51 protein-coding genes, 1 tRNA gene and 1 pseudogene (1 of these 53 only partly in view) are annotated in these 57,671 nt (G+C 59.9%); 41 read left to right on the top strand and 12 right to left on the bottom strand.

Annotated features, from left to right (window positions below):
• The 13 genes from HMPREF3158_RS11275 to nusB form a co-directional block, all read left to right on the top strand.
• Nucleotides 1-654, top strand: the 3' portion of a protein-coding gene (locus tag HMPREF3158_RS11275; protein WP_070498569.1) for a replication-associated recombination protein A. It extends 711 nt beyond the left edge of the window; only the last 654 of its 1,365 coding nucleotides appear in the window; its start codon lies beyond the left edge, outside the window; the stop codon is at nucleotides 652-654.
• Between the two features lie 91 nt (nucleotides 655-745).
• On the top strand, nucleotides 746-3,433 hold the full coding sequence (alaS, locus tag HMPREF3158_RS11270) for an alanine--tRNA ligase (protein ID WP_070498567.1): 2,688 nt from the start codon (nucleotides 746-748) through the stop codon (nucleotides 3,431-3,433).
• A 216-nt stretch (nucleotides 3,434-3,649) separates the two neighbouring features.
• On the top strand, nucleotides 3,650-4,192 hold the full coding sequence (ruvX, locus tag HMPREF3158_RS11265; RefSeq protein ID WP_062038860.1) for a Holliday junction resolvase RuvX: 543 nt from the start codon (nucleotides 3,650-3,652) through the stop codon (nucleotides 4,190-4,192).
• Nucleotides 4,193-4,229: 37 nt separating this feature from the next.
• The gene (mltG, locus tag HMPREF3158_RS11260) at nucleotides 4,230-5,417 is read left to right on the top strand and encodes an endolytic transglycosylase MltG (protein WP_062038863.1); all 1,188 of its coding nucleotides are present in this window, start codon (nucleotides 4,230-4,232) and stop codon (nucleotides 5,415-5,417) included.
• The gene (locus HMPREF3158_RS11255; RefSeq protein ID WP_070498565.1) at nucleotides 5,417-6,223 is read left to right on the top strand and encodes a shikimate dehydrogenase; all 807 of its coding nucleotides are present in this window, start codon (nucleotides 5,417-5,419) and stop codon (nucleotides 6,221-6,223) included. Before mltG ends, HMPREF3158_RS11255 begins: the two co-directional genes overlap by 1 nt.
• 11 nt (nucleotides 6,224-6,234) lie before the next feature.
• On the top strand, nucleotides 6,235-6,624 hold the full coding sequence (locus HMPREF3158_RS11250) for a prepilin peptidase (RefSeq protein WP_070498564.1): 390 nt from the start codon (nucleotides 6,235-6,237) through the stop codon (nucleotides 6,622-6,624).
• Between the two features lie 51 nt (nucleotides 6,625-6,675).
• Complete coding sequence (aroC, locus tag HMPREF3158_RS11245; RefSeq protein WP_070456626.1) at nucleotides 6,676-7,887, top strand: chorismate synthase; 1,212 nt, start codon at nucleotides 6,676-6,678, stop codon at nucleotides 7,885-7,887.
• 3 nt (nucleotides 7,888-7,890) lie between these two features.
• Nucleotides 7,891-8,427: a shikimate kinase gene (locus HMPREF3158_RS11240; protein WP_070498562.1), complete on the top strand. Its 537-nt coding sequence runs from the start codon at nucleotides 7,891-7,893 to the stop codon at nucleotides 8,425-8,427.
• Between the two features lie 13 nt (nucleotides 8,428-8,440).
• On the top strand, nucleotides 8,441-9,511 hold the full coding sequence (gene aroB, locus HMPREF3158_RS11235; RefSeq protein ID WP_070498561.1) for a 3-dehydroquinate synthase: 1,071 nt from the start codon (nucleotides 8,441-8,443) through the stop codon (nucleotides 9,509-9,511).
• A 12-nt stretch (nucleotides 9,512-9,523) separates the two neighbouring features.
• Nucleotides 9,524-9,949: a type II 3-dehydroquinate dehydratase gene (gene aroQ, locus HMPREF3158_RS11230; RefSeq protein ID WP_070498559.1), complete on the top strand. Its 426-nt coding sequence runs from the start codon at nucleotides 9,524-9,526 to the stop codon at nucleotides 9,947-9,949.
• Between the two features lie 63 nt (nucleotides 9,950-10,012).
• The gene (locus HMPREF3158_RS11225; RefSeq protein ID WP_070498557.1) at nucleotides 10,013-11,104 is read left to right on the top strand and encodes a M24 family metallopeptidase; all 1,092 of its coding nucleotides are present in this window, start codon (nucleotides 10,013-10,015) and stop codon (nucleotides 11,102-11,104) included.
• 82 nt (nucleotides 11,105-11,186) lie between these two features.
• Nucleotides 11,187-11,750 carry an elongation factor P gene (gene efp / locus HMPREF3158_RS11220; RefSeq protein ID WP_061922726.1) on the top strand — a complete coding sequence of 188 codons (564 nt, stop codon included), beginning with the start codon at nucleotides 11,187-11,189 and terminating at the stop codon, nucleotides 11,748-11,750.
• Nucleotides 11,751-11,758: 8 nt separating this feature from the next.
• On the top strand, nucleotides 11,759-12,238 hold the full coding sequence (gene nusB, locus HMPREF3158_RS11215) for a transcription antitermination factor NusB (RefSeq protein ID WP_061922723.1): 480 nt from the start codon (nucleotides 11,759-11,761) through the stop codon (nucleotides 12,236-12,238).
• Nucleotides 12,239-12,291: 53 nt separating this feature from the next.
• On the opposite strand, the gene HMPREF3158_RS11210 is transcribed toward nusB, so the two are convergent.
• From HMPREF3158_RS11210 to HMPREF3158_RS11185, 6 genes are all read right to left on the bottom strand, one after another.
• Entirely contained in the window at nucleotides 12,292-13,278 is a 987-nt protein-coding gene (locus HMPREF3158_RS11210) for an HNH endonuclease signature motif containing protein (RefSeq protein ID WP_070498555.1), read from the bottom strand.
• A gap of 88 nt (nucleotides 13,279-13,366) precedes the next feature.
• On the bottom strand, nucleotides 13,367-14,131 hold the full coding sequence (locus HMPREF3158_RS11205) for an amino acid ABC transporter ATP-binding protein (RefSeq protein WP_062038895.1): 765 nt from the start codon (nucleotides 14,129-14,131) through the stop codon (nucleotides 13,367-13,369).
• Complete coding sequence (locus HMPREF3158_RS11200; protein ID WP_062038898.1) at nucleotides 14,131-15,060, bottom strand: amino acid ABC transporter permease; 930 nt, start codon at nucleotides 15,058-15,060, stop codon at nucleotides 14,131-14,133. Before HMPREF3158_RS11200 ends, HMPREF3158_RS11205 begins: the two co-directional genes overlap by 1 nt.
• Nucleotides 15,053-15,931, bottom strand: coding sequence for an ABC transporter substrate-binding protein (locus tag HMPREF3158_RS11195; RefSeq protein WP_062038901.1), 879 nt, complete (start codon nucleotides 15,929-15,931; stop codon nucleotides 15,053-15,055). Before HMPREF3158_RS11195 ends, HMPREF3158_RS11200 begins: the two co-directional genes overlap by 8 nt.
• A 9-nt stretch (nucleotides 15,932-15,940) precedes the next feature.
• Nucleotides 15,941-16,777 carry a DUF368 domain-containing protein gene (locus HMPREF3158_RS11190; RefSeq protein ID WP_062038903.1) on the bottom strand — a complete coding sequence of 279 codons (837 nt, stop codon included), beginning with the start codon at nucleotides 16,775-16,777 and terminating at the stop codon, nucleotides 15,941-15,943.
• 226 nt (nucleotides 16,778-17,003) lie between these two features.
• Nucleotides 17,004-17,077, bottom strand: a tRNA-Leu gene (locus HMPREF3158_RS11185).
• 151 nt (nucleotides 17,078-17,228) lie between these two features.
• Between HMPREF3158_RS11185 and polA the strand changes: the two genes are divergently transcribed.
• Nucleotides 17,229-19,820 (top strand): DNA polymerase I, encoded by a 2,592-nt coding sequence (gene polA, locus HMPREF3158_RS11180; protein ID WP_235591358.1) that lies wholly within the window; start codon nucleotides 17,229-17,231, stop codon nucleotides 19,818-19,820.
• A 67-nt stretch (nucleotides 19,821-19,887) separates the two neighbouring features.
• On the opposite strand, the gene HMPREF3158_RS11175 is transcribed toward polA, so the two are convergent.
• Both HMPREF3158_RS11175 and HMPREF3158_RS11170 read right to left on the bottom strand, forming a co-directional pair.
• On the bottom strand, nucleotides 19,888-20,343 hold the full coding sequence (locus HMPREF3158_RS11175) for an RDD family protein (protein ID WP_062038908.1): 456 nt from the start codon (nucleotides 20,341-20,343) through the stop codon (nucleotides 19,888-19,890).
• 30 nt (nucleotides 20,344-20,373) lie between these two features.
• A complete protein-coding gene (locus HMPREF3158_RS11170; protein WP_070456662.1) occupies nucleotides 20,374-21,111 on the bottom strand; it encodes a class I SAM-dependent methyltransferase in 738 nt (245 codons plus the stop codon).
• A gap of 240 nt (nucleotides 21,112-21,351) precedes the next feature.
• Here HMPREF3158_RS11170 and rpsA point away from each other — a divergent pair, with 240 nt between their 5' ends.
• From rpsA to HMPREF3158_RS11145, 5 genes are all read left to right on the top strand, one after another.
• Nucleotides 21,352-22,812, top strand: coding sequence for a 30S ribosomal protein S1 (rpsA, locus tag HMPREF3158_RS11165; RefSeq protein WP_062038914.1), 1,461 nt, complete (start codon nucleotides 21,352-21,354; stop codon nucleotides 22,810-22,812).
• Nucleotides 22,813-22,892: 80 nt separating this feature from the next.
• Complete coding sequence (coaE, locus tag HMPREF3158_RS11160; RefSeq protein WP_062038917.1) at nucleotides 22,893-23,492, top strand: dephospho-CoA kinase; 600 nt, start codon at nucleotides 22,893-22,895, stop codon at nucleotides 23,490-23,492.
• Nucleotides 23,493-23,561: 69 nt separating this feature from the next.
• The gene (locus HMPREF3158_RS11155; RefSeq protein WP_083306128.1) at nucleotides 23,562-23,924 is read left to right on the top strand and encodes a DUF4259 domain-containing protein; all 363 of its coding nucleotides are present in this window, start codon (nucleotides 23,562-23,564) and stop codon (nucleotides 23,922-23,924) included.
• Nucleotides 23,925-23,942: 18 nt separating this feature from the next.
• The gene (uvrB, locus tag HMPREF3158_RS11150) at nucleotides 23,943-26,036 is read left to right on the top strand and encodes an excinuclease ABC subunit UvrB (RefSeq protein ID WP_062038921.1); all 2,094 of its coding nucleotides are present in this window, start codon (nucleotides 23,943-23,945) and stop codon (nucleotides 26,034-26,036) included.
• 191 nt (nucleotides 26,037-26,227) lie between these two features.
• A complete protein-coding gene (locus HMPREF3158_RS11145; protein WP_061922687.1) occupies nucleotides 26,228-26,668 on the top strand; it encodes a universal stress protein in 441 nt (146 codons plus the stop codon).
• A gap of 66 nt (nucleotides 26,669-26,734) precedes the next feature.
• Here HMPREF3158_RS11145 and HMPREF3158_RS11140 read toward each other — a convergent pair whose 3' ends face one another.
• The 4 genes from HMPREF3158_RS11140 to HMPREF3158_RS11125 all read right to left on the bottom strand — a co-directional run bounded on the left by HMPREF3158_RS11140 (nucleotide 26,735) and on the right by HMPREF3158_RS11125 (nucleotide 31,776).
• Complete coding sequence (locus HMPREF3158_RS11140; protein ID WP_082787732.1) at nucleotides 26,735-27,799, bottom strand: App1 family protein; 1,065 nt, start codon at nucleotides 27,797-27,799, stop codon at nucleotides 26,735-26,737.
• Nucleotides 27,800-27,809: 10 nt separating this feature from the next.
• The gene (locus tag HMPREF3158_RS11135; protein WP_070498554.1) at nucleotides 27,810-30,041 is read right to left on the bottom strand and encodes a HelD family protein; all 2,232 of its coding nucleotides are present in this window, start codon (nucleotides 30,039-30,041) and stop codon (nucleotides 27,810-27,812) included.
• A gap of 87 nt (nucleotides 30,042-30,128) precedes the next feature.
• Nucleotides 30,129-31,046: a DoxX family protein gene (locus tag HMPREF3158_RS11130; RefSeq protein ID WP_062038930.1), complete on the bottom strand. Its 918-nt coding sequence runs from the start codon at nucleotides 31,044-31,046 to the stop codon at nucleotides 30,129-30,131.
• Nucleotides 31,047-31,173: 127 nt separating this feature from the next.
• The gene (locus HMPREF3158_RS11125; protein WP_070498552.1) at nucleotides 31,174-31,776 is read right to left on the bottom strand and encodes an MBL fold metallo-hydrolase; all 603 of its coding nucleotides are present in this window, start codon (nucleotides 31,774-31,776) and stop codon (nucleotides 31,174-31,176) included.
• A gap of 112 nt (nucleotides 31,777-31,888) precedes the next feature.
• Here HMPREF3158_RS11125 and uvrA point away from each other — a divergent pair, with 112 nt between their 5' ends.
• From uvrA to tyrS, 22 genes and pseudogenes are all read left to right on the top strand, one after another.
• A complete protein-coding gene (gene uvrA / locus HMPREF3158_RS11120) occupies nucleotides 31,889-34,726 on the top strand; it encodes an excinuclease ABC subunit UvrA (RefSeq protein ID WP_070498551.1) in 2,838 nt (945 codons plus the stop codon).
• Between the two features lie 304 nt (nucleotides 34,727-35,030).
• A complete protein-coding gene (gene infC, locus HMPREF3158_RS11115; protein WP_082778602.1) occupies nucleotides 35,031-35,552 on the top strand; it encodes a translation initiation factor IF-3 in 522 nt (173 codons plus the stop codon).
• Between the two features lie 36 nt (nucleotides 35,553-35,588).
• Nucleotides 35,589-35,783: a 50S ribosomal protein L35 gene (rpmI, locus tag HMPREF3158_RS11110; RefSeq protein WP_046646844.1), complete on the top strand. Its 195-nt coding sequence runs from the start codon at nucleotides 35,589-35,591 to the stop codon at nucleotides 35,781-35,783.
• A gap of 54 nt (nucleotides 35,784-35,837) precedes the next feature.
• Nucleotides 35,838-36,221, top strand: a complete 384-nt coding sequence (gene rplT / locus HMPREF3158_RS11105; protein WP_061922666.1) for a 50S ribosomal protein L20 — start codon at nucleotides 35,838-35,840, stop codon at nucleotides 36,219-36,221.
• A 255-nt stretch (nucleotides 36,222-36,476) separates the two neighbouring features.
• Nucleotides 36,477-36,908 carry a TM2 domain-containing protein gene (locus HMPREF3158_RS11100; protein WP_070433182.1) on the top strand — a complete coding sequence of 144 codons (432 nt, stop codon included), beginning with the start codon at nucleotides 36,477-36,479 and terminating at the stop codon, nucleotides 36,906-36,908.
• A 150-nt stretch (nucleotides 36,909-37,058) separates the two neighbouring features.
• Nucleotides 37,059-37,859, top strand: coding sequence for a TrmH family RNA methyltransferase (locus HMPREF3158_RS11095; protein WP_061922657.1), 801 nt, complete (start codon nucleotides 37,059-37,061; stop codon nucleotides 37,857-37,859).
• Nucleotides 37,860-37,945: 86 nt separating this feature from the next.
• Nucleotides 37,946-38,992, top strand: coding sequence for a phenylalanine--tRNA ligase subunit alpha (gene pheS / locus HMPREF3158_RS11090; RefSeq protein ID WP_070433183.1), 1,047 nt, complete (start codon nucleotides 37,946-37,948; stop codon nucleotides 38,990-38,992).
• A gap of 36 nt (nucleotides 38,993-39,028) precedes the next feature.
• Nucleotides 39,029-41,557, top strand: coding sequence for a phenylalanine--tRNA ligase subunit beta (pheT, locus tag HMPREF3158_RS11085; protein ID WP_070498549.1), 2,529 nt, complete (start codon nucleotides 39,029-39,031; stop codon nucleotides 41,555-41,557).
• Nucleotides 41,558-41,733: 176 nt separating this feature from the next.
• Nucleotides 41,734-42,714: a helix-turn-helix transcriptional regulator gene (locus HMPREF3158_RS11080; RefSeq protein WP_070498547.1), complete on the top strand. Its 981-nt coding sequence runs from the start codon at nucleotides 41,734-41,736 to the stop codon at nucleotides 42,712-42,714.
• 349 nt (nucleotides 42,715-43,063) lie between these two features.
• Complete coding sequence (gene argF, locus HMPREF3158_RS11075) at nucleotides 43,064-44,059, top strand: ornithine carbamoyltransferase (protein ID WP_070498545.1); 996 nt, start codon at nucleotides 43,064-43,066, stop codon at nucleotides 44,057-44,059.
• Nucleotides 44,060-44,092: 33 nt separating this feature from the next.
• Nucleotides 44,093-45,028: a carbamate kinase gene (gene arcC / locus HMPREF3158_RS11070; protein ID WP_061922642.1), complete on the top strand. Its 936-nt coding sequence runs from the start codon at nucleotides 44,093-44,095 to the stop codon at nucleotides 45,026-45,028.
• A gap of 73 nt (nucleotides 45,029-45,101) precedes the next feature.
• Nucleotides 45,102-46,670, top strand: coding sequence for a YfcC family protein (locus tag HMPREF3158_RS11065; protein ID WP_049147599.1), 1,569 nt, complete (start codon nucleotides 45,102-45,104; stop codon nucleotides 46,668-46,670).
• Between the two features lie 174 nt (nucleotides 46,671-46,844).
• A complete protein-coding gene (gene argC / locus HMPREF3158_RS11060; RefSeq protein WP_070498543.1) occupies nucleotides 46,845-47,918 on the top strand; it encodes an N-acetyl-gamma-glutamyl-phosphate reductase in 1,074 nt (357 codons plus the stop codon).
• A gap of 72 nt (nucleotides 47,919-47,990) precedes the next feature.
• The gene (gene argJ / locus HMPREF3158_RS11055; RefSeq protein WP_235591044.1) at nucleotides 47,991-49,157 is read left to right on the top strand and encodes a bifunctional glutamate N-acetyltransferase/amino-acid acetyltransferase ArgJ; all 1,167 of its coding nucleotides are present in this window, start codon (nucleotides 47,991-47,993) and stop codon (nucleotides 49,155-49,157) included.
• 30 nt (nucleotides 49,158-49,187) lie between these two features.
• Nucleotides 49,188-50,117 carry an acetylglutamate kinase gene (argB, locus tag HMPREF3158_RS11050; RefSeq protein WP_061922633.1) on the top strand — a complete coding sequence of 310 codons (930 nt, stop codon included), beginning with the start codon at nucleotides 49,188-49,190 and terminating at the stop codon, nucleotides 50,115-50,117.
• A pseudogene (locus tag HMPREF3158_RS11045) lies at nucleotides 50,114-51,289 on the top strand (acetylornithine transaminase). The gene argB and the pseudogene HMPREF3158_RS11045 overlap by 4 nt, the downstream one beginning before the upstream one ends.
• Before the next feature lie 38 nt (nucleotides 51,290-51,327).
• Nucleotides 51,328-52,299 carry a lactate/malate family dehydrogenase gene (locus HMPREF3158_RS11040; protein WP_141741046.1) on the top strand — a complete coding sequence of 324 codons (972 nt, stop codon included), beginning with the start codon at nucleotides 51,328-51,330 and terminating at the stop codon, nucleotides 52,297-52,299.
• Nucleotides 52,300-52,406: 107 nt separating this feature from the next.
• Nucleotides 52,407-52,919: an arginine repressor gene (locus tag HMPREF3158_RS11035; protein WP_256374596.1), complete on the top strand. Its 513-nt coding sequence runs from the start codon at nucleotides 52,407-52,409 to the stop codon at nucleotides 52,917-52,919.
• Between the two features lie 62 nt (nucleotides 52,920-52,981).
• Complete coding sequence (locus HMPREF3158_RS11030; protein WP_070498538.1) at nucleotides 52,982-54,199, top strand: argininosuccinate synthase; 1,218 nt, start codon at nucleotides 52,982-52,984, stop codon at nucleotides 54,197-54,199.
• Complete coding sequence (gene argH / locus HMPREF3158_RS11025) at nucleotides 54,199-55,632, top strand: argininosuccinate lyase (RefSeq protein WP_070498536.1); 1,434 nt, start codon at nucleotides 54,199-54,201, stop codon at nucleotides 55,630-55,632. The genes HMPREF3158_RS11030 and argH overlap by 1 nt, the downstream gene beginning before the upstream one ends.
• A 112-nt stretch (nucleotides 55,633-55,744) precedes the next feature.
• A complete protein-coding gene (locus HMPREF3158_RS11020) occupies nucleotides 55,745-55,930 on the top strand; it encodes a Trm112 family protein (RefSeq protein WP_061922621.1) in 186 nt (61 codons plus the stop codon).
• A gap of 47 nt (nucleotides 55,931-55,977) precedes the next feature.
• Nucleotides 55,978-57,237, top strand: coding sequence for a tyrosine--tRNA ligase (gene tyrS, locus HMPREF3158_RS11015; protein WP_070456699.1), 1,260 nt, complete (start codon nucleotides 55,978-55,980; stop codon nucleotides 57,235-57,237).
• The last annotated feature ends 434 nt before the right edge of the window (nucleotides 57,238-57,671 follow it).

The raw sequence follows: 57,671 nt of genomic DNA, 5'->3' as shown, positions 1-57,671 counted from the left end.
GTGGCCGACGGTGGAGAATTGACCGCCCAAGTCATCCGTGACAACGTCAACCGCGCCGTCGTGCGCTATGACCGCGACGGCGACCAGCACTACGACGTCGTCTCTGCGTTCATTAAGTCGATCCGCGGCTCGGATGTTGATGCCGCGCTGCACTACCTGGCGCGCATGATTGAGGCTGGCGAGGACCCGCGCTTTATCGCACGCCGTCTTATCGTGCATGCCTCCGAAGACATCGGCATGGCCGACCCTTCCGCGCTGCAAACCGCCGTGGCAGCAGCCGAAGCCGCGCAATTGATCGGCATGCCGGAAGCACGAATTCCGCTGGCCCAAGCCACCATCCACCTGGCCACCGCACCGAAGTCGAACGCGGTGATCCAAGCAATCAGCGCCGCGCAAGCCGACGTGCAAGCTGGGCGCATCGGTCACGTTCCGGCCCACCTGCGCGACGGCCACTACGAAGGAGCGAAAAAGCTCGGCAATGCCGTGGGGTATGTTTACCCGCATGATGACCCGCGCGGCGTCGTTAAGCAGCAGTACCTACCAGATGAATTGGAAGGCGCGCTGTACTACGAACCCACCGAACATGGTGCCGAAAAGCGCATCCATGACTACCTGGGGCGGCTGCGCAACATCATCCGCGGCAAGCGGCGCTAAAGTTTTCTCCCCCGATACCCGTGCTAGGAAGCGATACGGGTAAAGTTGAGCGCTGTTACGTACCGCTTAAACAGTGAAGGACTTTTAGCTCGTGAAGACTCATGAGATCCGGGAACGCTTTACCCAGCACTTCGTGAAAACCGGACACGAGGCGGTTCCCAGCGCGTCGCTCATTTTGGACGACCCGAACCTGCTCTTCGTCAACGCCGGCATGGTTCCGTTCAAGCCGTACTTCCTCGGCCAGCAGAACCCGCCGTTTCCCAACGGCCTGGCAACCTCGATCCAGAAATGCGTGCGCACCCTGGACATCGAAGAGGTAGGCATTACCACCCGCCACAACACCTTCTTCCAGATGGCCGGCAACTTCTCCTTCGGCCAGTACTTCAAGGAAGGCGCAATCAAAAACGCTTGGGGCCTTCTCACCGGCTCCGTCGAAGACGGCGGCTTCGGCCTCGACCCGGAGAGTCTGTGGGTTACCGTTTACTTGGACGACGATGAGGCTGCCGATATCTGGCACAACGAGATTGGCGTGCCGAAGGAGCGCATCCAGCGCCTGGGCATGGAGGATAACTACTGGTCCATGGGCATTCCTGGCCCGTGCGGTCCATGCTCCGAGATTTACTACGATCGCGGCCCGGAATACGGCGCCGAGGGCGGCCCAGTGGCCGACGACAACCGTTACATGGAGATCTGGAACCTGGTCTTCATGCAGAACGAGCGCGGTGAGGGCATCGGCAAGGGCAACTTCGAAATCCTGGGACCGCTGCCGAAGAAGAACATCGATACCGGCATGGGCATCGAGCGCGTGGCCTGCATCCTGCAGGGCGTAGACAACGTCTACGAAACCGACCTTTTGCGCCCGGTTATCGACGCCGCGGAGGAGCTTTCTGGTTCCAAATACGGCGAGGGCGCAAGCGATCAGGACAACATCCGTTTCCGCGTCATCGCGGATCACTCCCGTACCGGCATGATGCTCATCTTGGACGGCGTTACCCCGGGCAACGAAGGCCGCGGCTACATCCTGCGCCGCCTGCTGCGTCGCATCATCCGTTCCGCACGCCTGCTGGGGACTACCGCGCCGAGCATGGAGCGCTTCATGAACACCATCATGGACACCATGACTCCGTCCTACCCGGAAATTGCGGAGCACCGCGAGCGCATCCTGCGCGTTGCCATCGCGGAGGAGAAGGCCTTCCTCAAGACCTTGGAGTCGGGCACTAAGCTTTTCGACGAAGCCGTTGCAGAGCTCAAGTCCACCTCGCGTGCTGCAACCGCCAAGGTGCTCTCCGGCGAGAAGGCTTTCGAGCTGCACGATACCTATGGCTTCCCAATTGACCTCACCCTAGAGATGGCCCAGGAGGCCGGCCTCGAGGTCGACATGGATGGCTTCAACGACGCGATGGGAGAGCAGCGCCGCCGCGCCAAGGCCGATAACCAGGCCAAGAAGCACGGCCACGCTGACCTTTCTCTCTACCGTGAATGGGTCGATAACAACCCGACCGTCTTCACCGGTTACGAGACGCTTACTTCCGACGCCAAGATCATTGGTCTGGTTCGCGATGGCGAGAAGGTCAACGAGGTCCACGAGGGCGAGCAGGTGGAGGTCATCCTCGACCAGTCGCCGCTGTACGCCGAGGCCGGTGGACAGACCGCAGACCGCGGCCGCCTGTACGCGGGCGAGAGCCTGCTTGAGGTGGGCGACGTCCAGAAGATCGGCAAGAAGCTGTGGGTCCACAAGGCCGCCGTTACTGCCGGCGGCATCGACCTGGGTGCTTCCGTGACCGCTGAGGTTGACCAGAAGTGGCGTCACGGCGCAGTCCAGGCGCACTCGGCCACCCACCTCATCCACGCGGCGCTGCGTAAAGTGCTGGGCCCAACCGCAGTTCAGGCAGGTTCCTTGAACCGCCCGGGCTACCTGCGTTTCGACTTCAACTACACCGAACAGCTGACCCCGGCCCAGCTGGAAGAGATCGCTCTCATCACCAACCAGGCTGTCGACGCCCACTTTGCCGTCAACACCATCGAGACCTCCCTGGAGAAGGCGAAGCAGATGGGCGCCATGGCGCTGTTCGGTGAGAACTACGGCTCTGAGGTTCGCGTCGTCGAGATGGGCGGCCCCTTCTCGATCGAGCTGTGCGGCGGCACCCACGTCACCAACACGGCGGAGATCGGCCCGGTTTCCGTGCTGGGCGAGTCCTCCGTGGGCTCTGGTGCGCGCCGCATCGAGGCCTACTCTGGCCTGGACGCGTTCCGCTACTACTCAAAGGAAACCGCACTCGTGGAGGGCGTTTCCCGCGAGCTGAAGATCCAGTCCGAGGACCTTCCAGAGCGCATCGCACAGCTGACCGAGCGCCTCAAGGCTGCTGAGAAGCAGATCGAGGACCTGCACAAGGCCCAGCTGATGTCCCAGACCGCTGAGATGGTCAACTCCGCCGTCGAGGTCAACGGCTTTAGCGTCGTGGCAACCCGCCTGCCGAACAACGTCAGCGGCGGCGACCTGCGCACCGTGGCCATCGACCTGAAGAACCGCCTCGGCGACAAGCCGGGCGTGGTTGTCCTCGCCTCCGAGAATGAGGGCGGCAAGCTGCCGTTTATCGCCGGCGTCACCAAGGCTGCCATCGAGCGCGGCATCAAGGCTGGCGACTTGGTCAAGCTGCTCGCTGGCTACATCGACGGCAAGGGCGGCGGCAAGCCAGACATGGCGCAAGGCTCCGGCTCTAACGCCGAAGGCCTTTCGGCCGCGTTCAACGCCCTGCGCGACGAACTCGAAAAGGCCTAATTCTTTCGCCGCGAATTCTCCCCGTATCTTTAAGCCAAAAGGTGCGGGGATTTTTGCGCGATAGGGGTAAACATTAGGCCTTTAAACAGCCAATAAGCTAAAACTTATGCCCCTGCGAACCATAGCCGCAAATAGTATGACTAGAATCTAAATGTCATCGTTACCGTTTTGCGACTTTTTGCGTCGCATCCAACCGCGAAGGGACATTCATAGAGCATGGCCGTACAACCCGATACTCCCGGGGTGGACGACCCGGGAAATGGGCGTCGACTAGCGCTAGATGTAGGCACCGTACGCATCGGTGTCGCGGTCTCTGACAACAACGCCAAGTTGGCGCTTCCTGTCGAGACCGTCGCTCGCGAAACCGGTTTCAAAGACCGCGATAAAGGCGATATCGACCGCATTTTGGAGCTCATTCACGAGTATCAAGCGGTAGAGGTAGTAGTAGGCCTGCCCCGCGATCTGCAGGGCAACGGCTCGAAAAGTGTCAAACACGCCAAGGAAATCGCGTTTCGCATCCGCCGCAGGCTGGGAAAAGATGTAACGATAGGGCGACCACCTGTCCGCATGGCTGACGAGCGGCTGACCACAGTCGCCGCCACGACAGCGCTGCGGGCGTCGGGGGTATCCGAGAAAAAGGGCCGCAAAGTCATCGACCAAGCAGCCGCAGTAGAAATCTTGCAATCCTGGTTGGACGCACGTAACAACGCGCTTCAAGCAGATGCAACCACCCACGAGCCTTCAACAGCAGGAGACTAGTTACGTGAGCCGAAACCAAGAACGAATCGGGCGCTCCATGGAGCCGAAGCACGTCAAGCGCCGCCAGCGCGGCCTTGCCGTGGTGGTGGCCTCCGTGGTGCTTATCATCGGCGCCCTGGGATACATCGGCTTCCGCTTGCTTGGAGGAGGCAGCAGCATGGACTATGAGGGAACCGGCAACGGCACCGTGCAGCTGGTCGAGGTCCCAGAAGGCTCGTCGATGAGCCAGCTCGGCCCGGAGCTCGTGGAAAAGAACGTGGTCAAGACCGCGGATGCTTTCTCCTCGGCGGCCAACTCCAACCCTCGCGCTGGCAGCATTCAGCCGGGCTTCTACCGCCTGCAGGAGGAGATGAATGCAAAGGCGGCGGTTTCTGCGCTGCTCGATGACAAAAACAAGGTCGATCCTTTGGACGTGCAGGGCGGAGCCACGCTTTCCGACGTTAAGGTTGTCGGCGGCGATGTTCGCTACGGCGTCTACTCGCTGATCGCGCAAGTCTCTGAGCAAGAGGGCGGCTCCGTGACCAAGGAAGAACTGGAGAAGGTCGCGGCGACCGTCGATCCGGCCGAGCTTGGCGCGCCCGAATGGGCGCTGGAGAAGATTCGCTCCCGTGGCGAGGACCCGAAGCGCCTTGAGGGTCTTATTGCTCCGGGCCAGTATGTGGTCGATCCGAACATGGACGCGCAGGCCATCTTGAAGGACTTGATTACTCGTTCTACCGAGCGCTACAACGAGACCGGCATCGTCGACCGCGCGCAGGCTATGGGCAAGACCCCATACGAGCTGCTGGTTGCAGCATCCTTGGTCGAGCGCGAGTCCCCGGCCGGCGAGTTCGGCAAGGTGGCCCGCGTCATCCTGAACCGCCTGGACGAGCCGATGCGTTTGGAGCTGGACTCCACCGTTAACTACGGCCTGCCGGACGTGGAGCTGGCGACTTCCGACGAAGCTCGCGCCGAGGTAACCCCGTGGAATACTTACGCCAAGGAGGGCCTGCCGGATACCCCGATTGCTTCTCCTTCCGTTGAGGCAATCGACGCCATGGAGCACCCGGAGGAGGGCAACTGGCTGTTCTTCGCCACAATCGACGCTGATGGCACCACCGTGTTCACCGATAACTACGACGAGCACTTGGCCAACGTCGATAAGGCCATCAACTCCGGCATTCTCGAGTCCCAGCGCGGCGGCGTGCAGGGTGGCGAGGATTCTGAAGCAAAGCCAGCCGAGTAATGCCACGCGCGGCGGTTCTAGGTCAACCCATCGACCATTCCTTGTCCCCGGTGCTGCATAACGCCGGTTATGCAGCCCTGGGGCTAGAGGACTGGGACTACACCCGCTTTGAGGTCACGGCGGCGTCGCTGCCGCGCTTTCTCGAGGAAGCGCCTGCTGATTTCCGCGGTTTCTCCGTGACCATGCCGGGCAAGTTCGCCGCCCTTTCTTGCGCCACGGAGCGCACTGAACGTGCCGAACTCATTGGCTCTGCGAATACCCTTGTACGCACCGAGCAGGGCTGGCGCGCCGACAACACCGACACCGAGGGCGTCGCCGGTGCGTTGGCGGTCCTAATGGGGGAAAAGACCGCCCGTCGCGCGCTTCTCATCGGCTCCGGCGGCACCGCCCGCCCCGCGCTTTGGGCCCTGGCGCAGCGCGGCATTACCGACGTCACCGTGCTGAACCGCTCTGACCGGCGCGCCGAGCTCGCCCCGCTTGCCGACGCCCTCGGCCTCAAGCTTTATCGCGCCACCTTCGACGCTGACCTCGCCGCCCTCGCGCGCGAGGCAGACCTCATCGTCTCCACGGTTCCCTCCGCGGCCCTCGACGGTCACCTCTTTGACCTAGCCCACGCGCCAGTCCTCGACGTCATCTACGATCCCTGGCCCACGCCGCTCGTCTCGCATGCGGCCGCAAACGGCTACGCCACGGTGGGCGGCCACGTCATGCTCGCGCATCAAGCCTTCAGCCAGTTTGAGCAATTTACCGGCCATCCCGCGCCGCAAGCCGCCATGCGCGCTGCCCTCGATGCAGCCTTGAGCTAGGCTGTGGCCCCATGGGGGGAAATCTTTATATCCACGCCTGCATCGCCGCGTGGATAATCATGCTGTGTATATTCGACATCCGCTATAAACGCCTGCCCAATTGGCTTACCCTGCCCGCCTGCCTTATCGCACTGTGCATCTTTTCGCCCGCGGGACTCATCTGGCCCGGCCTTTATCTCGCCCTTGCGCTCTGGCGCGGCGGCGTCGGCGGCGGCGACATTAAACTCGCCTTCCCGCTGGGCATGTGGACCGTCCACGAAGTAGGGGTGATGGGGCAGTTGCTGGCGATGATGGGGGCGTCGCTTAGCACTGCGTTATGGGGCCTTGCCCGCCGCGACGCTGCACCCCCGCACGGGCCCGGAATGCTGCTGGCTGCGGCGGCGTGTGTGATTGCGCTCTAAGTTCGACCCTAGTGCTAGCCCGCGTGTGCGCGGCGTGCGATAATAACCCGCATGCTTCGTTGGACTACCGCAGGTGAATCCCACGGCCAGGCGCTCATCGCCATGCTTGAGCACATGCCGTCCGGGGTACCAGTATTGCAGGATGACATCGCTGCCCAGCTCTCACGCCGCCGCTTAGGCTACGGCCGGGGCGCCCGCATGAAGTTCGAAGCCGACGAATTAACTCTCCTTTCTGGCATCCGCCACGGTAAGACTCTGGGCAGCCCGATTGCGATCATGATCGGCAACACCGAGTGGCCCAAGTGGACCACCATCATGTCACCACACGCGCTGGACATGTCCGACGAGGAGACCGCCAAGGCCATGGCTTCCGGCCGTGGCGCCCCGCTGACCCGCCCGCGGCCGGGCCACGCGGATTTTGCAGGCATGGTCAAATACGGCCACGACGAGGCGCGCCCGATCCTGGAGCGATCTTCAGCTCGTGAGACCGCCGCGCGCGTGGCCGCCGCCACCATCGCGCGCAACTTTTTGCGCGAGACCCTCGGCGTGGAGGTTATCTCCCACGTCATCTCCATCGGCGCCTCGGAGCCTTATGCGGGCCCCACACCGACGCACGCGGATCTCGACGCCATCGATGCTTCACCCGTGCGCGCCTTCGGCGAGGATGCGCAAGCGTCGATGATTTCGGAAATTGAGGCCGCCAAAAAGCAGGGAGATACCTTAGGCGGCATCGTCGAGGTCGTTGTCGAAGGCCTGCCCATTGGCCTGGGCTCGCACATCTCCGGCGAGGACCGCCTCGATGCCCAGCTCGCCGCTGCGCTCATGGGCATTCAGGCCATCAAGGGCGTAGAAGTAGGCGACGGCTTCGAGGAGGCCCGCCGCCGCGGCTCCGAGGCCCACGACGAAATGGTGCGGGAAGGCGCGGGCGTTACTCGCCTGAGCAACCGCGCCGGCGGTCTCGAAGGCGGCATGACCAACGGCGAGACCCTGCGTCTGCGCGCTGCCATGAAGCCGATCTCCACCGTCCCGCGCGCCCTACGCACCGTGGATATGGCAACCGGCAAGGCGGCCACCGGCATCCACCAGCGTTCCGATGTGTGCGCGGTGCCCGCCGCGGGCGTGGTCGCCGAAGCCATGGTCGCCCTCGTTCTCGCGCGCGCGGTGCTAGAAAAATTTGGCGGCGATAGCGTCATGGAGACCAAGCGCAATATCGCCGCCTACAATGAGTATGTTTCCCAGCGTCTTGCTTTTGAACAGGAGTAAGTAATGACCACACCGGTTTCCGTGACTGGTAGCCCGCGTCCCCGCATTGTTCTCATCGGGCCACCTGGGGCGGGTAAGTCTTCCATCGGGCGCCGTTTAGCTCATTCCCTCAACTGCGAACTCGTCGACTCCGACCAGATGATTGAACAACGCGAGGGCGCGGCCTGTGGAGAGGTCTTTTCCTCGCTGGGTGAGCCGGCCTTCCGCGAGCTGGAGGCGGAAGTGGTAAAGCAAGCGCTGTGTTCGCGCGGCGTCGTCAGCCTGGGCGGCGGGGCCGTGCTCGATGAAGGCACCCGCGACCTCCTGGACCGCCACACCGTCATTTTCCTTGACGTTTCCCCGGAGGAAGGGGTAACCCGCACGCTTGGCGACGCCAACCGCCCCGTCCTCGCCGCCGCCGACCCCCTGGCGCACTACGCTGAGCTGCTGGAGTTGCGCAGGCCGTACTACGAGCAGGTCGCCAACTTGAAGGTCCGCACCGATACGCGCAGCCCACAGCAGGTAGTCGGCGCCATCTTGGGCTTTATCGACACGCTTTAAGAAAAGAGTATTCATGACCACGATTCCAGTTTCAGGCCCTAGCCCTTATGAGGTCACCGTCGGCGCGGGTTTGACCGCAGCCATCGCAAACCGGCTCAGCACAACCGGCGCGGGCCAAGTGGGGATCGTGTTCCAGCCTGCCGTCGCGGCCGTCGCTCGTCAGCTTGCCGCGGAGGCTGCCGCGCGTAACATCGTGGTTACCCTGCTGCCCATTCCCGATGCCGAGGCCGCCAAGCGCCTCGACGTCGTGGGTGGTCTGTGGGACAGCCTTGGCGAGGCAAACTTCAGCCGCCGCGACGCCATCGTGGGACTCGGAGGGGGAGCGGCCACCGACCTCGCGGGGTTCCTTGCCGCGACGTGGATGCGCGGCATTAAGGTCATCCAGGTGCCCACCACGTTGCTGGCGATGGTAGACGCCGCCGTCGGCGGCAAAACAGGCATTAACACCGCTGCCGGCAAGAACTTGGTCGGGGCATTCCACGAGCCCGATTCCGTCTTCGTGGACTTGGACCGCCTGCACACCCTGCCAGAGGATGAAATTGTCGCCGGGTCGGCGGAGATCGTCAAGACCGGTTTCATCCACGATCCAGTCATCATCTCGCGTTACCTCGCAGATCCCGCCGCCTGCCTCGACCCGCTTAGCGGTCTGCCCGAGCTTATCGAGCGCTCCATCGCGGTCAAGGCCCGCGTGGTGGGCGAGGACCTCAAAGAGGCCGGCCTGCGCGAGACCCTCAACTATGGACACACGTTCGGCCACGCCATCGAGCTGCGCGAGGACTACACCTGGCGTCACGGCCGCGCTGTGGCCGTGGGCATGATGTTCGTCGCCAACCTAGCCCACGCCCGCGGGCTTATCGACGCCGCCGTTTTGGACACCCACACCCAGATCCTGCGCTCGCTCGGCCTGCCCACCACCTACGAAGCAGGTCACTTCGACGAGCTTTACCAGGCCATGACGAGGGATAAGAAAAACCGCGGGGGTGCTATTCGTTTCGTAGCCCTCACCGGCATCGGCGAGACCACCCGCATCGAAGATGCCACCGAGGCCGAATTGCGCGCGGCCTATGCATCCATTTCCCACTAGTTCGGAGCAGACATGAAGATTTTGGTTCTCAACGGCCCCAACCTAAACCGCCTGGGCAAGCGGCAGCCGGAAGTGTATGGAACGACGAGTCTCGCGGACGTCGAAAAGCGCATGCGTGCGGCCGCAGGTGAGGCAGAGCTGGAGTTCTACCAGTCCAATCACGAAGGCGAGCTCATCGATAAGGTCCACGAGGCTGCCGACGCCGACTGGCCCGTCATCATCAACCCTGGCGGCTTTACGCATACTTCAGTCGCGCTGCGCGACGCCCTTGCTGAGGTGGCCGACGGCGCCGGCTTCGTCGAGGTGCATATCTCCAACGTGCACGCGCGCGAACAGTTCCGCCAGCATTCTTATTTAAGCCCGATCGCGCGCGGGGTTATCGCCGGATTGGGTATCTACGGCTACGAGGCCGCACTCGGTTATTTTCTCAGCGATTAGCCCCAAACCCGCGGGTGGTGGGCGTTATCATGGGTTGACCGTCAAGAAGAAAAGGATTAACGCATGACACTCGCTGATACCCGCTTTAGTGACCGCCGCCGCAAGCTCGCTGCAGAGGTAGCCGGCATGCGCATCGACGCCGTCTTGGTAACCCACCTGGTGCATGTGCGCTATCTTTCAGGCTTCTCCGGCTCCAACGGTGGCCTGCTGCTGCGCAAGGACCTCTCGGCGCTGATGGCAACCGATGGCCGCTATACCACCCAGATTGCAGAAGAAGTCCCAGACCTCGAAGCAGTCTTGGGCCGCCCGGTGGGTCCGGCGTTGCTCAGGCGCCTCGAGGGACCACTGCGCGTGGCCTTTGAGGCCGATTATGTCTCCGTATCTGAGTTCAAGGCCTTGGAAGAGGCAGCTCCTGAGGGAGTGGAGCTGGTTCCGATGAGCGGAGTCATCGAAGACATTCGCCTGGTGAAGGACCCACAGGAGCTGGAGCGCCTCGAACACATCGCGGCGCTGGCCAACGAAGCGCTGGAGGGCTTGGTTGCTGCCGGCGAGGTAGCGGTGGGGCGCACTGAGCGCCAGATCGCGGCGGACCTGGAATACCGCATGCGCAAGATGGGTTCTGAGCGCGTGAGCTTTGATACCATCGTCGCCTCCGGCCCGAATTCCGCAAAGCCGCACCACGGCGCCGACGATCGCGTACTGGTCTCCGGCGACCTCGTCACCATCGACTTCGGCGCGCACCTGCGTGGCTTTAACTCCGATTGCACCCGTACCTTCGCGGTCGGGGAGCCGAACGAGTTCTCCCGCGAGATTTACGATATCGTCCTGCGCGCCCAAGAGGCTGGTGTCAAGGCGGCGGTGCCAGGGGCCAAGCTTGTCGACGTCGACGCCGCCTGCCGCGACATCATCACCGAGGCCGGCTACGGCGAGTACTTCGTGCACTCCACCGGCCACGGCATCGGCCTCGACGTGCACGAGGGCCCGGCTGCTGCGCAAACGGGTAAGGGCGAACTTGCCGAGGGCATGACCCTTACCATCGAGCCGGGCATCTACGTGCCGGGCAAGGGCGGAGTGCGCATCGAGGATACGCTTATCATCACCTCCGGCGCGCCGAAGATCATCACTGCATTTCCGAAGGACTTGCAGGTTCTATAATTTGGCCCTGTTATGCTGGCAAACCTGCATAAGGTATGCTGGAACACTGTTTTCACCACTATTTTTACTGGGAGTTTGATCCATGGCTGATACCACCGATTTCAAGAACGGACTCGTTCTCAAAATTGACAACAAGTTGCAGCAGATCGTCGAGTTCCAGCACGTTAAGCCGGGCAAGGGCCCTGCATTCGTGCGTACCAAGCTCAAGGACGTCGTCTCCGGCAAGGTCACCGATAAGACCTTCAACGCTGGCGTCAAGGTGGAGACCGCAACGGTAGATCGTCGCGATATGACCTACCTGTACAACGATGGCCAGAACTTCGTTGTCATGGACGATAAGACCTTCGAGCAGTTCGAGCTGCCTTTCGACAAGTTCGGCGAGGCCGGCAAGTTCCTGCAGGAGAACATGCGTGTGCAGGTCTCCTTCCACGACGGCGAGGCTCTCTTCGGCGAGCTGCCGATCTCCGTTGACCTGAAGGTTGAGCACACCGAGCCAGGCCTGCAGGGCGATCGCTCCAACGGCGGCACCAAGCCAGCTACCCTCGAGACCGGCGCCGAGATCCAGGTACCGCTGTTTATCGAGATCGGCAACGTCCTCAAGATCGATACCCGCACCGGCGAGTACCTCTCCCGCGTCAACAACTAGGGCGCAACGTGTCTGAGCAAAAAGACATCAACTACAAGCGCCACACGGCGCGCTACCGCGCGCGCCGCCGCGCCGCGGACATTCTGTACGAGGCAGAAAACCGCGACGTCGATCCCGTAAGCATCATCGAGGACCGCGTCCAGCTGGCCCGCGAGGATGCCAACGGCGTCGCCCCGGTCGCCGAGTACACCCAGGTCATCGTCAAGGGCGCGGCCGAAGAGCTCGACGCCATCGACGAGACCATCGAGCGTTACCTTTCTTCTGAGTGGGAGCTGCACCGTATCCCGGCCGTCGACCGCGCAATTATGCGCGTGGCCGTGTGGGAGATTCTTTTCAACGAGGATGTCCCGAACGCAACCGCACTCGTGGAGGGCGTGGAGCTAGCTTCCGAGTATTCCAATCATCAGGCACCGCCGTATATTCACGCCGTGCTTGACGACGTCATCCAAGCCCAGTCCGCAGACAACCCCATGTCAGAGGAAATTTAGGCACGCCAACAAGCGCTGTTCCCCTTAAGGAGCAGCGCTTTTGCGCGTTTTTATCACCGCCCGCGGTGCCAAGTGACCACACCATCGATGCGGTCTAGCCTCCCGCGGCCTGGTGGGGCGTTCGGGTCGTCTTGATTGACCCCGTTGTGGTAGCCACAGCAGGTGGTCAGATTCGCCATGTTGGTCTCGCCGCCTAAGCGCCAGGGGTGCATGTGGTGGACCTGGGCTTCATCGGCGCCGATGTTGCATTCCGGCCACGGACACGTCGGATTTTCCGCGGCCGCCATAAGTCGCTGCTTCGAGCTGGCGTGCCTCTGTGCGCGGTATAGGTTCACCGGGCCTTCCACCGGGTGGATGAGCGTAAACAGCTCGCCGAGGCCGGCGTCGGCAAGCACGCGCTCCAGGTAATCTTTTCCAGTCATGGTGGCGCCGTTGGTCAGCCGCAGGGTGATGTCGTCGCCCGTGCCGTGCAGGACGTCGATAAACTCCGGCAGGCGCACGATGACGTTGGTGCGCGGCGTCGGGCGCTGTGCAGCCTTCACGCCGCCGTAGAGAAGGCCGGTCAGTTGTTCCACAGGCTTGGTCTTATCCAAGCGCGCCCATAAGTCCGCAATCATGTCGTTGGGGCCGGTAATGGCGAGCGTCCACGCTTTGCGACGTCGATACAACCGCGCCCCAGCACGCGGCCCCCGTGCCGGCCTGCGGGTCAGCCGGCGCGCCTGCTTTTCGATGTCGCTGGCGGGCGCCTGCAGCGCGCAGAGTTTCTCGCGCAGCCGCCACGCTTCGGCCTGGTTGGCCGCCTTGGCGGCGTAGCGTTCGATGATTTTTAGCACCGGCAGACTGTGCGTGGACTCGCGGGCCGTGCGCTGTTTGGCGCTAAATTTGGTCGGACCGAAGTAGGTGTGCGCCAAGCGGGCGAGCATGCGGGCCTCGGTATCCGGGGCGCCGAGGGCTTCTAATTGCGCGGCAGACATGCCTTGGGCCCCGGCGATGATATCCATGCCGGGGCGCAGTGCGTCAAGGTATGCCTGAAGAGTCATGCCTTAAACGCTAGGAGCGCTAGTCACCCAAGTGCTAGCCCTAACTTCTTTTTCGGGCTAAATCTGTGGATAACTCATCGTAAGCTCGCTATAGCAGCGAGGAGAGGAATTCCTTGGTTCGCGGGTGCTGCGGATCGTCGATGACCTGCTGCGGAGTGCCAGATTCGATGACTTGGCCGCCGTCCATGAAGAAAATCTTGTCGGCGACTTCTCGGGCAAATCCCATCTCGTGGGTGACCACCAGCATGGTCATTCCACCCGCAGCGAGTTCCTTCATCACGCGTAATACCTCGCCGACGAGTTCGGGATCGAGTGCGGAGGTCGGCTCGTCGAAAAGCATCAGCTTCGGCTCCATCGCCACCGCCCGCGCGATGGCTACGCGCTGTTGCTGGCCGCCCGAAAGCTGCACCGGATAGGCATCCGCCTTGTGCGCAAGGCCTACCTGTTCGAGCAGCTCCATCGCGCGTTTCTTTGCCTTTTCCACCGGCTGCTTTTTCACGTTCACCGGCGCCTCAATGATGTTTTCGAGCACCGTCCGGTGGGCGAAAAGGTTAAATTGCTGGAACACCATGCCGATATCGGTGCGCTGGGCGGCGGCCTGCTTTTCCGTAATCTCGTAGAGGACTCCGTCGCGCTCGCGGTAACCAATCAGGTCCCCGTCGACGTATAGTCGGCCCGCCGTGACCTTTTCTAGGTGATTGCAGCAGCGCAAAAACGTCGACTTGCCCGAGCCTGAAGGCCCCAACAGGCAGGCGACCTCGCCCGGCATGACGTCGAGAGTAATACCTTTCAACACTTCCAAACTGCCGAAGGACTTGTGCACATTTTGTGCGGAAATCATTGGCGTAGCCATTAGTTATTTACCTCCGGGATGACGGAAACGTTACGGGGGATTGTGCCCTCGGCGTCGGCAAGCGCTGCTAGCTGACGCCCGGTGAGCTCACGCGTGGCACCGCGTTCGAAGCGGCGCTCCAAGAAGTACTGGGCCACCATCAGCAAGGAGGTGATCACCAGGTACCACGTGGCCGCGACCATAAGCAGCGGGATGGGTTCGAAGAGAGCGGCGGAGATATCGGTGGCGCGGCCGAAAATCTCGTAGGTATAGGGCACCGCAACCACGAGCGAGGAGGTCTTGAGCAAGGAGATGAACTCGTTGCCCGTCGGCGGGATGATAATGCGCATCGCCTGCGGAAGCACAGTGCGGCGCATGGTCATCCACCAGCCCATGCCCAGAGCCTTGGAGGCTTCTTTCTGGCCTTCCGGCACTGCAGAAATGCCGGAGCGGACGATTTCTGCCATGTAGGCCGCCTCGTTCAAGCCGAGACCCAGCACGGACAGCAGGAAGGCGTTGGTCAACACTCCCGAGAGCGAAATCTCGGTGAATCTGAGGTTGATGGATTGATAGAGCGCGGATAAAAGGCCCCAGAACACCAGCTGCACGTAGACCGGGGTGCCGCGGAAGATCCATAAAAATAGCCAGGCGACGCCGCGCAAAACCGGGTTGGGGGACATGCGCATCACCGCGAGCACCGCGCCACCGACGACGCCGATGAGCATCGCGAGGATGGTAATGGCCAGGGTATGCAGGGATGCGGCCCCGATGCGCTTGTCAAAGAGGTACTGGAAGTAGGTATCCCAGCCAAATGCCTCGTTGCGCGCGGAGGCGATGACAAACCAGAGCCCTAGAAGGACGAGGATAGTGGCAAAGACCCAGCGCCATGGGTGACGCAGGGGACGAGCCTGAATTTCTTGCGGCTGCGCGGCCGGAGTTGTCTTAGTCATTGACTGGCCTTTCGTTAATCATTGCCTGGTCCACGAGGCCCTCAGAGATGCCCCAGCGGCTCAAAATCTTTTCGTATTCGCCTGTTTCGATGAGGTAGTCCAGTGCCGCAGCGGCAGCAGGACCGAGCTCGGAGTCTTTCGGCACCGCCAACCCATAAGGTGCGGCGTCAAACATGTCACCGACCATGCGCATCTTGCCCTCTGAGCGGTTGACTGCCCAGGATGAGACAGGCGAGTCGGCGGACATTGCGTCCGCGCGGCCCATCAACACGGCAAGCGCCGCGTTGTCGCTGGTGTCATAGGACAGAATGCGCAGGTCGCCGCCGCAGGCATCGCGTTTCGGATTAAGGTCGTCGGTTTCCGAGACCGTGGTGCGCTGGACCGCGACGGTAAGCCCACACGGGTTTTCCGGGTCTACGTCTTTGATGCCCTCGGTGCGCTCGGCCCATTGGATGCCGGCATAGAGGTGGTCGACGAAGTCGAAGTTTTTGCGGCGTTCCTCGTTATCGGTAAATCCGGAGGCGCCGATGTCGATTTGCCCGGATTGCACCGCGGGCAGGATGAGCGAGAAATCCTGTTCGACGGGCTGGAACTCGAGCCCCAGGACGTCGGCAATAGCGTTGGTGATGTCCATCTCAACGCCGACGAGCGCACCATCGGAGTCCTTGAACTCGAAGGGAGCAAACGGCGGGTTGGTGCCCGCCGTGAGCACGCCATCGTTGTCGTGGTACATCGCCGCGATTTCCGGAACCATCTCGATGTCAGGTGCTTGCCAGCCCTCAGGCATGGAGGATTCCTCGTTGGTGACGCATCCCGTCGCTAGGACGGTGCAACTTAGTACCACGGCTGTGGTGGCGATTTTTCTTTTCATTGGGGTGTTCTAACTTTGCTTTTCCGGCTCGTTGTAGGCCTTGGCCTTGCGCGCGTCGATGAAGATGAATACGGATACGATGATGCCGCCGAGCACCATCATCGCGATGATTGCCCCGCTGGATGCGTCCTGGTCCGCACCCCACGGCCACAAAGCGCGCAGGGAGCCGAACATGAAGCCGGCCATGGCTGCCAGGGTCAGCGAGCGGTGATTATCCAATAGGTAGTTGAGCAGCTTTACAAACGCTGCGAGGCCGCACAGGGCACCCAAGGCGAATACGGCAATGGTGCCCAGCTCGCGGTCGGAAACGGCGCCGATGACTGGCTGGTAAAGGCCCATCGTCAGCAGAATCAGCGAGCCCGAGACACCGGGGAGCACGAGCGCGCAGACCGCTACCATGGCGGCCAAGAAGACCACGATGAGTGAGGGATTGTCCACCGGCTCCGAGGTGAATCCCGTGACGAAGAAAATAAGTACGGACGCCACCACGAAGGTGACGATGGAGGAGACCTTGAAGCGCTCAGCCCGAGTCATCATGGAGATCGGCACGAAGATGGATACCGCCACCATTCCCAAAAAGAGGGCGCTTGATATCGATACTTGGCTCTCGACGAAGTTGTGCAACAGCGTCGACAGTCCAAATACGGCCGCGAACATGCCTACAGCGATGGAGGCGAGAAAGCCCCATTCCACCTTTTTGAACCGGGCAGAGATGAGAAAGTTTGCATTGTGCAGCGCGCGTTCGTAAATGCCCACGATAAGCGCGACAGTGCCACCGGAGATTCCGGGAACGAGCTCTGCCGAGCCTATGAGTGCGCCGCGAATGGCGTTGAGAATATATTGCATACTTTCGAAACTAACCTTGAATGATCGGGCTCTGGGGCGTGACGTGCCGCAACACGGCCGAGATTTTAAGCGGATCGGAGAAGTTGCCGCGCCGCCCGAGGAATAAACCTATCACAATAAATACCACTCGCGGTATATTATTCACTAGCTGTGTCACAATTCTGCGGCCCCGAACGTAAAAAATCCCCTCGCCAGGCAAAGTTGCCAAGCGAGGGGATGAAGGTAGTGCCCCTGGTGAGACTCGAACTCACACTGAATGGGTTTTGAATCCATTGCCTCTGCCAATTGGGCTACAGGGGCGCGTCTTGTTGACTGGAAAGCAGTTTAGCGCAGCCGGGCGAGCAATTACTAATCAGGTGGGGGTAAAGGCTCTATGATGGGGCGAGTGACTTCTTCGACAACACACTATAAGACCACCAAACCGCGCCTTTTGCTTATCGACGGCCACTCCATGGCCTTCCGCGCTTTTTATGCGCTGCCGGCAGAAAACTTCGCCACCTCCGGCGGCCAGCACACGAATGCGGTGTATGGATTTTTGTCCATGCTCTCCAACATCATCGCCGAGGAGAAGCCGGAGTTCGTGGGCGTGGCTTTCGACGTCGGGCGCAAGACCTTCCGTACCGAGATGTTCCCGGAGTACAAGGCCCAGCGCGAGGCCGCGCCCGAGGAGTTCCGCGGCCAGGTAGAGCTCATCCGCGAGGTGCTCGGCACCCTGGGTATCACCACGCTATCCCGCGAGAACTTCGAGGCCGATGACATCGTGGCCACGCTGGCTACTCAGGCCGATAATTATGAAACCCTCATCGTTACCGGCGACCGCGACTACCTGCAGCTGGTCAACGAGGACACCACCGTGTTGTACCCCATGCGTGGTGTTTCCACCCTGCATCGCTTTACCCCGGCCGCGGTGGAGGAGAAGTACGGTCTGACTCCGCAGCAGTATCCGGATTTCGCGGCCCTGCGCGGCGATCCTTCCGATAACCTGCCGAGCGTTCCCAAGGTGGGCGAGAAGACGGCCACCAAATGGATCCTCCAATATGGCACCCTCGAGGGGCTTATCGAGCACGCCGCGGAAATCAAGGGCGTGGCCGGTCAGAACTTCCGCGATCGCATCGAGCAGGTGCGCATGAATCGCAAACTCACGCAGATGATCACGGACATGGATTTAGGGGTCGGCCCAGACGATCTGGCTTTCCAGGGTGCAACCGTTAGCGAGGTGGCCGAGAAGTTCGACGAGCTCGAGTTCGGCACCAATCTCCGCGAGCGCGTGCTGGAGGCTATCCCGAACGATGGCGGTGGGGCGCCAGCCGTGGAGGAGGCACCGACGCAGGAGATTAAGGTCGTCGACAAGCCTTTGGCCCAGTGGTTGGAGGGCAAAGAGCACGTCGCGGTCTTTGTCACTGGTGACTCCCGCCCCGGCCAGGGTGACGCGAGCGCACTCGCGCTTGTCGACGCCGACTTTGAAGGCATGCAGGTCGAACTTGGCGAATTGAGCGCGGAGGATGACGCCGCACTTGCCGCCTGGTTTGCTTCTTCTGCGCCGAAGTATTTTCACGAGGCCAAGGCCGCTTTCCATATGCTGGCAGGCCGCGGCATCGAGCTGCGTGGCATCGCGCACGATACCGCGATCGCTGCCTACTTGCTGCGCCCGGGCCAGCGCACCTATGACCTGCCGGATGTCTATCAACGTCACCTGAAGAAGACTCTCGCCCAGGCCAGCGACCAGCTCTCGCTGCTGGATGATTCTTCCCTAGTGGACCAGGCGGGTGCCATCATGGAGCTGGCTGTGGCGCTTAGCAAGCAGCTGCAAGAGATCGATTCCTTCGAGCTTTATACCGACTTGGAGCTGCCGCTCGTGGGCATTCTCGCGCGCATGGAGGCCACCGGTATCGCCGTGGACGTGGAGATTCTAGAAACCCAGCGCGATGCCTTCATCGAGCAGGTTGCCGAGCAGGAGCGCGCCGCCCGCGAGCTGGCTGGCGACGAGACGCTGAACTTGAACTCGCCAAAGCAGCTGCAGACCGTGCTCTTCGAGACCTTCGAGATGCCGAAGACGAAGAAGACCAAGACGGGCTATTCCACCGCGGCCAAGGAGATTGAGCAGCTGGCGGTCAACCACCCGCACCCGTTCCTCGATCACCTGCTTGCTCACCGCGAGTATCAGAAGATGAAGACCACCCTGGAAGGCCTCATCAAGACCGTGCAGCCGGACGGTCGCATCCACACCACCTTCAACCAGACGGTGGCTTCCACGGGCCGACTTTCCTCCACCGAGCCGAACCTGCAGAACATCCCAGTGCGCACGGAGGCAGGGCGCCAGATTCGCTCTGCGTTCATCGTGGGCACGGAGTTCGAGACCTTGATGACGGCCGATTATTCCCAGATTGAGATGCGCGTGATGGCTCACCTGTCCGAGGATCCGGGGCTTATCGAGGCCTATCGCGAGGGTGAGGATCTGCACAACTACGTCGGCTCGAAGGTCTTCGACGTGCCGGTCGATGAGGTGACCTCGGAGCTACGCCGCCGTGTCAAGGCGATGTCTTATGGTCTAGTCTATGGCCTTTCCGCGTTCGGCTTGTCCCAGCAGCTGGGCATCCCGGCCCGCGAGGCCAAGGAGATCATGGAAAGCTATTTCGAGCGTTTCGGTGGCGTGAAACGCTACCTCGACAACGTCGTTGAGCAAGCCCGCAAGGATGGCTACACCGCGACCGTCTTCGGGCGCCGTCGCTACCTGCCGGAGCTGAACTCTGATAATCGCCTCGCGCGTGAGAACGCCGAACGTGCAGCGCTGAACGCTCCGATTCAGGGCACGGCTGCGGACATCATCAAGGTCGCCATGATTCGCGTGGATAGGGCGCTTGAGGGAATGCGCTCCCGTGTGCTGCTGCAGGTCCACGACGAACTTGTGGTGGAAGTCGCCCCAGGCGAGGCCGACAAGGTCCGCGAGATTCTAGAACGCGAGATGGATTCGGCCATCGAGCTCAACGTCCCGCTCGAGGTCTCCGCCGGTGCCGGTAAGGATTGGGATGCCGCAGCGCACTAAAGCTGGCGCACGCCTGGCAGCCCAGGGCATCGAGGACCACGGTATCCCGGCCTACGCGAAGGCGAAGCTAGAAAGGCAGTGGGCGGCGCTCGACTAGGCAATTAGCCAGCATGTCGAAAGGCGTTTGGCCCGCTGCCAAAACCGATATTCCCAACACGCCGAGAACTACTGCCTCCACGTGTGGCACGCCGGTCAAAGAGATGAGCGTGAGAAGAATCCAGCTATTGCGCAGCGCGGCCGACCACCAGCCGGGCTTGTCAGTGATGACGTGCAACTGCAGCGACCATTTGCCCAGCGAGGTGCGCTTGCGTGCCTCACAGATAACGCGGTAGAGGTAGAACACTCCGGCAAGGGCCGCGATGTCGTAGATGGCGGCGGCGTGGCCGGTGATGGGGGCGTCGAAAAGCGTGTTGATGGTCCACCGCACCACCATGATGATGGCGGCGGCGAGGAAGGCATCAATCCACCACGCCACGACGCGGCGGAGGGTGATGCCTAGGTGCTCTTTAGCCAAAAAATCCATGCGCTATAGATTACTCATAGTCGATTGCTACTAAACGGCGGTGCAGATAAAAATAATGCTGCCGGGGAAGATTTCGCCGCGCTCGCGCGACCACTGGCCCCAGGTGATGTCGAGGTCTTGTGGCCACTCCGGCTCGAGGACGTCCTCGATGAGAAAACCGCCGCGGGTTTGTAGCGCGCGCACCCAGTCGCCCAGTGTGCGGTGGAACTCCGCGTAGCTTAAGTTGCCATCAGCGTCGTGCTCTAAGTAGGCACGGTCGAAGTAGGAGAGCTCAGCGGTGAGGTTTAACGGGTCATCGGGGAAAATCCAGCGCATCGGGTGAGTAGCGGAGATGACCAAGCGCCCGCCCGGGCGCAACACGCGGCGGACCTCCGCGAGCGCCGCGGCTAAGTCAGCAATAAAAGGGAAAGCGCCGAAAGCGGAAAAGGCGATGTCGAAGGACTCGTCGGCATAAGGCAGCACCAGGGCATCTGCCTGTACTAGCGGCAGGCCGCTCGGCGCGTGGGAGAGCATGCCGCGTGAGATATCGAAGCCGGTGGCAAAGCCCGCCTTATCCTGCAACCACGCGGTACAAGGCGCTGAACCACAGCCAATCTCGAGCACGCGCGCGGCGGCGAGGAAGGCGGCGTCGCCAAGCAGGTGTGCGTCAGCCTCGTGCAGCATCTCCGGGCACCAATAAAAGGAGGAAAGATATTTCGGATGCGCGGCATGATAGGCCGCGGCATCGTTGTCCCAAAAGGATTGGTTCGCGCGGGAGGGAGTCTGCATGGATGAAGTCCTTTTGAAAAATTGAAGTATTTGCCGTTTTAGCTGCGCGGATGTAGTATTGCACGGGCGTGTCTATGCCGTGGGTTGTCTAAGGCTTCCGTAGGAGGGCTTTATACATCGTCACGTCGGGATCGGAATCCATCCTAAACTATCGCTATTTTGCCTGTTTAGAGACGCTTTTCGAGAGACGCGTAACTGTCCATTTACGATCTCCTACATCAATTCGGAGCATTTCTACATATGCCAACTTCTAACACCCCTCAGGTTGCGATCAACGACATCGGAACCGCTGAGGACTTCCTCGCTGCCGTTGACGCCACCATCAAGTACTTCAACGATGGTGACATCGTCGAGGGTACCGTGGTCAAGGTTGACCACGACGAGGTCCTGCTCGACATCGGATACAAGACCGAAGGCGTCATCCCATCCCGCGAGCTGTCCATCAAGCACGACGTCGACCCAGATGAGGTCGTCGAGGTCGGCGATCAGATCGACGCACTCGTTCTCACCAAGGAGGACAAGGAAGGCCGTCTGATCCTGTCCAAGAAGCGCGCACAGTACGAGCGTGCTTGGGGTGCAGTCGAGGAGCTGCACGCCAAGGAAGAGCCAGTTACCGGTACCGTTATCGAGGTTGTCAAGGGTGGCCTCATCCTGGACATCGGTCTGCGTGGCTTCCTGCCTGCTTCCCTCGTCGAGATGCGTCGCGTCCGCGACCTGGAGCCGTACATCGGCCAGGAGCTGGAAGCAAAGATCATCGAGCTGGACAAGCAGCGTAACAACGTCGTCCTGTCCCGCCGTGCATTCCTCGAGCAGACCCAGTCTGAGGTTCGCTCCGAGTTCCTGCACCAGCTGCAGAAGGGCCAGGTCCGCAAGGGCGTTGTTTCCTCCATCGTCAACTTCGGCGCATTCGTCGATCTCGGCGGTGTCGACGGCCTGGTTCACGTTTCCGAGCTGTCCTGGAAGCACATCGATCACCCATCTGAGGTTGTCACCGTCGGTGACGAGGTCACCGTTGAGGTTCTCGACGTTGATCTCGACCGCGAGCGCGTCTCCCTGTCCCTGAAGGCTACCCAGGAAGATCCGTGGCGCGTATTCGCCCGCACCCACGCTGTGGGCCAAATCGTCCCGGGCAAGGTCACCAAGCTCGTTCCGTTCGGCGCATTCGTTCGCGTCGAAGAGGGCATCGAGGGCCTGGTTCACATCTCCGAGCTGGCTCAGCGCCACGTCGAGGTTCCGGACCAGGTTGTCACCGTTGGCCAGGAAGTTATGGTCAAGGTCATCGACATCGATCTCGAGCGTCGTCGTATCTCCCTGTCCGTTAAGCAGGCAGACGAGGACTACACCGAAGAGTTCGATCCGTCCAAGTACGGCATGGCTGACTCCTACGACGAGCAGGGCAACTACGTCTTCCCAGAGGGCTTCGACCCAGAGACCAACGAGTGGCTCGAGGGCTACGACGAGCAGCGTCAGGCTTGGGAGGCACGCTACGCAGAGTCCGAGCGTCGCTTCAACCTGCACACCGCTCAGATCGAGCGCAACCGTGCCGCAGCCGCTGAGGCTGCAGAGGCTAACGAGTCCTCCAACTACTCCTCCGAGTCCAACGATGCAGCTCCGGCATCCGAGGCTTCGGCTGAGGTTGGCGGCTCCCTGGCTTCCGACGAGCAGCTTGCTGCTCTGCGCGACAAGCTCGCTGGCAACTAATCCCAGCTAGCTCATAAAGGCCGCATCCTCCGTTTGCTTCCAAGCGCGGGGTGCGGCCTTTTCGCGTACCCTGGCCAACTATGAAACTGATTGGTTTAACCGGTGGCATAGGAAGCGGCAAGTCCACCGTGGCCGAGCTTTTGGCAGAACGCGGCTGGAACGTGGTGGACGCAGATCAGATTGCGCGTGACATCGTCGAGCCGGGCCAGCCCGCCCTAGCGGAGCTGGCAGAATCTTTCGGTTCCGACATCCTCCAGGCGGATGGCAGCTTGAATCGAGGCTTGTTGGCTAAGCGCGCGTTTGGCGACGCCGCCTCTACCGCGCGCCTCAACGAAATCACCCACCCGCGCATTGCGGCTGAGACCGAATCCCGTTTCGCGCAGGCCCGCAAACGCGGTGAAGCTTTTACCGTCTATGACATGCCTTTGTTGGTGGATAAAGGCCTGCACCGCGACATGGACTATACGGTCGTGGTCGACGTCGCTGTTAAGGAGCGCGTGCGCCGCCTCGTCGAGTTCCGGGGCTTGGACGAGGATGACGCGCGGCGTCGGATAGCGGCACAGATCCCGGATGAGGAGCGCCTGGCCGCAGCGGATTTCGTCATCGACAACAACGGTGCGCGCGAGGATTTGGTGCCGCAAGTAGAGCGACTGGTGGCGGCCCTCGACGCGAAAATTTAAATTTTGTAGCGATGAATGTTAACGCTGCGCTTTAGCTACGTTCACTTTCCTTTCCTATTGTCCCAATCTATGGGAACGTGGGATGTAGGACCTTTCGATAATCACGCGGCGTGCGACCTGCTCGCCGCCATTCGTGATGGCTCCTTCGATTTCGAACGTTTCAAGCGCATGTGCGCCGCCCCGCCGCTCGACGTCGACGAGGCCGAGGTGGTCATTGCCCTTGGCATGTTGGCCAAGACTTCACCTGAACATTTGCCCCAGGGTATTAGCGCAGAAAGCATCAACGCGCTCTACAAGCCGCAGTCGCGGGCGTGGTTGCGCAAGCAGATTAACGCCACCCTCGACCCGGATACCTCTTCCGTGTACGCACTGTGGGAACCCACCGGCGAGCTAGAGACGTGGATTATGGCTGTGCGCGCTGCATTGCCCTAAAACGCTAGACTTGCGGGCATGGCATTTGCAGCGGAACATCCAATTTTGCCGGTCTCTGAGCATCGCCCAGTGAGCGAGGTGGAGCGTCGCTCCGCCGAATTCAAGGTGGAATCAGAGTTTGAACCCTCCGGAGACCAGCCCTCCGCTATCGCGGAGCTAGACGCGCGCCTGCGCCGTGGCGAAAGCGACGTCGTGCTCATGGGCGCTACCGGTACCGGTAAGTCGGCAACGGCGGCCTGGCTGATTGAGCAACAGCAGCGCCCCACGCTGGTAATGGCACCGAACAAGACCCTGGCGGCACAGCTTGCTAACGAGCTGCGCCAGCTCCTGCCGCATAACGCCGTGGAGTACTTCGTCTCTTACTATGACTACTACCAGCCCGAGGCCTATATCGCGCAGACCGATACCTACATCGAGAAGGATTCCTCCATCAACGAGGACGTCGAGCGCCTACGTCACTCTGCCACTTCGTCGCTGCTGTCCCGCCGCGACGTCGTCGTAGTTTCCTCCGTTTCGTGCATTTACGGCTTGGGTACCCCGCAGTCCTACCTGGACCGCTCGGTGGTCATTGAGGAAGGCGAGGAGATCGACCGCGACCGCTTCCTGCGCCTTTTGGTAGATATCCAATACGAGCGCAACGACGTCGGCTTTACCCGCGGTACCTTCCGTGTCAAAGGCGATACCGTGGATATTATTCCGGCATATGAGGAGCGTGCGGTGCGCATTGAGTTCTTCGGCGACGATGTCGATGAGCTTTACTACATCCACCCGCTGACCGGTGACGTCTTAGAACGCGTCGACGAGGTGCGCATCTTCCCGGCGACGCACTACGTGGCGGGTCCGGAGCGCATGGCCAAGGCTGTGGAAGACATCAAGGCGGAGCTGGCTGAGCGCCTGGAGGATCTAGAAAATCGCGGCAAGCTGCTCGAAGCCCAGCGCCTGCGCATGCGCACCGAGTATGACCTCGAGATGATCGAGCAGGTGGGCTTTTGCTCAGGCATCGAGAACTACTCCCGCCATATCGACGGCCGCCCGGCAGGTTCTGCGCCGGCCACGCTGCTGGATTACTTCCCGCAGGACTTCCTGACCATCATCGACGAGTCCCACGTGACGGTTCCGCAGATCGGCGGCATGTTTGAAGGCGATATGTCGCGCAAGCGCAACCTCGTGGAGTTTGGCTTCCGCCTTCCTTCGGCCACGGATAACCGCCCGCTGACCTTTGACGAGTTCGAAGAGCGTGTGGGCCAGACCGTCTATATGTCTGCTACTCCGGGCAACTACGAGCTGACTGCCTCCCAGGGCGAGTATGTCGAGCAGGTCATTCGCCCAACCGGCCTGATCGACCCAAAGGTGACGGTCAAGCCCACCAAGGGGCAGATCGACGATCTCATCGACGAGATCCGCACCCGGACCGCAAAGCAGGAACGCGTGCTCGTTACCACCCTGACCAAGCGCATGGCCGAGGACCTCACCGACTATCTCTTGGAACACGGCGTCAAGGTCCGTTACTTACATTCGGACATCGACACCCTACAGCGCGTGGAGCTGCTGCGTCAGTTGCGCCTTGGTGAATACGACGTCCTCGTGGGCATCAACCTCCTGCGCGAGGGCCTTGACCTTCCGGAGGTCTCTCTGGTGGCCATCCTGGATGCGGACAAGGAGGGCTTCCTGCGCTCGACCACCTCGCTCATCCAGACTATCGGCCGTGCGGCTCGAAATGTCTCGGGCGAGGTCATCATGTACGCGGACAAAATCACCGAGTCCATGCAAGAGGCCATTGATGAGACCGAGCGCCGCCGTGAAAAGCAGATTGCCTATAACAAGGAACACGGCATCGACCCGCAGCCGCTGCGCAAGAAGATTGCGGACATCTTGGACCAGGTCTACGAATCCGATGGGGAAGAGCAGGACTCCGCCGACCCAGCGGCGATGGTGGACAAACCCGACGTTTCGAGCATGGCTGCCGACGAAGTGCAAAAGCTTATCGACGACCTCACCGCCCAAATGGGGGCTGCGGCCCGCGAGTTGAAGTTCGAATTGGCGGGTCGTTTGCGTGACGAAATTGCCGATTTGAAGAAGGAAATGCGTGGCCTGAAAGAGGCGGGAATCTAGCGTGCTGCGGTGACGACAAACGGCGCCAAAAGTGAGAAAAACAGCACTTTCCATTCGGGGTATAAAATGCCACGTTGCGCAACGGACAGGTCACAAAGTTGTTAAACTTACGTTTGCGCCTTTATAAGGATTAGCAATTTGCACATTCTGCATCATCATTTGGGGTATAAGGCCCCTGAAGAAAGGTCATCATGAGCGATTACAAGAAGATCGTGGTCGGCACTGACGGTTCCAAGTCCTCCCTCCTGGCAGTGGAGCGCGCCGCTAAGATCGCCGCCGCATTCGATGCAACTCTTATCATCGGTTGCGCTTATTACGAGAACCAGGAGCAGGCTTCCAAGACCCTGCGCCAAGATTCCGTGACCATTCTGGGTGACCAGAAGGCAGAGGCTAACCTCACCACCGGCAAGGAGCACGCTGAGAAGTTCGGTGCCACCAAGGTAGAGACCGCCGTCCGCCCGGGCACCCCGGTCCAGGCTCTGATGTCCATCGTTAATGACAATCAGGCTGAGCTGCTCGTCGTTGGTAACCGCGGCATCAACTCCCTGACCGGCCGCCTGCTGGGGTCCGTACCGGCTGACGTCGCTCGCCAGTCTGACTGCGACGTCATGATTGTTCACACCGTGAGCTAATTTCTCGCTTTAAGAAAGCCCAGTCAGATTCCCTCGCGGGGAATCTGACTGGGCTTTTCGCTTGTGCTACTCGACGTCGTCGGTCTCCGGTGCGTCCTTTGCAAACGCCTCAGCCTCAAGCTCCGCCGAAATCTTGTGCATCTGTGCGGCGAGCTCCGACCCATCCCCGCCCTGGATGAGGGGGATGCTAAACGAGCCTTCCTCGTTGGCGTCGGCAAGCGGGCCCAGTGAACCGTGGGAGAGCAACTGCTCCTGCGGCGAAAGGTTGCGGATGGCCACCGCGGCCACGCGGTCTGGGTGCTCGTTCGCGGCATCACCGTAGGTGAGCGAATCGTGCTGGCCATCGTCACCGATGAGCAGCCACTTCATCCATGGGAAAGCGATAAAGAGGTTACGCAGCTGCACGCGCTTGTGCTCCTGGCCGTTTCGGAAAAGCCCGGTGGGGGTAGGGCCCCAGTCAGTCAGCAGGAGTGGACCACGCGGGAAGCCGTTGTGCTCCATGAAGCTGACCAAGGTGTCGTAGGTATTCCACGCGCCGGTGGACAGATAAATGAAAGGCATCTCCGGGTGCTGTTCCTGCAACTGCTGATAGAAGCGCGCCATGCCTTCAACCGGCTGGCGGGTGTTGGTGCGCTTGACCCAAGAGTTCCAGGCCGCAGTCATCGCACGCGGCAACCACGTCACCATGACGGTGTCATCGATATCGCTGACGACGCCCAGCGGAGAGTCCTCAGAAACGATGAGCACCTCGGAGGTAATGGGCTCGGCGCCGTCTGCCTCGATGACGACCTCGTGCCAGCCGGCACCTAGGCCATGCTCGTGGACCAAGATATCGATATAGCCGTTGTAATTGGTCCGGCCGTGGACGGTCTTGCCATTGACCGTGACACGGACGTCGAGGTTGTTTACCTGAATCGTGAAAAACTGACGGTAACCGCGCTGCGCCCACGTCTCCGTGGCCTCGGCCGCTGGATCATGCATGAGCACGCGGCCCAAGACGTGGACGAATTCCGTGTTGCCGTATCCGGCATAACCCGTAAGTTCCGGCGTCCAGCCTTTGCGGGTGGTGCGCTCTAGCGCCGCCTTATTTGTGGCGCGTTCAATTTTGCGTGCGATGTCAGATAAAGCCATGCCCACCAGACTAGTGGAAAGTCTCTTGGAAGCGGCCGGCCAAGGTCAGCGTCTGTGTCGCACGCGTGAGCGCAACGTAGAGATTTTGCAGGCCCTGTGGCGAGGCGGCCACGATGGCATCAGGGTCAACGACCACCACGTGGTCGAATTCGAGCCCCTTGATCTCCTCGACGTTCTCGCGCGTGATGACGGCGTTCAATCGCCCGTCGGCATCGGTGAAAGTCCCCGGTGCGTGCGTTGCTGGCTGCGCGGTGAAGACGACTTCCGCGCCGTCGCGGACCGCCACGGCGGGAGCTGCCTCGGGGTTAATGAGCTCGAGGAGGGAATTGGCCAGCTCGGTAATCGGCTGCGGCGTGCGGTAGTTCACGGTCAGCTTGTGGTGGCGGAAGCGCTGGGCCACGAAGGGCTCAAGCGCTTCGGCCCAATCGTCTACGCCAGCGGGCGCTCCGGTTTGCGCGGTATCGCCCACGAGCGTCATCCAGCGCGAAGGGCTGCGGCGAAAGAGCATGCGCCATTCCATCGGACTTAATTCCTGGGCCTCGTCGACGATGATGTGGCCGTAGGCCCACGTGTAGTCTTCCTGGGCACGTTGCGCGGTGGTGCGGTTATCGCGCACCTCCTGGCGGCGGGCAAGGGTCTCAGCGTCGATGACGTCGTGTGCAGACAGGATCTCGGCGTCGAACATGTCATCGTCGTTGTCTGTGGAATCGGAGGAGGACAAGATGTCGAGCGCGTCTTCGGCGTCGGCAACTTGCTCGCGCCAGGCCTGATCCGCGGCAGCCTTTTCCTCCTCTGGATTCGGCATGCCGATGAGTACCGCGAGCTCGTCGAGGAGCGCGGCGTCGGAAGGCGCCCACGCGTCGCCCTGCACGCGGTACAGGCCGTCGCGGGTCTCGGTGTCGTAGTCCGGTGCCGCGGCGTCGATAAGCGCACGCGAAGATAGCAAATCCGCCAGTACTGCGCGCGGGTCCAGGGTAGGCCAGAACTCGTCGATGAGCTCGCGCACTTGTGGTTCCTCCGCCAGGTCATCGTGGAGCTGGTCGATGTCCGCGCGCGAGAGCAGGTTCTTGCCACCTAGCGGGTCGGCACCAATCTTTTCAGCCATCTGCTGGGCGAGTGACTCCGTGAGATGTTCGGCGAAGGCCGCCTGCGCGTCATTGTGCGGCTTGCGCGAACGACGCGCGCGGGTGCGGGCCGCCTTAATCATCGCGGGGTCGACGGTCAGCTCCAAGTGCTCCGCGCGAATGCGGCGCGGGCCTTCGGGAAGCGTCTGGTTGTTCTTCACCGCGGCTGCGAGAATTTCCACCATCGCCTCCGAGCCTTTGATTTCGCGCGCGGCCAAAGACTCTTGGTGGGTGGGGCGAACGCCGGGGAAGAGCTCACCGATGGTGGAAAGAACCACGCCGGTTTCACCCAGTTCTGGAAGGACGCGCGAGATGTAGTCAAGGAAGGTGGAATTAGGCCCGACGATGAGCACGCCCGTGGCCGCCAGCTGCTCGCGATGGGTGTAGAGGAGATAGGCCACGCGGTGCAAAGCGACTGCGGTCTTGCCCGTCCCGGGACCACCTTCGACCACGAGTACGCCGCGGGTGCTATCGCGGATAATCTCGTCTTGCTCGCGCTGAAGGGTCTCCACGATGGATTCCATGTGGCCGGTGCGAGCACGCTGCAACGCGTGATAGAGCGCGGACTCACTGGCGACGCCCGCGGTTTCTTCCGCCGCGCCAGCACCGGAGAGAACTTCATCGTTGATATCAGTTACGGTTCGGCCTTTGGTACGGATGTGGCGGCGGACCGTAACGCCCTCTGGCTGCGCAGTGGTGGCCAGGTAGAAAGGACGTGCCATCGGCGCGCGCCAGTCCAGCAGGAGAGTGCGGTAATCCTCTTCGCGGGCATCTAAGCCCATCCTGCCGATGTAGCGGCGGTCTAGGCCTTCTGCGGTGGGATTATCGCCTGGGGCATCGATATCGATGCGGCCGAAGACGAGGCCTAGCTGCGCGAGATTTAGACGGTCCAGCTTGGCTTGCAGGCCGTGGTACTCCGTTTCACGGCGGACTAGGGCATCCGCATCAGGCGTGTGCGGGTCCACTGCGGCCTGCACCTCGTTGAGGCGTTCGTTGGCTTGGGCGACCTCGTGGTCCAGCCTTGAAAAGAGGCTGTCAACGTAGGCCTGCTCAGCGGCAATCTCCTGTGCTACCTGCTCGTTCTGCGGGTGATTTGGGCTATGTTCTGGGGAGGCCACGACGGTTAATACACCTCAATACGCGAAGAGATTGATAAAAACGACAACGGCCCAGCATACCTTGCTGGGCCGTTGGAGGTTAAAGGCTTAGTTCAGGCGGTCACCGAACTTGTTGATTGCCTTGTCGAGCTTCTTGGAAGCTTCCTTCTGCAGCTTCTCAGCGCGCTTGGAGGCCTTCTTGGCAGCACGCTTGTTGGCCTTGGTATCAACCTGTGCGCGAGCGAAGTCAGCGCGCTCCTGAGCCTTGGAAGCTGCCTTCACAGCTTTTTTGCGAGCCAGCTCAGCGTTTTCCTGGGCGGTGGACAGCCAGTCATCCTTGTTGTCATCGATGAAGCTCTTTGCCTGCTCGGCGCTGTCCTCGATGAAGGAGCGAGCGGAATCTACCAGGTCCTTGCCGGTTGCCTGCCAGTCATCCTTGTTGTCATCGACGTATTCCTTAGCGCCCTCGAACCAATCGCTGGCCTTGGTGGAGAACTCATCGGCGCGGTCGGAGAGGTTATCAGCGAACTTCTGCTGCTCGGACTTGGTCGGCAGAGCCTTCTGGATCTTCTTGTTGGTGCGCTCTGCGGACTTGGATGCGCGCCATGCCAGGGAAGGCTTACCCTCGGTGTCCTGGGTAGCGATGAACAGTGCACCAAGCAGAGCGGTGTTGGTAATGAAACCGTTGCGGCGATTGTTCTTCTCCTCAGAATCCTCTGCTTCCCAGAAGGCGTTGCGGCCGAGGAGATTAGGCAGGGTAGAAAGCGCCAACACTGCTGCGGAGGTGCGCGGTGCCTTGCCCAGCGCCAGGGTGGAGCCGGCGCCGACCTTCAGGCCGCCGACTGCGCGGGCAGCCAGCTCTGGGTCGTTCGGGATGTAACCGGCGTACTGTGCCGGGACAACCTTGCGCAGACGCTGCAGAACGGACTCGGTCTCGGCTACGTGGTCGGAGGCGTTACGCAGGGTATCGACGCCGTCCCAGACAAAAACAGAAGCCAGCATAGGGCGAGCAAACTTACGAATCACTTGTTACTCCATTCGTCGAGATTCATTGAGTAAAGTAACGAACTTCTCACCAGTGTACGGAAAACGCCGACCGCTGTGGGCGGAAACCGTGCTTATCCACCCACCACTTGGTGCGCAAAGGTCGCATCTACCAGCGGCGCTGCCACCATTCACCAAGTTTTGGACGCTCCTCACCCAAAGTGGTGGACTTGCCGTGGCCGGGTCGCACGATGGCGGTATCTGGGTAGACATCGAAGATGCGCTCGTTGACGTCTTTATAAAGGCGTACAAAGTCACCCTCCGAATCGGTGCGGCCCACACCGCCGGGGAAGAGGCTGTCGCCCACGAAGAGATTCGTGGTTCCATCGATATCGACGGCGATGGCGACGCCGCCTGGGGTATGGCCGCGCAAAATAATCGCCGGGAATTCGTGGCCTGCGAAAGTCAGTGTGTCTCCCTGCTTCAACTCGACGTCGACAGGCGCCGGCATCGCAGGGGAGTCGAGGAAGGAGGCGTAGTGGGTAGCGCCGGTAGCTTTGATTACTTCCTTAGTGGCGCGGACATGGTCCCAGTGGCGGTGGGTAGTAAGCACGGCGCTAATGCGTACGCCGTTTTCCTTGGCCAGGTTGAGGAGTGCGGGAGCGTCATCCGCGGCGTCGACAAGCAGTGCTTCTTCGCCGGCACAGATGAGGTAGCAGTTGTTGTCCATCTCGGACACGGAAATACTTTTAAGCTTTAGCGCGTTATTCATGTGTCCAACCCTACGGGTAGATTTCGAGATAGACATTTTTCACTGGTCTGGCTGCTTATCCCCAACAGAACCTAGGATGGGCGCGAAGCTAGGCTGACAAAGGAGGCAATAAGTGGCTGATCGTTTGGTCGTACGCGGTGCTCGCGAGCACAATCTCAAGGGCGTCGATATCGACCTGCCGCGCGACAAGATGGTGGTCTTTACCGGCCTTTCTGGTTCCGGCAAGTCATCGTTGGCTTTTGACACTATCTTCGCGGAAGGCCAGCGGCGTTATGTTGAATCGCTGAGCTCCTACGCCCGCATGTTCCTAGGCCAGATGGACAAGCCTGACGTCGAATTCATTGACGGTCTTTCTCCCGCGGTCTCAATTGACCAGAAGTCCACCAACCACAACCCGCGTTCTACGGTGGGCACCATCACGGAGATCTACGACTATCTGCGCCTTTTATTCTCCCGCGCGGGCACGCCGCATTGCCCGAAGTGCGACGCCGTGATTGAGCGTCAGACCCCGCAGCAAATCGTGGACACAGTGCTTGAACTCGAGGAAAAGCTAAAGTTCCAGGTCCTGGCTCCCGTGGTGCGACACCGCAAGGGCGAGTTTGTGGATCTCTTTGCCGATCTTGCATCTCAGGGTTTCTCCCGCGTGCGGGTTGATGGCGAGGTTTATCAATTAACTGAGCCGCCGACGCTGAAGAAGCAGATCAAGCACGATATTGACGTGGTGGTGGACCGTTTGCAGGTCAAGGCCTCACAGAAGCAGCGTCTGACCGATTCTGTCGAAACTGCGCTCCGCCTGGCAGACGGTCTCGTTACCCTCGACTTCATCGATAGCCCCGAGCTCACTCATACCTACTCGGAAAAGGCCGCCTGCCCCAATGGTCACACCCTAACCATCGAGGAATACGAGCCGCGTGCGTTTTCCTTCAATGCGCCTTTCGGCTCCTGTCCAGAATGTGACGGTCTAGGTACCCGACTTGAGGTCGACGTAGATCTGCTGATTCCGGATCCTGACGCTCCAGCAGTCGACGCCATCCAGCCGTGGCATTCCAGCCCGAATTCGCGCTACTTCGTCAAACTCGTCGAGGGCCTTGGTAAGACGTTGGGCTTTGATCCGCGGACTCCGGTCTCACAGCTGACAAAGCAGCAGCGCGATGCGCTGATTTATGGCACCGACGTGGAAGTAAACGTGCGCTATAAGAACCGCTACGGCAGGCAGCGCAACTGGACCGCTCCCTTTGAGGGTGCGATCGGCTTCTTGGAGCGCAAGCTTGAGCAGGCCGATTCCGAGTCGCAGAAGGACCGCCTGCTGCAGTACACCCGCCGGGTGGCTTGCAATACCTGTAATGGCACGCGCCTACGCCCGGAGATCTTGGCTGTGCGGCTTGCCTCCACCGCGCACGGCGAGAAGTCCATCGCGGGGCTGTCCGCGCTGTCTATCGAAGAGGCCGCGGAATTCCTCGACTCGCTCGTACTGGGGCACCGCGAGGAAATCATCGCTGGCGCCGTATTGAAGGAGATTCAGGCCCGCCTGCGATTCCTACTCGACGTGGGTCTGAATTACCTCACCTTGGATCGTGGCGCTTCCACGCTTTCTGGTGGTGAGGCGCAGCGCATCCGCCTGGCAACCCAGATTGGTTCGGGTCTGGCTGGCGTGCTGTATGTGCTGGATGAGCCTTCCATTGGTCTGCACCAGCGCGACAATCAGCGCCTCATCGCTACTTTGAAGCGCCTCCGCGACATCGGCAATACGTTGATTGTGGTTGAGCACGATGAAGACACCATCCGCGAGGCCGACTGGCTTGTTGATGTTGGCCCGCGCGCCGGCGAGTACGGCGGCGAGGTTGTCTATCAAGGCGAGCCCGCCGGCATCATGGATAAGGAAGAATCGCTTACGGGTCAGTATCTGTCTGGCAAGCGCGTGCTGGCGGTGCCGGATAAGCGTCGCGAGATTGACCCTGAACGCAAGCTCAAAGTAGTCGGTGCTCGGGAAAACAACCTGAAGGGCATCGACGTTGAGATCCCGCTGGGCGTGCTTTGCTGCATCACCGGTGTATCGGGTTCTGGCAAGTCCACTGTGGTCAACCAGATTCTGGCAAAGACGCTGTCCAACAAGCTCAACCGTGCGCGCCAGGTGCCAGGCCGCGCCAAGCGCGTCGAGGGGGTCGAGCACCTCGACAAGCTGGTGCAGGTGGACCAGAGCCCGATCGGCCGTACCCCGCGTTCCAACCCGGCTACCTACACCGGTGTATTCGACAAGATTCGCAACCTCTTTGCGGAGACCCAAGAGGCAAAGGTGCGCGGATACAAGCCAGGCCGTTTCTCCTTTAACGTAAAGGGTGGCCGCTGCGAGGCCTGCCAGGGTGACGGCACGTTGAAGATCGAGATGAACTTCCTGCCGGACGTTTATGTCCCGTGTGAGGTCTGTGAGGGTGCGCGCTATAACCGGGAAACCCTGGAGGTCCTCTACAAGGGCAAGAACATCGCTGAGGTCCTCAACATGCCTATCTCCGAGGCCGCCGAGTTCTTCGAGCCGATCACCTCGATTCACCGTTACCTCGCCACGCTTGTCGACGTCGGACTGGGCTATGTTCGCCTAGGCCAAGCGGCCACCACGCTGTCTGGCGGCGAGGCGCAGCGCGTGAAGCTTGCTGCAGAGCTGCAAAAACGCACCAAGGGGCGCACCGTCTACATTCTGGACGAGCCAACCACGGGCCTGCACTTCGAGGACATTCGCAAGCTCATGCTGGTTATCCAAGGGCTGGTGGACAAGGGCAACTCGGTTCTTATCATCGAGCACAACCTTGACGTGATTAAGGCCGCTGACTGGATCGTGGACATGGGCCCCGAAGGCGGAAATGGCGGCGGTCGCGTCGTAGCCGAGGGCACTCCAGAAGATGTCGCAAAGGTGGAAGGCTCCTATACAGGTCAGTTCCTGAAGGAGCTCCTGTAGTCACCTCTGGCAGTGAGCGCGTAATTAGTTGCGCGTGGCGATTTGGCTCTGCGTGAAGTGGGGGTTATACTAATCAGCACTACCGCCCGTAGGGCCTTCTCCAGGAGGCTACGGGTCACAAGCGGAGTTTCTCCCACCTGAAGCCGCGAATCTCTTTGGTTCGAAGGATAAAGGTAAAAGGGTTGAGGTTAATACCTCGGCATTTTTGTGAGAACTCCCGGCTGCCTTATGGCAGACCGGGTTTTTCGTTTGTGGTCTCGGTAGGCACATCACTAACCCACCCCCTTAATCGAGGAGAACCACAATCAGCGCTGAAGCTCGCATCAATGAGCGCATCCGAGTACCCGAGGTCCGTCTAGTTGGCCCCGGTGGTGAACAGGTGGGCATCGTCCGTACTGATGATGCTCGCAAGCTTGCATATGAAGCAGACCTTGATCTTGTTGAGGTTGCGCCTAATGCAAAGCCGCCCGTAGCCAAGATCATGGACTACGGAAAGTTTAAGTACGAGCAGGCTCAGAAGGCTCGCGAAGCCCGCAAGAACCAACAGCAGACTGTGGTCAAGGAACAGAAGTTCCGTCCGAAGATCGATGATCACGATTATGAGACCAAGAAGGGCAACGTGGTGCGCTTCCTGGAGAAGGGTTCCAAGGTCAAGGTAACCATCATGTTCCGTGGCCGCGAGCAGTCGCGTCCGGAGCTTGGTTTCCGCCTGTTGGAGCGCCTCGCCGAGGATGTCGCTGAGTACGGCTCCGTCGAGTCCCGCCCCAAGCAGGATGGTCGCAACATGACCATGGTTCTGGGACCCGTCCGCAAGGGCAAGAAGTAGACCAAACTCCACTTAGGATTTAAGGACTTAATTCTCATGAAGCAGAAGACCCACAAGGGCACCGCCAAGCGCATCAAGGTGACCGGTTCCGGCAAGCTGCGCCGTGAGCAGGCTGGCCGCCGCCACCTGCTGGAGGGCAAGCCATCCAAGCAGACCCGTCGTCTTAAGGGCACCAAGGACGTTGCACCTTCCGACGTCAAGCGCGTAAAGCGCCTGCTCGGCCGCTCCTAATTAGCGCCGAATCAACCCACTTACTAGACCCACACAAGATAAGGAAGTAATACTGTGGCACGAGTAAAGCGCTCAGTTAACGCCAAGAAGAAGCGTCGCGCGATTCTGAAGTCCGCTAAGGGCTACCGCGGCCAGCGTTCCCGCCTGTACCGTAAGGCTAAGGAGCAGTGGCTGCACTCCATGACTTACGCTTACCGCGATCGTCGCGCTCGTAAGTCTGAGTTCCGTAAGCTGTGGATCCAGCGCATCAACGCCGCTGCCCGCATGAACGACATCACCTACAACCGCCTCATCCACGGCCTGCGCCTGGCTGAGATCGAGGTTGACCGCAAGATCCTCGCTGAGCTTGCAGTCAACGACTTCGAGGCATTCTCCGCACTGTGCGAGGCAGCCAAGGCTGCTCTGCCGGAGGACATCAACGCTCCGAAGGCTGCCTAATTAAATAGGTATGCGCAAAGCGTATTGCTTTTAAAGCTCCCGCTATCGCTTTCCGTCAATTATGGCGTGAAAGGGTAGAGGGAGCTTTTTATGTTGTGTTGTCTGCGCGTCTAGCCGTTTGGGGATTTTTCCCCAGCTTTCTATACCCATCTAGGAAGTCGCAGTTAGCTCGTGCTAGTTTGTCTGTGACACACGGCGCGGACTTTTCCGGCGTGTACTCCTTTTCATCTTTTGCCCATTTCTCAGGAGCCTTCTATGACCTATCCAAACAACGGAAACCCTCAAGGTTACGGCAACCAGCCGCAGAACCCGTTTGGCCAGCAGCCGCAGCAGTTCAACAACAACGCTCCTGCGCCTGCTCCATACCAGGGCGGTCAGCCACAGTACGGCCAGGCCTACCCAGTTCAGCAGTACCCAGCAGGCGTCGAGCAGAAGTCCTGGGTTGCAGCGATGCTGCTGGCTTTCTTCTTCGGCTACTTGGGCGCGCACAACTTCTACTTGGGCAAGACCAACCGCGGTATCGCACAGCTGATTACGTTCGCGGTTTCCGCTGTGACCCTCGTCGTGTTCATCGGCTTTTTTATCGGTGGCGCTCTCTCGATCTGGGCGTTCGTCGAGTTCATCATGATCATCGCTGGTGCCGGCGGCTACGACCGCGATGGCCGCGGTATCCCGCTGCGTCGCTAAGCGTTTGCTCACTTAAGCCCGCGCTCTAATACTCGCCCACTACGGCTTTTGCTGTGGTGGGTTTGGTGGTTTTCTGGGGCTTTTGGTGCTTTTGGGGTGTGGCTTAATCCTTTTGGTGTGTGGGGCGTATGCGCTGCTAGATTTGGGGCTATGGAATTGGACTTTGAATCTGCTTTTACTGAGAGAACCCCGCGCATCGTTAATGCGGTCAAGCTGCACCGCGCGGCTAATAGGCGCAAGGCCAAGCAGTTCATCATTGAGGGCGAAAATGCGGTGGACGCGGCAGTGTCCACCGGTGCCGCAACCGATGTCTTCGTCACCGAGAAGGCAGCCGAGCGTTTCGCAGACATCGTCACCGCTGCCGGCTACATGGATGTCTACGTCCATCCCATCACGGATAAAGCAGCGCGCCACATGTCTGATACCGCAAGCACCACCGGGCTATTTGCCCTCTGCAAGCCGGTGCTGTGGTCAGTGGGCAAGATTCTCAACGCCAAACCACGTCTGGTCTCGGTTCCGGTCTTGACCTCGGAGCCAGGCAACGCGGGTACCTTGATCAGGACTTCTGACGCCATGGGCGCCGATGGCGTCATCTTCGCCGGCGAGACCGTGGATCCCCTAGGCTGCAAGGTGGCGCGTTCCTCAGCAGGTTCGCTCTTCCACGTTCCCGTTGCGCGCGACCCTAACATCAAGGACGTCCTAGGCCAGTTGCGCAAGTCTGGTATGCAGATTCTTGCCACCGCAGCCGACGGCGAGGTCGACCTTGCGGAGGCAGATCTCAGCCAGCCCACCGCGTGGCTATTCGGCAACGAGGCACACGGGCTGGGGGAGCTGCTCGACGAGGCAGACATGCGCGTGCGCATCCCGATCTTGGGCCGCGCGGAGTCGCTGAATCTCGCCACCGCCGCTTCTATCTGTCTTTACGAATCTGCGAAGTCTCATAGCCGCTAGCTGGTGCCCCTGCTGGCTTCTTGTGACGGTCACTACGGTATGATTAGCGCCGTTAGTTTTCGCGCAAGAAGAAGGTTTCAAGGCACGTGTCCGACACATCTCAGATCGAATTGACCGAAGCCGCGCTGGGCGCGGCTGCCGATTCCGCCATAGCCGCATTTGACGCTGCTACAAGCCTCGATGAGCTGGCTGCCGCTCGCCGCGAGCACTTGGGCGAGCAGGGCTATATCCCACAGGCACGCACCATGCTTGGCAGCCTGCCAAAGGACCAGCGCAAAGACGCAGGCAAGAACGTCAACATGGCGCGCGGGCGCGTCGAAAAGCGCTTTGCCCAGGTCCAGCAGCAGCTGGAAGCAGAGGCACGGAAGGCGCAGCTGGCGGCAGAGACCGTCGACGTGACCATCCCGACCACCCGCAACCAGACCGGTGCGCTTCACCCAATCACCGCGCTTTCGGAGCGCATTGCTGACATCTTTGTTGGCATGGGCTGGGAGATCGCCGAGGGGCCTGAGGTTGAGGCTGAGTACTTTAACTTCGACGCACTGAACTTCAAGCCTGACCACCCGGCACGTACCCTGCAGGATACCTTCCACGTGGGTAAGGAAGATTCGCGACAGGTTCTGCGCACGCACACCTCACCGGTGCAGGTACGCACCATGTTGGACCGCGATGTTCCGCTCTACATTGCTTGCCCGGGCCGTGTCTTCCGTACCGACGAGCTCGATGCCACCCACACTCCAGTCTTTCACCAGGTCGAAGGCCTGGCAGTGGACAAGGGGCTTACCATGGCACACCTGCGCGGCACTCTGGATCACCTGGCGAAGGTGCTGTTTGGTCCAGAGACCAAGACGCGCATGCGCACTAACTACTTCCCATTCACCGAGCCTTCCGCTGAGGTTGACGTCTGGTTCCCGAACAAGAAGGGCGGCGCCGGTTGGATCGAGTGGGGCGGCTGCGGCATGGTCAACCCGAACGTCCTGCGCGCAGTAGGCGTTGACCCGGAGGAATACACCGGATTCGCTTTCGGCATGGGCCTAGAGCGCACCCTGCAGTTCCGCAACGGCCTGACCGATATGCGCGACATGGTCGAGGGCGACGTTCGTTTCACCCTGCCGTTCGGCGTCCAGGCATAACCGTTTACCCCGCAATTAGGAAGGAATCTAGACACAATGCTTATTTCCCAGAGCTGGGTAACCAGGTTGCTTGGCGCGAAAAATCCCGGCTGGTCAGCCACCCCGGAAGAACTTGACGCTGGTTTCGTTCGCGTCGGCTTTGAGACCGAGGGCTACGAGGGCCTGCCAGAAATCACCGGCCCGCTCGTTATCGGCCACGTTGACTCCTTCGAGGAGCTCGAGGGCTTCAAGAAGCCAATCCGTTATTGCCAGATCAATGTCGGCGACGCTAACGGCACCGGCGAGCTCCAAGGCATTATTTGTGGTGCGCGCAACTTCCGCTTGGGGGACTACGTCGTAGTCTCCCTGCCAGGTGCTGAGCTGCCAGGCGGCTTCAAGATCTCCGCACGTGAGACCTACGGCAAGATCTCTGCGGGCATGATGTGCTCCGCGGCCGAGTTGGGCATCGCTGAGAAGTCCGATGGAATCATCACCTTGGGCGAGGAGTTCGCGGACAAAGTCGGCCAGGATGCCCGTCCGTTCTTGGGGCTGGACGATACTGTCTTCGACGTCAACATCACTCCGGACCGTGGCTACGCGCTTTCCCTGCGCGGCCTCGGCAGCGAGGTTGCTTCGGCCTTCGGCCTCGATTACGCGTGCCCGGCGCAGGACCCTTCCGTTGCTGGCATCGATGTCAGCGCCGTGCCGGAGGCTAGTGGCTCACTCATCAATGTTGAGCTGCGCGAGGAGACCAAGGCACAGCGCTTTGGCCTGCGGAAGGTCACTGGCATTGACCCGACCGCGCGCACTCCGTTCTGGATGGAGCGCGAGCTCATGCTGGCAGGCCAACGCCCTGTTAACCCAGCAACCGACGTAACCAACTACGTCATGCTGCTGCTCGGCCAGCCGATGCACGCTTTCGACGCCGATCAGATTTCTGGCGACCTTGTTGTACGTAACGCGCAGGCAGGGGAGAAGTTCGAGACCCTTGACCACGTTGAGCGCACCCTCGACGCCGAGGATGTAGTCATCTGCGACGACAACGGCATCCAGTCCCTGGCCGGTGTGATGGGCGGAACGAGCTCGGAGATTACCGAGGGCGAAAACGGCACCACCAACGTCTACTTCGAGGCCGCGAACTGGGATTCCATCACCGTGGCTCGCACCTCGCGCCGCCACAAACTGTCTTCTGAGGCATCCCGTCGCTTTGAGCGAGGCGTAGATCCGGCCATCGTTGAGGTCGCACTCGACGTCGCCTGTGCACTGCTCGTGCAGATCGCTGGCGGAACCATCGAGGCCGGCCGCACCCTGGTCGGCGAGGTCGCTCGCCCGCAGCAGATCACCATGCGCGCCACCAAGCCGAGCGAGTACGCCGGTGTTGAATACTCCCGTGAGACCGTCGTGAACCGTCTCCAAGAGGTCGGCTGCGAGGTTGAAGAGTCCGGTGACAACCTGCTGGTTACCCCGGCTACCTGGCGCACCGACATCACCATGGATGTTGACCTCATTGAGGAGGTGCTGCGTCTGGAAGGCCTAGAGGATATCCCGACGATTCTGCCGACCCCAGTTGGTGGCCGCGGTCTGACCCCGGCACAGAAGCGTCGCCGCGCTATCGGTCACGGCCTGGCATATGCAGGCTACGCTGAGGTGCTGCCTTCGCCGTTCATCGCCAACAACACTTTCGATGTCTGGGGCCTGGAAGGCGATGACGAGCGCCGCAAGACCGTTTCCGTGCAGAACCCGCTCGAGTCAGACAAGGCGATTCTGAGCACCACCTTGCTGCCGAACATGCTCGAAGCAGTTGCACGCAACGTTGCTCGTGGCCGTAACGACCTCGCGTTGTACGGCCTGCAGCAGGTTTCCTTCAAGCGTGCGGACGCTTCCGAGATGCCTTCCGTTGCGCAGCGTCCTAGCGACGCTACAGTGCAGCAGCTGCGCGACTCCCTTCCGCATCAGCCGCTGCACGTGGCTACCGTTGCTACCGGCAACGTCGAGCACGAGGGCCCATGGGGCAAGGGTCGTGCCTACACCTACGCCGATGCCATTGAGTCTGCGCGCCTGGTCGCTCGCGCGGCCGGCGTAGAGATCGAGGTAGAGGCTGCCTCCGAGCTGCCGTGGCACCCGGGCCGTTGCGCAGCGATTAAGGCTGTTGTGGGCGGCGAGAGCATCGTCGTGGGCCATGCAGGCGAGCTACATCCAGAGGTCCTCGAGGCACTGAACCTGCCGGCGCGGACTTGCGCGATGGAGATGGATGTAAACGCGCTGCCTACTGAGGAGATGTTCCCAGCTCCGGTTCTGTCTGCATTCCCGGCACTTCACCAAGACATCGCGTTGGTAGTCGACGAAGACACTCCTGCTGAGTCGGTGCGTAAGGTCGTGGAGGAAGGCGCCGGCGAACTTCTCGAGGGCGTTGAGCTTTTCGACGTCTTCCGCGGCGAGCAGCTCGGTGAGGCCAAAAAGTCACTCGCCTTCCAGCTGATCTTCCGTGCCTCCGACCGCACGCTGACCGACGAGGAAGCAAACGAGCACCGCCTGGCTGCCGCACAGCTCGCCGAGCAGCGATTGGGCGCTCAGATGCGCGCTTAAGCTCGGTTCAGCTGCCGAACTCTAGCTCGTCGTAAAAGGGCCGCGCAGATCACCTTTTCTATGGGGTGGCTGCGCGGCCCTTTTTTAATGAATCCTTAACCTTGTGAGCTAAACTTACTCCCGCTATTGAACGTGACTTAAGGCCGGCAGTTTCTCTCTCGCTGCTGGGAAAGTAGGTGCTGGTGCTAGAGTATGCCGTCTTCTATTTCACTATCTGCATGCTGCTAGCCAGCGTCCTGGTCGCCGGCGTCTGCGTGGGATGCCTGGTGGCCACCCGCTCCCAGGTTTTTAAACTGTTGGCGGTATTCTTCGGTGTCTATGCCTTCGATATAGCGCTTGTCTTTCGAACGCAGTTCATCCACGGCGGAATGGCTAACCGTGAGGTTTCTGTTTACGCAATTACGGCGCCTTTCGAGTCGATATTGCTGGGTGGCGTGATGATGGCTGTGATGGCCATCGTGGTGCAGCGCTACTTAAATGGCTGGCGCTTTCTGCCGCATGCCTGCGTCGGGCTGTTCCTGATAGGCAGCGTCGCGGCCTTGTGGGCAGTAGAGGACCCGGCACTACGCCAGTTCTTTTTCTTCAACATGCGGCCTATCACGCTGGCATTTCTGCTTTGCTATGGCTTTGGCTGCTACTTGCGCGCGAATGATCCCGCGGAGCGCGCACGCCTTTATTCCTACCGCCATCTCTTCTTCCAGGTCGCTATCTGTGCCGTGCTGGTGGTGGCAGAGAACGTTTACTATCAGCTCATCTTTGACTGGGAGGCTGCCGGGCCCGATGTGCTCTCATTCTTGCCGGAGCGCAATTTTATGGAAAACGTTCTGATCGTTGCCATCGGCTGGGCGGTCATCTCTCATGCGCGAGTGGTTCTGCGCCACGTTGGTGCGGATGCGGCGGTTAAGCCAATCGCAGATGCGGCAACGGATGACTTTCATGAGCGCAGCCTTGAGCGCTTTTCGGAGGCCCATGGCCTTTCGAAGCGCGAGCGTGAAGTGGCCGGCCTGGTGCTTGCCCGCAAGAGCAATCGCGAAATCGCGGACGAACTCGGCATCTCGCTTTCTACCGTAAAGGTCCACGTTCACAATATTTTAAAAAAGTCATCCTACGAGTCTCGTGACCTATTGGTTGAGGGGTACTGGTCAGGGGTAATGTAACCGGCTTTTGTTCGCGTTTGGGTAGCGGTTTAAACCGGGTGAATTTGTACGTTGTGCTACCGTCTCTAGGAAAAGAGATGGATGTCACAATCTAAACCTTGCGTGGAAACCTGCACTTCAAAGGCGGTTTAAATCGGGTTTAGTGGCGGCCAACGCCGGATTTAATGAAAAATTAACTCGATTAGCGCTTGCTCGGGTGGGGAAATCGAGTCACGATAAAGCCAGAACTTCAGATGAGAAGCACAAGGCTTCCGGGTTCGGCCGGCGCACCCCATGAGCGTGAATTGAAGGGGAGTAGCCGGAGTGAAAATAGGGTAAAAGGCCCTATTAAAGAAAGGAGTTGGCAACAATGCCAGTAAGCCTCAGCGGACGTAACTTCCTCAAGCTTTTGGACTACACCCCAGACGAGATTCGCTACCTTATCCGCCTCTCCAAGCAATTCAAAGAAATGAAGATGGCCGGTGTGCCGCACCGCTACCTCGAGGGCAAGAACATCGCCCTCCTCTTCGAGAAGACCTCGACCCGTACCCGCTGTGCATTCGAGGTTGCCGGCTCCGACCTCGGCATGGGCGTTACCTACTTGGCACCGGATAGCTCGCAGATGGGCAAGAAGGAGTCCATCGAGGACACCGCTCGCGTGCTAGGCCGCATGTATGACGGCATCGAGTACCGCGGCTTCGCTCAGGAAATTGTTGAGGACTTGGGCGCAAACGCAGGCGTTCCAGTTTGGAACGGCCTGACCACCGAGTTCCACCCAACCCAGATGATTGCAGACATGCTCACTGTAGAGGAGAACTTCCCACAGGGCCTGAAGGGCTTGAAGCTGGTCTTCATGGGCGATGCAGGCAACAACGTTGCAAACTCCCTCATGGTTGTCTGTGCAAAGCTCGGCATGCACTTCGTTGCTTGTGGCCCGAAGGCACAGATGCCAGAAGATGGCCTGGTCGAGGAGTGCACCAAGATTGCAGCCGAGACCGGCGGCTCCGTCACTCTGACCGAAGACGTCAAGGAAGCCTGCACCGACGCTCACGTCATCTACACCGACATCTGGCTGTCCATGGGTGAGCCGGCTGAGCTCTGGGAGGAGCGCGTCAAGCTGCTCGAGCCATACCGTGTCACCAAGGATGTCATGGCAATGGCTGCCGACGACGCCATCTTCATGCACTGCCTGCCTTCCTTCCACGATGTCAAGACCGTCATTGGCAAGGAAATCTCCGAGAAGCTCGGCGTTAGCGAGATGGAGGTCTCCGACGAGGTCTTCGAGTCCGCTTACTCCAAGGTCTTCGATGAGGCAGAGAATCGTCTGCACACCATCAAGGCGGTCATGTACGCCACCTTGTCCTAGAAAATCAAGGTCTTTTCACCAGGAGAAAGTGCAATGGATAAGCGACGTGTTGTCGTTGCCCTCGGTGGCAACGCCCTTGGAAACACCCCAACCGAGCAGCTGGAAGCAATCCGCCAGACCGCCGACTCAATCGTTGACCTCATCGAGGCCGGCCACGAGGTCGTGGTTACCCACGGCAACGGTCCACAGGTTGGCATGATCAAGGTTTCCTCCGACTTCTCACACCAGGAGGGAACCACGCCAGAGATTCCTTTCGCCGAGTGCGGTGCAATGTCCGAAGGCTACATCGGATACCACCTCCAGCAGGCCATTGAGAATGTGCTGCGCATGCGGAACCTAGAGCGCGACTGCTATTCCCTCATCACGCAGACGGTTGTCGACGAAAACGACCCGGCTTTTGATAACCCAACCAAGCCCATCGGTGTGTACTACAGCGAGGAAGAGGCAAAGCGGTTGGCTAAGGAAACCGGCAACACCTACGTCGAGGATTCCGGCCGCGGCTGGCGTTGGGTCATTGCCTCGCCACTTCCTATCGAGGTTGTAGAGGCAAAGAGCATCGCCAACATCCTGGGCTCCGGTGGCATTGCCATCGCAGCCGGTGGTGGCGGCATCCCAGTAGTCCGCAAGGAAGGCCAGCTCAGCGGTGTCACCGCAGTCATCGATAAGGACCGCACCGCGGCTCTTATCGCTCAGCAGATTGAGGCAGACACCCTGTTGATTCTCACCGCAGTTGACTACGCCTACTCCGGCTTTAACACCCCAGAACAAAAGGCTCTGGAGAAGGTCACCGTTGACGAGGTACAGAAGCTGATTGATGATGCAGCCTTTGCACCAGGCTCAATGCTGCCGAAGGTGGAAGCCTGCTTGGAGTTCGCCCGTTCGGGCGCCGGCCGTCGAGCAATCATCACCTCGCTCGAACATGCCGGTGAAGCCATGACTGGTTCCGTCGGAACCGTTATAACCTCTTAGGAGAAATTTATTGGCCGGGTAAGACAGTATGTGCTGGCTTCCCCGGCCTTTTATCACATGAAAGGAAGGCGCCATGACCGCGCCAATGAAAGAGAAGGATACAGACCCCAAGAAGAGGCGGAGGTTTCACTTCTCAGTTCCGTCTGCTTTTACGATTCTGTTTGCCCTGACGGTCATCTCTGCAATCGCCACCTGGCTGGTTCCGGCAGGCTCGTATTCGAAGCTGATGTATGACCCTGACTCGGGCAAGCTGAACGTGACCAACCCTGATGGTTCGGTCGACGTTCTGGACGCTACGCAGAAGACTCTCGATAGCCTGGGCGTGCAGATCAACATCGATCAGTTCACCTCTGGTGCACTGACGCAGGCAGTTTCCGTCCCGGGCACTTATGAGCATGTCACGCAGAACCCGGCTGGTCTGTGGGATATCCCGGTCAGCATGGTGCAGGGCACCATCGAGGCCGTTGACATCATCGTGTTCATCCTCGTGCTGGGTGGCCTCATTGGCGTGGTCCGCGCAACGGGCGCTTTCGAGTCGGGCCTGGTCGCACTGACCAAGAAGACGAAGGGGCACGAGTTCCTGCTCGTCGTCGTGGTCTCCGTGCTGATGGTGATGGGCGGTTCCGCCTGTGGCTTGGAGGAGGAAGCTGTTGCTTTTTACCCAATCCTCGCCCCAATCTTTATCTCGCTAGGCTATGACGCCATCGTCGTGGTGGGCGCCATCTTCCTGGCAGGTTCCATGGGTACGGCGTTCTCTACGATTAACCCGTTCTCGGTTGTTATCGCGTCGAACGCGGCGGGTATCAACTTCACAGACGGCATCGTATGGCGTCTGGTCGGCTGTGTCGTCGGCGGCATCGTGGTGATTAGCTACATGGCTTGGTATGCGCGTCGCCTCAAGGCAGACCCGAACTTCTCCTATGTCCTGGAGGATAAGGAAGTCTTTGAGGGCCAGTGGTCCATGGACGCCACCGGTGACGTTAAGAAGTTCGACCTTCGTCAGAAGGTCATCCTCATCCTCTTCGCTATCGCGTTCCCGTTGATGGTCTGGGGTGTTATGTCCCAGGGCTGGTGGTTCCCAACGATGGCGGCCGCATTCCTCACGGTGGCCCTGGCCATCATGTTCATTGCGGCAACCGGTGAGAATCGCTTGGGCGAAGCTGAGCTTTGCGACGCCTTCACTGAGGGTGCTTCCAGCCTGGTCGGCGTTTCCCTGATTATCGGTCTGGCCCGCGGCATCAACCTGGTGCTCAATGATGGTCATATCTCCGATACACTGCTGAACTCTGCAACCAACCTGGTTGAGGGAATGCATGGTCCAGTCTTCATCATCATGCTGATGATCATCTTCTTCCTGCTGGGCTTCGTTGTTCCTTCCTCCTCCGGCCTAGCTGTGCTGTCCATGCCGATTATGGCGCCGCTGGCAGATACGGTGGGCATCGACCGTTGGATTGTGGTCTGTGCTTATCAGTGGGGACAGTATGCAATGCTGTTCATCTGCCCGACCGGCCTGGTCATGGCAACGCTGCAGATGCTGAAGATGAAGTACACGCACTGGCTGCGCTTCGTCTGGCCGATGATGGTCTTCCTTCTGGTCTTCGGCGGCATCATGCTGGTAACTCAGGTGCTGATTTACTCCTAAGCTGTGGCTCGAGGGTGGAGGCCCTCAGGCTCAGTGTTTAGTGCCTCCCGCTTGGCTTTCTTCTCCACTCAATTGTTAGAGGAGGGCCGCGGGAGGCACTTTGCGTTTTGGAGCGATATAAAAGACTCCTCGTATATATTGCAGTGCCTTGCATAACTTGTTATTGTTTCCCGCATGAGTATTTCAGTAGCCATCGCGGGCGTTTCCGGATATGCAGGCGGCGAGATTCTGCGCCTGCTCTTGTCCCATCCAGCATATTTGTCCGGTAAGCTGCGGATTGGCGCCCTCTGTGGGCACTCCACAGCCGGGCAACCGGTGGCGCAGGTCGTGCCAAATGCGCCGCAGGTGTGGGGGAATACTATTCAAGACATTGCGGCGGAAAACCTGCTTGGGCATTCGGTGGTCTTCCTGGCGCTGCCGCACGGACACTCGGCGAAGTTGGCGCGGGAGATTGAGGCGGCGTCGCAAAGCACCGGCGTCGCAGCGCCGGTGTTGATTGATTGCGCGGCCGATTTCCGCCTCCGGAGCGAAGAGGACTGGCGGGAGTTCTATGGTGGGGATTACGCGGGCGCATGGCCCTATGGCATCCCAGAGCTGCCTGGAAATCGCGCACAGCTGCAGGGGGCATCGCAGGTAGCGGTGCCGGGATGCTTTCCCACCGCCGTGACTTTGGGTGCTGTGCCGGCCTTGGCGCAGGAGCTCATCGAACCTGAGCTCAACGTGGTTGCGGTTACTGGCGTTTCCGGCGCCGGCAAGAAGGCCGCAGTGGGGTTGCTTGGTGCTGAGACCATGGGCAGTTTGCGCGCCTATTCGCCGGGCGGCACGCACCGTCATACCCCGGAGATGGTGCAGAACCTGGCGCCTTTCGTGCACGGTGACGCTGAGCTCAACCTCAGCTTTACTCCGGTCTTGGCCCCGCTGGTGCGGGGGATTTTGGCAACTATCAGCGCTCCTCTTGCTGGAGGAGTGGATGCCTCCCAGGTGCACAAAGCCTTCGCGGACTTCTACAAGGACGAGCCTTTTTGCCTAGTTTTGCCAGGAGGAATCCAGCCAGAAACGCAGAACGTAGTGGGCTCCAACATGGTGCATATCCAGGCCCATGTGGACGGTCGTGCCCGACGATTGCTCATCACTGTTGCGCTCGACAATCTGACCAAGGGTACCGCCGGTGCCGCCGTTCAATGTATGAATCTCGCGCTAGGGCTTGAAGAAGCCGCCGGCCTGCCACAGGCGGCCGTCGCGCCCTAGGCGGTTATTAATAGCCACCTTTTTAATTAGGAGAAGATCATGTCTCTATCACCCACCACGCCAGGAGTGCCCGTGACCAAACCAACTGGCGTTACCGCGCCGAAAGGTTTTGTGGCGGGAGCAACCACTGCTGGGATTAAGCCATCTGGAAAATCAGATATGGCGCTCGTTGTAAATCAAGGCCCACATTTTAATGCAGCGGCGGTATTTACCCGCAACCGGGTCGTTGCCTCACCGGTAAAACTTTCCAAGGCCGCCGTCGCAGACGGGCAGGTAAGGGCCGTGTTGTATAACTCGGGCAACGCCAACGCCTGTAACGGGAAGCAAGGCGACAAAGATGCCCAAGCCATGGTGGATGAACTTGCTGCTCTAACTGGAATTGTCGGGCAAGATATCGCTGTATGCTCCACAGGGCTGATTGGCGAGCCTTTGCCGATGAATAAAACATTGGGCGGCGTTCGCGGCGTCGTGGGGCAACTCAGCTCAGAAGGAGGTCACGCTGCCGCCGAGGCGATAATGACCACCGATACCGTGGCGAAGGAAGCTGTGGTGCACGGTGGTGGATGGACTTTGGGTGCGATGGGCAAGGGCGTGGGCATGATGGCGCCCTCGCTTGCAACGATGCTCGTGTGCCTGACAACCGACGCCGCGGCCACGCCTGCCGCGCTGCAGCAAGCGCTGCACAGTGCATGCGATGCGACCTTCAATACCTTAGATATTGATGGCTCGACCTCGACTAATGACACCGTCATCATCTTGGCAAATGGTGCATCGGGCATCGAGCCTTCGCAGGAAGAGCTCGACGATGCTGTTCTTAAAGCCTGTGCCGATATCGCGGATCAGCTGCAGGCCGACGCGGAAGGGGTGACCAAGCGCGTCAAAATCACCGTCGAGGGCACCACTGACGATGCGCAGGCGCTTGCCGCTGCGCGGACGCTGGGCCGGGATAACCTGTTCAAGTGTGCGATGTTTGGCTCCGATCCCAATTGGGGCCGCGTCCTTGCGGCAGTGGGCATGGCGGACGCGGATATGGATCCGGAAAACATTTCTGTTGCCTTCAACAATCAGCCTGTCTGCATCAACTCCACGGGCGCGCCCGGCGCGCGCGAGGTGGACCTTTCAGGAATCGATATTGACGTCCACGTTCACTTAGGTCTTAACGGGCCAGGCCGAGCATTTGTACGGACTACGGATCTGTCTCATCAGTACGTCGAAATCAACTCGGCCTATAGCTCTTAGCTTCGGGGAATAGGCAAAGGCGAGGAGACTATGCAGTTAACGAACTTGGATCGGGCCACGGTCTTGGCGGAGGCACTGCCGTGGCTCCAGCATTATCGCGACAAAATAGTCGTGGTGAAGTATGGCGGCAACGCCATGGTGGATGAGCGGCTCAAGGCGGCGTTCGCGGCAGACATGGTTTTTCTGCGCGCGGTGGGCGCGAAGCCGATTGTCGTCCACGGCGGCGGCCCGCAGATCAATCAGATGCTGGGCAGGCTCGGCATCGAGGGCGAATTCAAAGGTGGCTTTCGGGTAACCACCCCGGAGGTGATGGAAGTCGTACGGATGGTCTTGTTTGGCCAGGTGGGCAGGGGATTGGTCAACCTCATCAACTCCCACGGGCCCTACGCGGTGGGCACTTCGGGCGAGGACGCAGGACTATTTCGCGCCCGAAAGCGCCTGGTCAACATCGATGGGCGGCTGACAAACATTGGTTTGGTCGGCGATATTACCGACGTCAACCCCGAAGCCTTGATGGACATCGTGGATGCGGGAAGGATTCCCGTGGTGTCAACCATTGCGCCCGGTAGGGATGGCGAGGTTTATAACGTGAATGCGGATACCGCGGCGGGTGCGCTCGCTAGCGCTGTGGGCGCGGAAAGGCTCGTGGTCCTAACCAACGTGGAGGGCCTTTATACCGACTGGCCAGATTCCGATTCTTTGGTCTCCAAGATTGAGTGCAGCGAGCTTTCGCAGCTCTTGCCCACCTTAGACAGCGGGATGATTCCCAAGATGGAGGCCTGCCTTAAAGCAGTGGAGGCAGGGGTAAATGCGGCCCACGTTTTCGATGGCCGCACCGAGCATGCGGTGGTCCTAGAGCTGCTGACCTCCGGCGGCATCGGAACGATGATTCTGCCTGATAACTATGACCGCGCTGATTATCCGGAAGGAACGGTCTTTAGAAAGGACGATAACGCATGACTTCGCTTATAAAGCGGTGGAACGAGGCGATCACGAATACCTAGGGCGCTCCGCCGCTCGGATTGGTCTCAGGTGCAGGATCTACCGTGGTTGATGAAGAGGGGAAGTCCTACATCGACATGCTGGCCGGCATTGCGGTCAATTCACTAGGCTACGGGCATCCTGCCGTAGTTCAGGCGGTAAGCCAGCAGGTGGCTAAGTTGGCGCACGTATCCAATCTTTTTGCTAGCGAGCCTGTGGTTGAGGTTGCACAGAAGCTCGAGGCTCGGGTGGGCGATAGCGATGCCCGGGTATTCTTCTGCAACTCCGGTACCGAGGCCAACGAGGCTGCGTTCAAGGTAGCGCGCTTGACTGGAAAGAAGCGGGTGCTGGCGGCGCACCACGGATTCCACGGGCGTACTATGGGCGCGCTCGCGATGACGGGGCAGCCGGGCAAACGGGCGCCTTTCGAGCCGCTGCCAGCTGGCGTGGAATTTTATCCCTATGGCGACATTGAATATCTGCGCACATTGGTGGAGCAGGATCCAGCCAATACCGCGGCAATCATTTTGGAGCCTATCCAAGGCGAAACCGGAGTGATTCCCGCGCCGGATGGATTTCTGGTTAAGGTGCGCCAGTTATGCGATGAATATGGGCTCCTCTTGATTGTTGATGAGGTTCAGACTGGCGTCGGGCGTACTGGTGACTTCTTCGCTTTCCAGTCCGCGGGAATCTTGCCCGATGTGATCACCATGGCCAAAGGCTTGGGGGCGGGCCTGCCCATCGGCGCGACCATCGTACGGGGCGCGGCGAAGGATTTGCTTACTCCGGGGAGCCACGGCACGACCTTTGGCGGCAATCCCGTTGCGTGTGCGGCGGCAAATGCGGTACTGGACACTATCGATGCCGCGTTCATTGCTGAGGTACGCAACAAGGGAGAGCGGCTCGCAGAACGCGTAGCTGCGTTGCCTGGCGTAGTAGAAGTGCGCGGTCGCGGCCTGATGTTGGGCGTGGTTCTGGAACGCCCTGTGGCTAAACAGGTGGTCAGCGCCGGCTTCAAGCACGGAGTAATTGTGAATGCGCCGAATGATTCCGTCGTGCGTTTGACGCCGCCGCTGGTGATTGAAGAGGCAGAGCTGGACGCCGCGGTTAACCGCTTTGCGCTGGCGTTTTCCGAAGCCACCGTCAGCTAAAGCACCACGTGTCCGGCGTGAGGTTTATGCTCGGGAATATGAAGAACCTAAACACCACAAAGCTTGTTTGTATTGGCCTGGGTCACGTTGGATCCTCGGTCCTTGCTTATGCCATGGAGTCTGGCCTTTTCGCGGATATCGCCGCAATCGATGTCAACGATAAGGTGGCACACGGTGAGGCGCTGGACCATGATCAATCCACCGGCGTGCCTGGCGTTGACCATATCCACGTCCACGCCGGTACCTACGAGGACTGCGCCGATGCTGATCTCATCATCGTATCTGCCGGTGCGTCCATGCAGCCGGACCCGGACAATCCGGGTTCTGCTCCTGACCGTGCCGAGTTGGCAGTTTCTTCCGGCCACGTTATTCGCAACGTCATGGAAGGCATCACTGCCCATACGCGTGAAGCGGTCATCCTGTTTATCACCAATCCTTTGGACGCAATGGTTACCCTTGCGCACCGCGAGTTCGACTACCCGCGCGAGCTACTCTTTGGTACCGGTACCATGCTCGATTCAGCGCGTCTGCGCTGGGCTGTAGGGCGCGAGCTCGGTATCGATCCCAAGTCTGTCACCGGTTACATGATGGGTGAACACGGCATGACTGCCTTCCCAGTGCTGTCGAAACTGAACGTCCAAGGCTTGGGCTGGGAAGAACTTGAAGAGCTCCATCACGGCTCGCTACCAGGTAAGGAAGAGCTCAAAGAAACCGTCGTCGGCGCGGCCTACGACGTCTTCAATGCAAAGGGCTGGACCGACGCTGGTGTGGCACGTTCCGCGGTAGCGATTGCGCGATCGATCATGCTGGATGAGAAGGCGGTTCATCCGGTCTGCTCCATGCTGGAGGGGGAATACGGCATCGACGATGTTGCGCTTTCCATGCCATCGGTTGTCGGCCGCGGTGGAGTCGAAAAGCGCTTGGCCCCCAAGCTCAATGAATGGGAGACCCAGAAGTTGGCTGAGTCCGCAAGCTATATCCGCGCAACTTTCGAGCGTGCGCAAGGTTAATGGCGCCCGCCGGGACAATTCCGGAATCCTTCACGCTGAAGGTTTATGCTTGAAAGCGAATTTAATGCACTAAGACTTAGTGCATTTGAGGATATCGGATTGCCGGCATGAGTTTTAAGGAGAATTCTTTAGCGATGACAACGACGCCGACCACGCGCAATGCGCGCCAAGCCAAGATCCTGGAAATTCTGGATCGCACCCGCGTCACCAGCCAGGTGCAGCTTTCTGAGCTGCTGCTTGATGAAGGAATCGACATTACCCAGGCAACCCTTTCGCGCGATCTTGACGAGCTTGGTGCGAAGAAAGTAAAGCGCGGTGGCGGGCGTTCCTTCTATATGGTCGGCGGCGAGCTGGAGCAATTCGAAGACCAGCTTAACGGACCCCGCGAGAAGCTGCGCCGCATGCTCGACGAACTTGTTGTCTCGCATGATCATTCAGGAAACATCGCCATGCTGCGCACTCCAGCCGGCGCTGCGCAGTATTTGGCTTCCTTTATTGACCGCGTTGGTTTGAGCGATGTAGCCGGCTGTATTGCTGGTGACGACACTATTTTCGTCCTCGCCCGCGAGTCGACCACCGGCGAGGAACTTGCGAAGAAGCTCACATCACGCGACGTTTAGGTTTTATACGTTCTATCGTATAATATTAACGGTAGCTCGAAGATAACCTAAGGAGAATGATTATGAGCGCACGTGTTGTACTGGCTTATTCCGGCGGGCTGGATACGTCCGTGGCGATCCCTTACCTGGCTAAGATGACCGGCGGTGACGTTGTTGCTGTTTCTCTTGACCTTGGCCAGGGTGGCGAGAATATGGAGTCGGTACGCCAACGCGCCCTCGATTGCGGCGCGGTCGAGTCCATCGTTATTGACGCGAAGGATGAATTCGCAGAAGAGTACTGCCTGCCTACCATCAAGGCTAACGGCATGTACATGAAGCAGTACCCGCTCGTTTCTGCGATTTCCCGCCCGCTTATCACCAAGCACCTCGTGAAAGCTGCGCAGGAGCACGGCGGAACACACGTTTCCCACGGTTGCACTGGTAAAGGTAACGATCAGGTCCGCTTCGAGGTTTCCTTCCGCGCACTCGATCCTTCGCTAGAGATCATCGCGCCAGCGCGTGACTACGCCTGGACTCGTGACAAGGCAATCGCCTTCGCAGAGGAGATCAACCTCCCGATTGAGCAGTCCGCATCCTCGCCATTTTCTATTGACCAAAACGTGTGGGGCCGGGCGGTAGAAACCGGCTTTTTGGAGGATCTGTGGAATCCGCCAACAAAGGATCTTTACGCCTACACCGAGGATCCGGCATTGGGTAACGCCCCCGATGAGGTCATCATTTCCTTTGAAAAGGGCAAGCCCGTTGCCATCGACGGCAAGCCGGTGACCGTTCTGGAAGCAATCGAAGAGCTCAATCGCCGCGCGGGTGCACAAGGCGTCGGCCGTCTCGACATGGTTGAGGACCGGCTTGTAGGCATCAAGTCCCGCGAGGTCTACGAGGCTCCGGGTGCCATGGTGCTTATCAAGGCTCACGAGGCGCTGGAGGATGTCACCGTCGAGCGTGAGCTCGCACGTTATAAGCGCCTGACCGACGCTCGCTGGAGCGAAGAGGTCTACGACGGCCTCTGGTACTCGCCGCTGAAGCGTTCCCTGGATGCCTTCATCGAGTCCTCCCAGGAGAACGTCACCGGCGATATCCGCATGGTTCTCCACGCCGGCACCGCAACTGTCAATGGTCGCCGCTCGGGTGAGTCTCTGTACTCCTTCGACCTGGCCACCTATGACACTGGCGACGCCTTCGATCAGTCCGCGGCCAAGGGCTTTGTCCAGCTGCATGGCCTGTCCACCCAGATCTCCAACCAGCGTGACCGCGATGGCGGTTTCCCAACCGGAAAGAAATAATGCATAAGACAAACGAGGGCGCACTGTGGGGCGGGCGCTTCACCGGCGGCCCGTCTGAGGCAATGTTCGCCCTGTCCGTATCCACTCACTTCGACTGGGTCCTGGCGCCATATGACGTCTTGGCTTCCAAGGCACATGCGAAGGTCCTACACAAGGCAGGCCTGCTTTCCGACGCCGACCTGCAGACCATGCTCGATGGTCTGACGCAGCTGGGGGAGAAGGTAGCCTCCGGCGAGTTCCGTCCGCTGCCCACCGATGAGGATGTACACGGCGCGATGGAGCGCGGGCTTATCGACATCGTCGGGCCTGAGGTCGGCGGCCGCCTGCGCGCGGGTCGTTCCCGCAATGACCAGGTAGCAACCCTGTTTCGCATGTGGGTCCGCGATGCCATTCGCGATATTGCTCTGCAGGTCACTGACTTGGTGGATGCTTTGTCTCAGCAGGCAGCGGCGCACCCGGAGGCAATCATGCCGGGTAAGACTCACTCGCAGGCAGCACAGCCGATCTTGTTGGCACACCAGCTGTTGGCGCACGCGCAACCTTTGCTTCGCGACGTCGATCGCTTGAAGGATCTGGACAAGCGCCTAGCCGTATCACCTTATGGCTCTGGCGCGCTGGCGGGTTCTTCGCTGCACCTTGATCCGGAGGCCATTGCACAGGAATTGGGCTTCGATTCAGCTGCGGAGAACTCTCTGGATGGAACCTCATCGCGTGACTTTGCCTCGGAGGCAGCTTTCGTCTTGGCGCAAATCGCGGTCGATATGTCTCGCTTGGCGGAAGAAATCATCTATTGGTGCACTCCGGAATACGGTTACGTCACCCTGGATGATGCTTGGTCGACCGGTTCTTCCATCATGCCGCAGAAGAAGAATCCCGATGTTGCGGAGCTAACCCGCGGCAAGACGGGCCGCCTCATTGGCAATCTTTCCGGATTGCTGGCCACGCTGAAGGCGCAGCCTTTGGCCTATAACCGTGACTTGCAGGAGGATAAAGAGCCGATCGTTGACTCGGTGGCGCAGCTCAATCTGCTGCTGCCAGCCATGACCGGCCTGGTTTCCACTTTGGAATTCCACGAAGACCGCATGCGTGAGCTTGCCCCACGTGGATTCACTCTGGCAACGGACCTCGCCGAGTGGATGGTTCGCCAAGGCGTTCCGTTCCGCGAGGCACATGAGGCTTCGGGCGCGTGCGTTCAGATTGCCGAGGCAAGGGGAGTGGACCTGGTGGACCTCAGCGATGAGGAGCTCGCCGGCGTCGATAAGCGCTTGCTCCCTGCAGTGCGTGACGTACTCACCATCGATGGTGCGGTGGCCTCGCGTTCTACCAAGGGTGGAACCGCAGGTATGCGGGTCGCTGAACAGCGTGAACGCGTTGACGAGATTGCCGCGGAATTTAAGAAATGGGCACAGGCTTCGGTGATCGCAGAAGCTTAAGCCAGTGGAGCCGGTCATCTTCAGGGAGTGAAGACGGCCGGCTTTTCGCTTGTGCATTTCGCATCGCTGGGTTGGAGCCGCCGGCCGAAGCGCCGAGTGTAGGATTAACGCCATGAGTCTTGATCCACAACTTCTAGAGATTTTGGTCTGCCCCCAAGATAAAGGGCCGCTGACCTATAACGAGGATGCACAGGTTCTGGTCAATGAGCGTCTCGGCATTGCCTATCCCATCGAGGACGACATCCCAGTGATGCTAGCTGATCACGCAAAAGCATGGCCTGCACAAGCAGAGGCCTAACAAACTTTTCTGCACCTCGAATCTAGGAAGAAATTAGGAAGACCTTTATGAACATTATTGACGAGCTGTCTTGGCGCGGCCTCATCAACCAGTCCACCGACCTCGACGCACTGCGCGAAGAGTGCGAAAAGCCGATTACCCTGTACTGCGGTTTCGACCCGACGGGGGATTCCCTCCACGCAGGGCACCTAGTGCCGATGATTATGCTGCGCCGCTTCCAGGAATTTGGCCACCGCCCGATCACCGTTGCTGGTGGTGCGACCGGCACTATTGGTGACCCACGCGATGTGGGCGAGCGTTCCATGCTCAGCATGGACGTCATCGAGCAGAACCTGCAGGCAATCCAGAAGCAGCTGCGTCGCTTTGTGGATTTTGAGGGCGAAAACGCCGCCATCATGGTTAACAACGCTGATTGGACCATGAACCTTTCCGTTATCGACTTCCTGCGTGATATCGGAAAGAACTTCTCGCTGAACACCATGCTTGACCGCGACACCGTCAAGCGCCGCCTGGAATCTGACGGTATCTCCTACACCGAGTTCTCCTACATGCTGCTGCAGTCCAACGACTACGTGCACCTGCACCGTGAGTACGATTGCGTGCTCCAGATCGGCGGCGGCGATCAGTGGGGCAACATTGTCTCTGGTGTCGATCTGAACCGTCGCATGGATAACGCTAAGGTCCATGCGCTCACCGTTCCGCTGGTTACCGACGCCCAGGGGCAGAAGTTCGGTAAGTCCACCGGCGGCGGCAAGTTGTGGCTGGATCCTGAAAAGACCTCTGCTTACTCCTGGTACCAGTACTTCCTTAACGCTGGCGACTCTGTCGTCATTGACTACCTGCGTTGGTTCACCTTCCTGACTCAGGAAGAAATCGCGGAGTACGAGAAGGCCGTGGCGGAAGAGCCATACAAGCGCGCTGCGCAGCGTCGCCTGGCTCAGGAGATGACCAACATGGTTCATGGTGAAGAGGCAACCAAGGCAGTCGAGCTTGCTGCCCAGGCACTCTTCGGTAAGGCGGAGCTTAAAGAACTGGATGAAAAGACCCTGGCGGGTGCGTTGTCTGAAACCACAGTCGCTGAGATTACGGAAGGCGAGCCGCGGACCATCGTTGACCTTCTGGTGGCTTCTGGTCTGGCTGATTCCAAGGGCGCTGCACGCCGCACCATTAAGGAAGGTGGCGCTTACGTCAACAACCAGCGCATTGAATCGGATGACTGGGAGCCTGCAGCAGAGGACCTACTGCATGGCACCTGGCTCGTCCTACGTCGCGGCAAGAAGAACTTTGCGGGCGCACGCCTGGTTTAAAGGCTTCTAGCGCGACAAGTCGTGAGAACCGTCCACCTAAGGTGGGCGGTTTTCGTGTTTGACCTGGCGATTTGTCAACCTTTAGGGGCGTGCGTATATTTATCGAGGTCGCCGCGACAAGCGGTCGGCGGAGAGATTAACTCCTGGTTGACAAAATATCGACTTGTTAGCTAAAGTATGAACTCCAGTCGCTTAGAGAAACAGCAGGTTAAATGTTGTTGAACTAATGCGAATGATGTCTGAGAACTCAATAGTGTGCCAATGTACTTTTTTCTGCATTGTGTGGTTGATTGTGATTGTGCTGGTCATTCTGGATGTTTGGCTGGTGTGGTGTGTGCCGGATCGGGCCTTTTGGGCGCGATTGTAAATAATTAAGTTTGTTTATTTGGTATGCATTGATAGTCATGTTGGCTGCATTTTTGTGGTTTGACTGC

This window comes from Corynebacterium sp. HMSC06G04 (genome assembly GCF_001807365.1).
Classification (GTDB): Bacteria; Actinomycetota; Actinomycetes; order Mycobacteriales; family Mycobacteriaceae; genus Corynebacterium; species Corynebacterium simulans.
The sequence above is the reverse complement of the archived record's forward strand: the minus strand, read 5'-3'. Positions and strand labels throughout refer to the sequence as shown.

Bases quoted from the DNA above. Each gene is read 5' to 3' on its own strand.
- coaE (WP_062038917.1), top strand. From the start codon at position 22,893: ATGAAACTGATTGGTTTAACCGGTGGCATAGGAAGCGGCAAGTCCACC.
- aroB (WP_070498561.1), top strand. From the start codon at position 8,441: ATGACCACGATTCCAGTTTCAGGCCCTAGCCCTTATGAGGTCACCGTC.
- HMPREF3158_RS11095 (WP_061922657.1), top strand. From the start codon at position 37,059: ATGGAATTGGACTTTGAATCTGCTTTTACTGAGAGAACCCCGCGCATC.
- argB (WP_061922633.1), top strand. From the start codon at position 49,188: ATGCAGTTAACGAACTTGGATCGGGCCACGGTCTTGGCGGAGGCACTG.
- aroQ (WP_070498559.1), top strand. From the start codon at position 9,524: ATGAAGATTTTGGTTCTCAACGGCCCCAACCTAAACCGCCTGGGCAAG.
- HMPREF3158_RS11250 (WP_070498564.1), top strand. From the start codon at position 6,235: ATGGGGGGAAATCTTTATATCCACGCCTGCATCGCCGCGTGGATAATC.
- HMPREF3158_RS11255 (WP_070498565.1), top strand. From the start codon at position 5,417: ATGCCACGCGCGGCGGTTCTAGGTCAACCCATCGACCATTCCTTGTCC.
- HMPREF3158_RS11040 (WP_141741046.1), top strand. From the start codon at position 51,328: ATGAAGAACCTAAACACCACAAAGCTTGTTTGTATTGGCCTGGGTCAC.
- HMPREF3158_RS11125 (WP_070498552.1), bottom strand. From the start codon at position 31,776: ATGAATAACGCGCTAAAGCTTAAAAGTATTTCCGTGTCCGAGATGGAC.
- pheT (WP_070498549.1), top strand. From the start codon at position 39,029: ATGCTTATTTCCCAGAGCTGGGTAACCAGGTTGCTTGGCGCGAAAAAT.
- HMPREF3158_RS11145 (WP_061922687.1), top strand. From the start codon at position 26,228: ATGAGCGATTACAAGAAGATCGTGGTCGGCACTGACGGTTCCAAGTCC.
- HMPREF3158_RS11175 (WP_062038908.1), bottom strand. From the start codon at position 20,343: ATGGATTTTTTGGCTAAAGAGCACCTAGGCATCACCCTCCGCCGCGTC.
- aroC (WP_070456626.1), top strand. From the start codon at position 6,676: ATGCTTCGTTGGACTACCGCAGGTGAATCCCACGGCCAGGCGCTCATC.
- polA (WP_235591358.1), top strand. From the start codon at position 17,229: ATGGCCTTCCGCGCTTTTTATGCGCTGCCGGCAGAAAACTTCGCCACC.
- argH (WP_070498536.1), top strand. From the start codon at position 54,199: ATGCATAAGACAAACGAGGGCGCACTGTGGGGCGGGCGCTTCACCGGC.
- HMPREF3158_RS11020 (WP_061922621.1), top strand. From the start codon at position 55,745: ATGAGTCTTGATCCACAACTTCTAGAGATTTTGGTCTGCCCCCAAGAT.
- HMPREF3158_RS11225 (WP_070498557.1), top strand. From the start codon at position 10,013: ATGACACTCGCTGATACCCGCTTTAGTGACCGCCGCCGCAAGCTCGCT.
- HMPREF3158_RS11035 (WP_256374596.1), top strand. From the start codon at position 52,407: ATGAGTTTTAAGGAGAATTCTTTAGCGATGACAACGACGCCGACCACG.
- HMPREF3158_RS11195 (WP_062038901.1), bottom strand. From the start codon at position 15,931: ATGAAAAGAAAAATCGCCACCACAGCCGTGGTACTAAGTTGCACCGTC.
- HMPREF3158_RS11100 (WP_070433182.1), top strand. From the start codon at position 36,477: ATGACCTATCCAAACAACGGAAACCCTCAAGGTTACGGCAACCAGCCG.
- HMPREF3158_RS11170 (WP_070456662.1), bottom strand. From the start codon at position 21,111: ATGCAGACTCCCTCCCGCGCGAACCAATCCTTTTGGGACAACGATGCC.
- HMPREF3158_RS11155 (WP_083306128.1), top strand. From the start codon at position 23,562: ATGGGAACGTGGGATGTAGGACCTTTCGATAATCACGCGGCGTGCGAC.
- HMPREF3158_RS11065 (WP_049147599.1), top strand. From the start codon at position 45,102: ATGACCGCGCCAATGAAAGAGAAGGATACAGACCCCAAGAAGAGGCGG.
- argC (WP_070498543.1), top strand. From the start codon at position 46,845: ATGAGTATTTCAGTAGCCATCGCGGGCGTTTCCGGATATGCAGGCGGC.
- HMPREF3158_RS11190 (WP_062038903.1), bottom strand. From the start codon at position 16,777: ATGCAATATATTCTCAACGCCATTCGCGGCGCACTCATAGGCTCGGCA.
- argF (WP_070498545.1), top strand. From the start codon at position 43,064: ATGCCAGTAAGCCTCAGCGGACGTAACTTCCTCAAGCTTTTGGACTAC.
- arcC (WP_061922642.1), top strand. From the start codon at position 44,093: ATGGATAAGCGACGTGTTGTCGTTGCCCTCGGTGGCAACGCCCTTGGA.
- efp (WP_061922726.1), top strand. From the start codon at position 11,187: ATGGCTGATACCACCGATTTCAAGAACGGACTCGTTCTCAAAATTGAC.
- rpmI (WP_046646844.1), top strand. From the start codon at position 35,589: ATGAAGCAGAAGACCCACAAGGGCACCGCCAAGCGCATCAAGGTGACC.
- tyrS (WP_070456699.1), top strand. From the start codon at position 55,978: ATGAACATTATTGACGAGCTGTCTTGGCGCGGCCTCATCAACCAGTCC.
- uvrB (WP_062038921.1), top strand. From the start codon at position 23,943: ATGGCATTTGCAGCGGAACATCCAATTTTGCCGGTCTCTGAGCATCGC.
- HMPREF3158_RS11030 (WP_070498538.1), top strand. From the start codon at position 52,982: ATGAGCGCACGTGTTGTACTGGCTTATTCCGGCGGGCTGGATACGTCC.
- HMPREF3158_RS11210 (WP_070498555.1), bottom strand. From the start codon at position 13,278: ATGACTCTTCAGGCATACCTTGACGCACTGCGCCCCGGCATGGATATC.
- HMPREF3158_RS11140 (WP_082787732.1), bottom strand. From the start codon at position 27,799: ATGGCTTTATCTGACATCGCACGCAAAATTGAACGCGCCACAAATAAG.
- HMPREF3158_RS11200 (WP_062038898.1), bottom strand. From the start codon at position 15,060: ATGACTAAGACAACTCCGGCCGCGCAGCCGCAAGAAATTCAGGCTCGT.
- HMPREF3158_RS11240 (WP_070498562.1), top strand. From the start codon at position 7,891: ATGACCACACCGGTTTCCGTGACTGGTAGCCCGCGTCCCCGCATTGTT.
- mltG (WP_062038863.1), top strand. From the start codon at position 4,230: ATGGAGCCGAAGCACGTCAAGCGCCGCCAGCGCGGCCTTGCCGTGGTG.
- HMPREF3158_RS11205 (WP_062038895.1), bottom strand. From the start codon at position 14,131: ATGGCTACGCCAATGATTTCCGCACAAAATGTGCACAAGTCCTTCGGC.
- rpsA (WP_062038914.1), top strand. From the start codon at position 21,352: ATGCCAACTTCTAACACCCCTCAGGTTGCGATCAACGACATCGGAACC.
- ruvX (WP_062038860.1), top strand. From the start codon at position 3,650: ATGGCCGTACAACCCGATACTCCCGGGGTGGACGACCCGGGAAATGGG.